General features: G+C 62.5%; 56 protein-coding genes (2 of these 56 only partly in view). 27 read left to right on the top strand and 29 right to left on the bottom strand.

Annotated features, from left to right (window positions below; genetic code table 11):
* The 3 genes from PCS43_RS15490 to PCS43_RS15480 form a co-directional block, all read left to right on the top strand.
* Positions 1 to 791, top strand: partial view of an MIP/aquaporin family protein gene (locus PCS43_RS15490; RefSeq protein ID WP_003940085.1) — the 3' portion only. The gene continues 37 nt to the left of window position 1, outside the view; 791 of the gene's 828 nt are visible here — the last part of the coding sequence; its start codon lies off the left edge, out of view; the stop codon is at positions 789 to 791.
* Between the two features lie 64 nt (positions 792 to 855).
* Entirely contained in the window at positions 856 to 2,364 is a 1,509-nt protein-coding gene (gene glpK / locus PCS43_RS15485) for a glycerol kinase GlpK (RefSeq protein WP_007733474.1), read from the top strand.
* A gap of 48 nt (positions 2,365 to 2,412) precedes the next feature.
* Entirely contained in the window at positions 2,413 to 4,128 is a 1,716-nt protein-coding gene (locus PCS43_RS15480; protein ID WP_007733473.1) for a glycerol-3-phosphate dehydrogenase/oxidase, read from the top strand.
* A gap of 67 nt (positions 4,129 to 4,195) precedes the next feature.
* On the opposite strand, the gene PCS43_RS15475 is transcribed toward PCS43_RS15480, so the two are convergent.
* The 4 genes from PCS43_RS15475 to PCS43_RS15460 are packed head-to-tail and all read right to left on the bottom strand — an operon-like array spanning position 4,196 to position 7,372.
* A complete protein-coding gene (locus tag PCS43_RS15475; protein WP_050654708.1) occupies positions 4,196 to 5,473 on the bottom strand; it encodes a sensor histidine kinase in 1,278 nt (425 codons plus the stop codon).
* Positions 5,470 to 6,147, bottom strand: coding sequence for a response regulator transcription factor (locus tag PCS43_RS15470; RefSeq protein ID WP_003939990.1), 678 nt, complete (start codon positions 6,145 to 6,147; stop codon positions 5,470 to 5,472). The genes PCS43_RS15475 and PCS43_RS15470 overlap by 4 nt, the downstream gene beginning before the upstream one ends.
* A gap of 12 nt (positions 6,148 to 6,159) precedes the next feature.
* Entirely contained in the window at positions 6,160 to 6,723 is a 564-nt protein-coding gene (locus PCS43_RS15465) for a hypothetical protein (protein WP_054781865.1), read from the bottom strand.
* On the bottom strand, positions 6,716 to 7,372 hold the full coding sequence (locus PCS43_RS15460) for a hypothetical protein (protein WP_003939689.1): 657 nt from the start codon (positions 7,370 to 7,372) through the stop codon (positions 6,716 to 6,718). Before PCS43_RS15460 ends, PCS43_RS15465 begins: the two co-directional genes overlap by 8 nt.
* 253 nt (positions 7,373 to 7,625) lie before the next feature.
* Here PCS43_RS15460 and PCS43_RS15455 point away from each other — a divergent pair, with 253 nt between their 5' ends.
* From PCS43_RS15455 to PCS43_RS15425, 7 genes are all read left to right on the top strand, one after another.
* A complete protein-coding gene (locus PCS43_RS15455; protein ID WP_058226116.1) occupies positions 7,626 to 8,192 on the top strand; it encodes a hypothetical protein in 567 nt (188 codons plus the stop codon).
* A gap of 63 nt (positions 8,193 to 8,255) precedes the next feature.
* On the top strand, positions 8,256 to 8,717 hold the full coding sequence (locus PCS43_RS15450; protein ID WP_118603371.1) for an RNA polymerase subunit sigma: 462 nt from the start codon (positions 8,256 to 8,258) through the stop codon (positions 8,715 to 8,717).
* 236 nt (positions 8,718 to 8,953) lie between these two features.
* Entirely contained in the window at positions 8,954 to 9,877 is a 924-nt protein-coding gene (locus tag PCS43_RS15445; RefSeq protein ID WP_051649553.1) for a thiamine pyrophosphate-dependent dehydrogenase E1 component subunit alpha, read from the top strand.
* Positions 9,878 to 9,887: 10 nt separating this feature from the next.
* A complete protein-coding gene (locus PCS43_RS15440; RefSeq protein WP_070385568.1) occupies positions 9,888 to 10,937 on the top strand; it encodes an alpha-ketoacid dehydrogenase subunit beta in 1,050 nt (349 codons plus the stop codon).
* A 2-nt stretch (positions 10,938 to 10,939) separates the two neighbouring features.
* Positions 10,940 to 12,457: a 2-oxo acid dehydrogenase subunit E2 gene (locus tag PCS43_RS15435; RefSeq protein WP_209909648.1), complete on the top strand. Its 1,518-nt coding sequence runs from the start codon at positions 10,940 to 10,942 to the stop codon at positions 12,455 to 12,457.
* A gap of 6 nt (positions 12,458 to 12,463) precedes the next feature.
* Positions 12,464 to 13,861 carry a dihydrolipoyl dehydrogenase gene (gene lpdA, locus PCS43_RS15430; RefSeq protein WP_151098121.1) on the top strand — a complete coding sequence of 466 codons (1,398 nt, stop codon included), beginning with the start codon at positions 12,464 to 12,466 and terminating at the stop codon, positions 13,859 to 13,861.
* A gap of 106 nt (positions 13,862 to 13,967) precedes the next feature.
* Positions 13,968 to 15,206 (top strand): helix-turn-helix domain-containing protein, encoded by a 1,239-nt coding sequence (locus PCS43_RS15425; RefSeq protein WP_054188867.1) that lies wholly within the window; start codon positions 13,968 to 13,970, stop codon positions 15,204 to 15,206.
* A 10-nt stretch (positions 15,207 to 15,216) separates the two neighbouring features.
* On the opposite strand, the gene PCS43_RS15420 is transcribed toward PCS43_RS15425, so the two are convergent.
* Positions 15,217 to 16,428, bottom strand: a complete 1,212-nt coding sequence (locus tag PCS43_RS15420; protein ID WP_054188866.1) for a low temperature requirement protein A — start codon at positions 16,426 to 16,428, stop codon at positions 15,217 to 15,219.
* 85 nt (positions 16,429 to 16,513) lie between these two features.
* Between PCS43_RS15420 and PCS43_RS15415 the strand changes: the two genes are divergently transcribed.
* The 4 genes from PCS43_RS15415 to PCS43_RS15400 all read left to right on the top strand — a co-directional run bounded on the left by PCS43_RS15415 (position 16,514) and on the right by PCS43_RS15400 (position 19,385).
* Positions 16,514 to 17,323: a helix-turn-helix transcriptional regulator gene (locus tag PCS43_RS15415; protein ID WP_007733461.1), complete on the top strand. Its 810-nt coding sequence runs from the start codon at positions 16,514 to 16,516 to the stop codon at positions 17,321 to 17,323.
* A 94-nt stretch (positions 17,324 to 17,417) separates the two neighbouring features.
* Entirely contained in the window at positions 17,418 to 18,584 is a 1,167-nt protein-coding gene (locus PCS43_RS15410) for an LLM class flavin-dependent oxidoreductase (RefSeq protein ID WP_064114472.1), read from the top strand.
* A gap of 49 nt (positions 18,585 to 18,633) precedes the next feature.
* Complete coding sequence (locus PCS43_RS15405) at positions 18,634 to 19,083, top strand: flavin reductase family protein (RefSeq protein WP_007733458.1); 450 nt, start codon at positions 18,634 to 18,636, stop codon at positions 19,081 to 19,083.
* Positions 19,084 to 19,094: 11 nt separating this feature from the next.
* Complete coding sequence (locus PCS43_RS15400) at positions 19,095 to 19,385, top strand: hypothetical protein (protein ID WP_050654702.1); 291 nt, start codon at positions 19,095 to 19,097, stop codon at positions 19,383 to 19,385.
* A 9-nt stretch (positions 19,386 to 19,394) separates the two neighbouring features.
* Here the strand turns inward: PCS43_RS15400 and PCS43_RS15395 are convergent, their stop codons facing one another.
* A complete protein-coding gene (locus PCS43_RS15395; protein WP_209909645.1) occupies positions 19,395 to 21,812 on the bottom strand; it encodes a lysylphosphatidylglycerol synthase transmembrane domain-containing protein in 2,418 nt (805 codons plus the stop codon).
* A gap of 210 nt (positions 21,813 to 22,022) precedes the next feature.
* Between PCS43_RS15395 and ppk2 the strand changes: the two genes are divergently transcribed.
* A complete protein-coding gene (gene ppk2 / locus PCS43_RS15390) occupies positions 22,023 to 22,988 on the top strand; it encodes a polyphosphate kinase 2 (protein WP_209909642.1) in 966 nt (321 codons plus the stop codon).
* Between the two features lie 13 nt (positions 22,989 to 23,001).
* Here the strand turns inward: ppk2 and mgrA are convergent, their stop codons facing one another.
* The gene (gene mgrA / locus PCS43_RS15385; RefSeq protein WP_007733451.1) at positions 23,002 to 24,033 is read right to left on the bottom strand and encodes an L-glyceraldehyde 3-phosphate reductase; all 1,032 of its coding nucleotides are present in this window, start codon (positions 24,031 to 24,033) and stop codon (positions 23,002 to 23,004) included.
* 324 nt (positions 24,034 to 24,357) lie between these two features.
* Here mgrA and PCS43_RS15380 point away from each other — a divergent pair, with 324 nt between their 5' ends.
* Positions 24,358 to 26,634, top strand: a complete 2,277-nt coding sequence (locus PCS43_RS15380; RefSeq protein WP_064073985.1) for a SulP family inorganic anion transporter — start codon at positions 24,358 to 24,360, stop codon at positions 26,632 to 26,634.
* Between the two features lie 4 nt (positions 26,635 to 26,638).
* Here the strand turns inward: PCS43_RS15380 and PCS43_RS15375 are convergent, their stop codons facing one another.
* From PCS43_RS15375 to PCS43_RS15365, 3 genes are read right to left on the bottom strand one after another with little or no spacing between them, the layout of a single operon-like run.
* Positions 26,639 to 27,982, bottom strand: a complete 1,344-nt coding sequence (locus PCS43_RS15375; RefSeq protein WP_003939972.1) for a sensor histidine kinase — start codon at positions 27,980 to 27,982, stop codon at positions 26,639 to 26,641.
* On the bottom strand, positions 27,979 to 28,683 hold the full coding sequence (locus tag PCS43_RS15370; protein ID WP_003939853.1) for a response regulator transcription factor: 705 nt from the start codon (positions 28,681 to 28,683) through the stop codon (positions 27,979 to 27,981). Before PCS43_RS15370 ends, PCS43_RS15375 begins: the two co-directional genes overlap by 4 nt.
* A 40-nt stretch (positions 28,684 to 28,723) precedes the next feature.
* A complete protein-coding gene (locus PCS43_RS15365) occupies positions 28,724 to 29,299 on the bottom strand; it encodes a TetR/AcrR family transcriptional regulator (protein WP_007733449.1) in 576 nt (191 codons plus the stop codon).
* Between the two features lie 89 nt (positions 29,300 to 29,388).
* Here PCS43_RS15365 and PCS43_RS15360 point away from each other — a divergent pair, with 89 nt between their 5' ends.
* Complete coding sequence (locus PCS43_RS15360) at positions 29,389 to 30,384, top strand: ABC transporter permease (protein WP_209909639.1); 996 nt, start codon at positions 29,389 to 29,391, stop codon at positions 30,382 to 30,384.
* Here the strand turns inward: PCS43_RS15360 and PCS43_RS15355 are convergent.
* Positions 30,381 to 30,758 (bottom strand): DUF952 domain-containing protein, encoded by a 378-nt coding sequence (locus PCS43_RS15355; protein ID WP_064073987.1) that lies wholly within the window; start codon positions 30,756 to 30,758, stop codon positions 30,381 to 30,383. The two genes, PCS43_RS15360 and PCS43_RS15355, sit on opposite strands and share 4 nt — an antisense overlap.
* 76 nt (positions 30,759 to 30,834) lie before the next feature.
* Between PCS43_RS15355 and PCS43_RS15350 the strand changes: the two genes are divergently transcribed.
* Positions 30,835 to 31,422 (top strand): TetR/AcrR family transcriptional regulator, encoded by a 588-nt coding sequence (locus PCS43_RS15350; RefSeq protein ID WP_064073988.1) that lies wholly within the window; start codon positions 30,835 to 30,837, stop codon positions 31,420 to 31,422.
* Between the two features lie 10 nt (positions 31,423 to 31,432).
* Positions 31,433 to 32,779: a cryptochrome/photolyase family protein gene (locus tag PCS43_RS15345; protein ID WP_064113356.1), complete on the top strand. Its 1,347-nt coding sequence runs from the start codon at positions 31,433 to 31,435 to the stop codon at positions 32,777 to 32,779.
* A 4-nt stretch (positions 32,780 to 32,783) separates the two neighbouring features.
* On the opposite strand, the gene PCS43_RS15340 is transcribed toward PCS43_RS15345, so the two are convergent.
* From PCS43_RS15340 to PCS43_RS15330, 3 genes are all read right to left on the bottom strand, one after another.
* Positions 32,784 to 33,152 carry a VOC family protein gene (locus tag PCS43_RS15340; RefSeq protein WP_042921654.1) on the bottom strand — a complete coding sequence of 123 codons (369 nt, stop codon included), beginning with the start codon at positions 33,150 to 33,152 and terminating at the stop codon, positions 32,784 to 32,786.
* A gap of 156 nt (positions 33,153 to 33,308) precedes the next feature.
* Complete coding sequence (locus PCS43_RS15335; RefSeq protein WP_058226108.1) at positions 33,309 to 33,755, bottom strand: hypothetical protein; 447 nt, start codon at positions 33,753 to 33,755, stop codon at positions 33,309 to 33,311.
* Between the two features lie 134 nt (positions 33,756 to 33,889).
* On the bottom strand, positions 33,890 to 35,128 hold the full coding sequence (locus PCS43_RS15330; RefSeq protein ID WP_003940229.1) for an MFS transporter: 1,239 nt from the start codon (positions 35,126 to 35,128) through the stop codon (positions 33,890 to 33,892).
* Between the two features lie 113 nt (positions 35,129 to 35,241).
* Here PCS43_RS15330 and PCS43_RS15325 point away from each other — a divergent pair, with 113 nt between their 5' ends.
* Positions 35,242 to 35,832, top strand: coding sequence for a TetR/AcrR family transcriptional regulator (locus tag PCS43_RS15325; protein ID WP_007733425.1), 591 nt, complete (start codon positions 35,242 to 35,244; stop codon positions 35,830 to 35,832).
* Here the strand turns inward: PCS43_RS15325 and PCS43_RS15320 are convergent.
* Both PCS43_RS15320 and PCS43_RS15315 read right to left on the bottom strand, forming a co-directional pair.
* On the bottom strand, positions 35,790 to 36,410 hold the full coding sequence (locus PCS43_RS15320) for a GNAT family N-acetyltransferase (RefSeq protein WP_270923064.1): 621 nt from the start codon (positions 36,408 to 36,410) through the stop codon (positions 35,790 to 35,792). The two genes, PCS43_RS15325 and PCS43_RS15320, sit on opposite strands and share 43 nt — an antisense overlap.
* 57 nt (positions 36,411 to 36,467) lie before the next feature.
* The gene (locus tag PCS43_RS15315; RefSeq protein ID WP_136470778.1) at positions 36,468 to 37,052 is read right to left on the bottom strand and encodes a TetR/AcrR family transcriptional regulator; all 585 of its coding nucleotides are present in this window, start codon (positions 37,050 to 37,052) and stop codon (positions 36,468 to 36,470) included.
* Between the two features lie 87 nt (positions 37,053 to 37,139).
* Here PCS43_RS15315 and PCS43_RS15310 point away from each other — a divergent pair, with 87 nt between their 5' ends.
* Entirely contained in the window at positions 37,140 to 37,526 is a 387-nt protein-coding gene (locus PCS43_RS15310; protein WP_003939752.1) for a DUF1304 domain-containing protein, read from the top strand.
* Positions 37,527 to 37,533: 7 nt separating this feature from the next.
* On the opposite strand, the gene PCS43_RS15305 is transcribed toward PCS43_RS15310, so the two are convergent.
* The 3 genes from PCS43_RS15305 to PCS43_RS15295 all read right to left on the bottom strand — a co-directional run bounded on the left by PCS43_RS15305 (position 37,534) and on the right by PCS43_RS15295 (position 41,198).
* On the bottom strand, positions 37,534 to 38,043 hold the full coding sequence (locus PCS43_RS15305; protein ID WP_257233514.1) for a hypothetical protein: 510 nt from the start codon (positions 38,041 to 38,043) through the stop codon (positions 37,534 to 37,536).
* Positions 38,044 to 38,343: 300 nt separating this feature from the next.
* Positions 38,344 to 39,189 (bottom strand): mycofactocin-coupled SDR family oxidoreductase, encoded by an 846-nt coding sequence (locus tag PCS43_RS15300; RefSeq protein ID WP_020970454.1) that lies wholly within the window; start codon positions 39,187 to 39,189, stop codon positions 38,344 to 38,346.
* 92 nt (positions 39,190 to 39,281) lie between these two features.
* On the bottom strand, positions 39,282 to 41,198 hold the full coding sequence (locus tag PCS43_RS15295; protein ID WP_003940009.1) for a propionyl-CoA synthetase: 1,917 nt from the start codon (positions 41,196 to 41,198) through the stop codon (positions 39,282 to 39,284).
* A 178-nt stretch (positions 41,199 to 41,376) separates the two neighbouring features.
* Here PCS43_RS15295 and PCS43_RS15290 point away from each other — a divergent pair, with 178 nt between their 5' ends.
* Positions 41,377 to 42,648, top strand: a complete 1,272-nt coding sequence (locus PCS43_RS15290) for an MFS transporter (protein ID WP_209909636.1) — start codon at positions 41,377 to 41,379, stop codon at positions 42,646 to 42,648.
* A 20-nt stretch (positions 42,649 to 42,668) separates the two neighbouring features.
* Here the strand turns inward: PCS43_RS15290 and PCS43_RS15285 are convergent, their stop codons facing one another.
* From PCS43_RS15285 to PCS43_RS15260, 6 genes are all read right to left on the bottom strand, one after another.
* On the bottom strand, positions 42,669 to 43,709 hold the full coding sequence (locus tag PCS43_RS15285) for a hypothetical protein (RefSeq protein ID WP_020908745.1): 1,041 nt from the start codon (positions 43,707 to 43,709) through the stop codon (positions 42,669 to 42,671).
* On the bottom strand, positions 43,706 to 45,193 hold the full coding sequence (locus tag PCS43_RS15280; RefSeq protein ID WP_209909633.1) for an acetyl-coenzyme A carboxylase carboxyl transferase subunits beta/alpha: 1,488 nt from the start codon (positions 45,191 to 45,193) through the stop codon (positions 43,706 to 43,708). The genes PCS43_RS15285 and PCS43_RS15280 overlap by 4 nt, the downstream gene beginning before the upstream one ends.
* Before the next feature lie 94 nt (positions 45,194 to 45,287).
* Positions 45,288 to 46,481 carry an ABC transporter permease gene (locus PCS43_RS15275; RefSeq protein ID WP_007733417.1) on the bottom strand — a complete coding sequence of 398 codons (1,194 nt, stop codon included), beginning with the start codon at positions 46,479 to 46,481 and terminating at the stop codon, positions 45,288 to 45,290.
* Positions 46,478 to 47,374, bottom strand: coding sequence for an ABC transporter ATP-binding protein (locus PCS43_RS15270; protein WP_003939757.1), 897 nt, complete (start codon positions 47,372 to 47,374; stop codon positions 46,478 to 46,480). The genes PCS43_RS15275 and PCS43_RS15270 overlap by 4 nt, the downstream gene beginning before the upstream one ends.
* Before the next feature lie 43 nt (positions 47,375 to 47,417).
* Entirely contained in the window at positions 47,418 to 47,963 is a 546-nt protein-coding gene (locus PCS43_RS15265; RefSeq protein ID WP_003939943.1) for a hypothetical protein, read from the bottom strand.
* Positions 47,956 to 48,279 (bottom strand): helix-turn-helix transcriptional regulator, encoded by a 324-nt coding sequence (locus PCS43_RS15260; RefSeq protein ID WP_209909630.1) that lies wholly within the window; start codon positions 48,277 to 48,279, stop codon positions 47,956 to 47,958. The genes PCS43_RS15265 and PCS43_RS15260 overlap by 8 nt, the downstream gene beginning before the upstream one ends.
* A gap of 109 nt (positions 48,280 to 48,388) precedes the next feature.
* Between PCS43_RS15260 and PCS43_RS15255 the strand changes: the two genes are divergently transcribed.
* The 3 genes from PCS43_RS15255 to PCS43_RS15245 all read left to right on the top strand — a co-directional run bounded on the left by PCS43_RS15255 (position 48,389) and on the right by PCS43_RS15245 (position 49,869).
* Complete coding sequence (locus tag PCS43_RS15255) at positions 48,389 to 48,805, top strand: hypothetical protein (RefSeq protein ID WP_270923063.1); 417 nt, start codon at positions 48,389 to 48,391, stop codon at positions 48,803 to 48,805.
* Between the two features lie 74 nt (positions 48,806 to 48,879).
* Entirely contained in the window at positions 48,880 to 49,293 is a 414-nt protein-coding gene (locus PCS43_RS15250) for a VOC family protein (protein ID WP_021332241.1), read from the top strand.
* Positions 49,294 to 49,869, top strand: coding sequence for a TetR/AcrR family transcriptional regulator (locus tag PCS43_RS15245; RefSeq protein ID WP_007733408.1), 576 nt, complete (start codon positions 49,294 to 49,296; stop codon positions 49,867 to 49,869).
* Positions 49,870 to 49,881: 12 nt separating this feature from the next.
* On the opposite strand, the gene PCS43_RS15240 is transcribed toward PCS43_RS15245, so the two are convergent.
* The 3 genes from PCS43_RS15240 to PCS43_RS15230 all read right to left on the bottom strand — a co-directional run bounded on the left by PCS43_RS15240 (position 49,882) and on the right by PCS43_RS15230 (position 53,161).
* Positions 49,882 to 50,721 (bottom strand): aldo/keto reductase, encoded by an 840-nt coding sequence (locus PCS43_RS15240; protein ID WP_058037842.1) that lies wholly within the window; start codon positions 50,719 to 50,721, stop codon positions 49,882 to 49,884.
* 145 nt (positions 50,722 to 50,866) lie between these two features.
* Complete coding sequence (locus PCS43_RS15235; protein WP_030535395.1) at positions 50,867 to 52,498, bottom strand: ABC-F family ATP-binding cassette domain-containing protein; 1,632 nt, start codon at positions 52,496 to 52,498, stop codon at positions 50,867 to 50,869.
* A 66-nt stretch (positions 52,499 to 52,564) separates the two neighbouring features.
* Positions 52,565 to 53,161: a class I SAM-dependent methyltransferase gene (locus PCS43_RS15230; protein ID WP_047270898.1), complete on the bottom strand. Its 597-nt coding sequence runs from the start codon at positions 53,159 to 53,161 to the stop codon at positions 52,565 to 52,567.
* Between the two features lie 130 nt (positions 53,162 to 53,291).
* On the opposite strand from PCS43_RS15230, the gene PCS43_RS15225 reads away from it, so the two are divergent.
* Entirely contained in the window at positions 53,292 to 54,140 is an 849-nt protein-coding gene (locus tag PCS43_RS15225) for an aldo/keto reductase (protein WP_037128502.1), read from the top strand.
* 64 nt (positions 54,141 to 54,204) lie between these two features.
* Here PCS43_RS15225 and PCS43_RS15220 read toward each other — a convergent pair whose 3' ends face one another.
* A complete protein-coding gene (locus PCS43_RS15220; protein ID WP_047270896.1) occupies positions 54,205 to 55,356 on the bottom strand; it encodes an NADH:flavin oxidoreductase in 1,152 nt (383 codons plus the stop codon).
* Positions 55,357 to 55,558: 202 nt separating this feature from the next.
* Here PCS43_RS15220 and ctaD point away from each other — a divergent pair, with 202 nt between their 5' ends.
* A protein-coding gene (gene ctaD, locus PCS43_RS15215; RefSeq protein WP_046379038.1) for an aa3-type cytochrome oxidase subunit I crosses the window boundary here: on the top strand, positions 55,559 to 56,612 show its 5' portion. Its footprint extends 701 nt past the window's final position; 1,054 of the gene's 1,755 nt are visible here — the first part of the coding sequence; it begins with the start codon at positions 55,559 to 55,561; its stop codon lies beyond the right edge, outside the window.

The raw sequence follows: 56,612 nt of genomic DNA, 5'->3' as shown, positions 1-56,612 counted from the left end.
TGGCAGCCGAGTTCGCCGGAACGATGATCTTGATCTTGTTCGGCGTCGGAGTTGTGGCGCAGGTTGTGTCCGGCGGGAGCGGTGGGGGTCTCGGCGGACACGACAGTATCGCGTGGGCCTGGGGACTCGGCGTCATGTTCGGCATCTATGTCGCAGGCCGGGTGACGGGTGCTCATCTGAACCCCGCAGTGACCTTCGCCTTTGCGATCTTCCGGGGATTCTCCTGGCGCAAGGTCCTGCCCTACACGCTGGCGCAGACCGCTGGAGCCTTTGTCGCGGCCCTGATCGTCCGGTGGAATTACAACGACATGCTCAATGCCATCGATCCCGGACACACAACGGCGACTCAGACGATCTTCTCGACGATGCCCGGAAACGGAACGCTCCCGGTCAGTCTGGGATCAGCGCTGATAGATCAGATCATCGGCACGGCGATCCTGTTGTTCCTCATCGTTGCGGTGACCGATACTCGGGGAACTCCGCCGCTCGCGAATCTTGCGCCCTTCGTCGTCGGTTTGATCGTGGTGGCAATCGGATTCGCATGGGCGACCAACGCGGGTTACGCCATCAATCCGGCCCGTGACTTCGGTCCGCGGCTGGCGTCGTATCTCACCGGTTACGGCAGCGCCTGGCGAGATCAGTACGGGAGCCTGTATTTCTGGGTGCCCATCGTGGGGCCGCTGATCGGCGCTCCGATCGGGGTGTTCCTCTACGACAAGCTGATTGGTCGATTCCTGCCTGACGAGTCGGTGGAGAAGGCAGCCGAGGAGCCGGCCACGATACCGGCCTGATGGCGAATCATCATCTCTGACAGTAAATCTTTCGCACTTTCTTCGACACCAAAGGGGTAGCACGATGGCGCAGTTCGTAGCCGCGATAGACCAGGGAACCACCTCCACGCGATGCATGATCTTCGATCACAGTGGGCACGTAGTCGCTGTCGAACAGCACGAGCACACACAGATCTTTCCGCAGGCAGGCTGGGTCGAACACGATCCGATCGAAATTTGGGACAACGTCCGCAACGTCACCGCGGGCGCCTTGGCCAACGCAGATCTGACCGCGGCCGACATCGCATCCGTCGGCATCACCAATCAGCGTGAGACGGCAGTGGTCTGGGAACGAGCAACCGGAAAGCCCGTTTACAACGCCATCGTCTGGCAGGACACACGCACCGATCGAATCTGTACTGCACTCGCCGGCGAAGACGGCCCCAGGAAGTACACCGAAGTCACCGGATTGCCGTTGGCCACGTACTTTTCGGGCCCCAAGGTCAAGTGGATTCTCGACAACGTCGAGGGCTCGCGTGAGAAGGCCGAAGCAGGCGAGTTGTGCTTCGGCACGATGGACACCTGGGTGCTGTGGAACATGACCGGCGGCGTCGACGGCGGAGTGCACGCTACCGACCCCACCAACGCGTCGCGCACCCTGTTGATGGATCTCGACACTCTCGCTTGGGATTCGGCGATCTGCGCCGACATGGGCATCCCCGAATCGATGCTCCCCGAGATTCGCAGCTCGTCCGAAACTTTCGGATTCGTGCGCGAACGCGGAACGTTGTCCGGCGTGCCGATCGCCGGAATCCTCGGCGATCAGCAAGCAGCGACTTTCGGTCAGGCCTGCCTCTCGCCCGGAGAAGCGAAGAACACCTACGGAACCGGCAACTTCGTGCTCCTCAACACCGGCACCGAAAAGGTGATGAGCAAGAACGGCTTGTTGACGACGGTCTGTTACAAGATCGGTGAGCAGCCAACGGTTTACGCACTGGAAGGATCGATCGCCGTGACCGGTTCGCTGGTCCAGTGGCTTCGAGACAACCTCGGCATGATCGACAACGCGGCCGACATCGAGGTGAACGCGCGCTCTGTGGACGACAACGGTGGCGCGTACTTCGTGCCCGCGTTCTCGGGCCTGTTTGCACCGCATTGGCGCGCGGATGCACGCGGTGCGATCGTCGGTCTGACAAGGTTCGTGAACAAGGGGCACCTTGCCCGGGCGGTGCTCGAAGCGACTGCGTACCAGAGTCGTGAGGTGATCGAGGCGATGAACCTCGACTCGGGTGTCGACTTGAAGGTTCTCAAGGTCGACGGCGGAATGGTCGCGAACGAACTCCTCATGCAATTCCAGGCCGATCTGCTCGACGTCGAGGTGATCCGCCCTGTCGTTGCGGAGACCACGGCATTGGGCGCTGCGTACGCCGCTGGTCTCGCGGTCGGGTACTGGGAGAGCGAGGACGACATTCGCAGCAACTGGGCGAAGGACAAGAGCTGGACGCCGTCGATGGATTCGGCCGAGCGTGAGCGCCTGTATGCAGGCTGGCAGAAAGCCGTCACTCGGACACTCGACTGGGTCGACGCAGACTGATCGCGGCGCCCCCATTTCTACCTATTTTCAAGTGAAGGAACAGTTTTCATGAGCACAGCACAAGCATTGAGTCCGTCCTCGCGGGCGGAGTCGCTGAAGAAGTTGGAAGAAACCGAACTCGACGTCCTCGTTATCGGCGGTGGCGTGGTCGGAGCGGGTAGCGCGCTCGACGCCGCAACTCGCGGTCTGAAGGTGGGCTTGGTGGAGGCTCGTGACTTCGCGTCCGGAACCTCGAGCAGGTCGAGCAAGCTGTTCCACGGCGGACTGCGTTACCTCGAGCAGTTCAATTTTGCGCTCGTGTTCGAGGCACTGCGTGAGCGGTCGCTGGTTCTGAATTCGCTGTGCCCGCATCTCGCGAAGCCGGTGCCGTTCATCTACCCACTCGAGAAGTTGATCGACCGGCCGTACGTCGGTCTGGGCATCGGCGTCTACGACGTGATGGGCGCAGGCCGCGGGGTTCCCTCACACCACAAGCATGTGGGCAAGAAGAAGACTCTCGAATCGTTCCCTTCCGGAAAGCGCTCTGCTATCCGGGGTTCGGTCAAGTTCTACGAGGGTCAGGTAGATGACGCCCGCCACACGATGATGCTGGCGCGCACGGCGGCCGAGTACGGCGCGCTGTGCGTCAACAGCACCCGCGTAATCGGCTTTCTCCGTGAGGAGGACCGCGTAGTCGGGGTGAAGGCCGTGGATCTGGAAACAGGTCGCGCGTTCGAGATCCGTGCTCGTCAGGTCATCAACGCCGCCGGTGTGTGGACTGACGAGATTCAGGAAATGGTAGGTGGTCGAGGACAATTCCAGGTTCGCGCTTCGAAAGGTGTGCATTTGGTCGTCCCGCGAAACCGCATCAACTCTGCGACCGGAATCATCACGCGGACCGAGAAGAGTCTGCTGTTCGTGATTCCGTGGGGAAGCCACTGGATCATCGGTACGACGGACACCGACTGGAACCTCGACCTCGCCCATCCGGCAGCGAGCCGAAGCGATATCGACTACATCCTCGGACATGTCAACAAGCTCCTTCAGGACGAGTTGACGCACGAGGACGTCGTCGGTGTGTACGCGGGGTTGCGTCCGTTGCTGTTCGGCGAATCGGATTCGACCAGCACTCTCTCGCGTGAGCATGCGGTGTCGAGTCCGGTCCGAGGTTTGACGGTGGTCGCCGGTGGCAAGTACACCACTTACCGCGTGATGGCCAAGGACGCTGTCGATTCCGCGGTGCACGGATTGGAACAGAAGGTGCCGAAGTCCTGCACCGAGCGTATCCAACTTGTGGGTGCCGACGGCTACTTTGCCGCGCACAACAATCGGCATCTCACCGCTGAGCGCACGGGACTGCACGTTTCGACCATCGAGCACCTACTGGGTCGGTACGGCACTCTGGCTGACGAGTTGTTCGAACTCGTCGAGGCGCGACCGGAACTGGGGCAGCCGTTGGACTCCGCCCCCGAGTACCTCAAGGCGGAGGTCCACTACGCTGCGAGCCATGAGGGTGCACAGCATCTCGACGACATCCTTACCCGTCGTACCCGCATCTCCATCGAGGTTACCGATCGCGGCGACGCGGCAGCAGCGGAAGTAGCCGAACTGGTTGCGCCGGTGCTGGGTTGGACTCCCGAGCACATTGCCGAGGAGATCGAACACTACCGGTTGCGTGTCGCAGCCGAGCGGGAATCTCAGGAGCAGCCCGATGACCTGACCGCTGATGCGGCGCGCCTCGGTGCACCGGACGTTCGCACCGGAGTCGCTGTCGGACAGGTTTGAGTCCGAGACACCACCAATGATCGGCCGGGACCCTGTGTCCCGGCCGATCGACCGAACTGCCTCGGTGTCAATCGAACTCGTCTGCCGAACATTCGGGGAGGTCGATCGTCACCACCGCGCCCCCGTTCGGATGGTTCGCGAAGTCGATACGAGCGCCGATGACCGCCGCTTGTCCCACTACGATCGTCAAGCCGAGGCCCAGGCCCGAGTTCGGGCCGCGTTCGACGGAGTTGGTCTGAAATCTCTTCGGCCCCTGGCGAAGCCACTCTTCAGTGAACCCGACGCCCCGATCCCGGACCGTGATGCGGGAGTGGTCGACGTGGACATTGATCGGCGACTTTCCGTGATTGCGAGCATTCAAGATCAGGTTGGCGATGATCCGCTCCAGTCTGCGCGCGTCGGTGTACGACACGGGGGTGCCGTGAACACTCACTTCACACTCGACTCCTGTGGTGGAAATCGCGTGACGCACCACCGGTGCCAGTTCCACCGATTGGATGTCAGCCTGCTCGGAGGTGGTGTCGAGGCGTGCTACTTCGATGACGTCCTCGGCGAGCCTCCTGAGTTTATGGACGCCGTCGCGCACCAATTCGGTTGGCCTACCGGGTGGCAGGAGCTCTGCGGCGCCGACCAGTCCGGAGATGGGTGTTCTGAGATCGTGCGCGATGTTGGCTGTCACGCGCTTCTCGGCGTCCAATTGTCCCCGTAGAGCATCGGACATCGCGTCGACCGCATCCGCCAGCTCGGTGATCTCGTCGTCGAAAAGCGACCAGGTGACCGAGCGGACGCGGATGTCCGCTCCGGTAGACACTTTGCGAGCCGCACGGGCGGCCGAGCGCAATCGATACGACATCGCGAGTCCAAGCAGAACACCCAGGACGGCACCCGCTGCGATCACTGCGATGGTGGCGTTGCGAAGTGTCCGATCGACGCTGGCGATCGATTCCCGCTGCGCGGTGTACGGGACGCGAATCGCCACCACCTGAGTGTTGACGTCGGCAGCAGCCCAGACAAATGGCTGGTCCCCGCTGTCGACAAGGTAGGTGGCACGTTTGCCGCCCGCCACGGCCTGACGCAACTCTTCCGGAACGTCGAGACCATCTGTGGTGGCGCGGAACAGTGCACGCATGCTGCCCGTTTCGTCCTGCAGCACCAGTTGGAGATTGCGATCAGCTGCCGCCCGCGCTGCATCCTCTTGGTTGTGTGAAAAGGTTTGATGCATCACGGTACTGAGCGTGATCGAGGCGACGGCGATCACGAACGTGATGGCCGCCGCGATCTTCCACTGAAAAGACAACCGCCTCCCGGTGGACGGGAGCTTGGCGGCGAGATCCCGCGATCTCACCGATGGTTGTCCATCGTGTAGCCGAACCCCCGGACGGTCCGGATCTGTTCGGAGCCGATCTTCGTGCGCAATCGCTGAACGTGAACGTCGACGATGCGCGTATCGCCGCCCCAGTCGTAATCCCAGACGTCCGAGAGCAGTTCGGAGCGAGACCAGACTTTGCGCGGCACACTCACCATGACCAGGAGCAGCTTCATTTCGGTGGGCGTGAGAGCCACTTCGGCGCCCGAACGCGTGACGGTCACCAACTCGCGATCGATCTCCAGATCGCCGAGAGTCACGATGTCTTTCTCCGTACCGGAATGGGATTCGACCCGCCGGAGCACACTTCGGATACGGGCCACCAGGACACCGCTGTCGAAGGGCTTGGTGACGTAGTCGTCGGCACCGGCTTCCAATCCGAGAACGATGTCGACCGGGTCGTCGCGCGCGGACAGCATGATGACCGGCACCGACAGTTCCTCACGAATGCGCCGGCACAGGCTGATTCCGTTCAGGTCGGGAAGCATCACGTCGAGGACGGCGATATCCGGCTTGGCGTCGACCGCCATATCCATTCCGGTCAACCCACCCGATGCGGTGATCACCCGAAACCCGTTGCGTTCGAGATTCAATTGCGTTGCTTCGCGGATGACAGCGTCGTCTTCGACCAGCAAAATCAACGGATCGGTCATCGGCCTTCGCTTTCATGGGAACGGAACACTCTCAAACCCTTCACCGGTCCACTTGTATGCAGTCGACGATTGACAGAACTCCGGAATGCCGGGGTCTTTGCACAGGTCGACCATGACCGACAATCCTCCGGTTGAGCCGACGACGTAGCGTCCTGGGTCTTGCACTCCGAAGACTTTGTGAGCGCCCGATTCGTCGATCTGGTAGACGAATCCGGCGACCATGAAGCTGACCGGTGGGGCCGGTCGTCCCCAGATGCCGACAGACTCGCAGGTGAAGACATTGACGACGGCATCTTGCCAAACGGCGCCTGTCACGGGGGAGTACCGGATTTCGTAGGGGAAGTTCGCATCACCGCACAGTCGGAGACTGTCCTTGACCGCATCGGACACTTCCGGGTCTGCTCTGAGGAGGGCAACAGGATCGATGCTCAAGCCCTGTGAGAGATCCGAGGGGTCGAGTGATGCTGCGATATTCGGAGTGGGTTCTGATTCAGGCTCGGTGGAACAGGAGGCGAGAGCAAACGCGACCGGCAGGCAAACACCGGCGAGCATCGCGCGGCGACGGCGATCAATCACGGATGAACTCCATTCCATCCCAGTGGAACTCGGTCCGAAGCGGTGGACGGGGGCAACATTCGAACTCCGGTGGCCGCGGATCCGTTTCCAGGACAGACAAACTCGCGGCGCGTTGACCGCTGACGATGAACTTTCCGCGCTCTTCGACGGAGAACAGGCGCTCACCCAGTTCGGGATCGTCTTCACTCGAACCGGCCTTGCCGCTGCGGTAGACGTAGCCGGCAAGGTTGACCGAAATCGACACTCCGGTCCCGGGTTGGTGGGCCGGTTGGCACGGATACACATTCATGACGACGAGTTCGGTCTCCGGCACGATACGCGGTGCGCCTGGATCGAGAAGGATGGACCCGACCGAGATCGGATACCAGTCAGGGCACGACCGAAGTTCTGTCTTCACTCCCTCGGACACCCCAGGATCGTCGAGGAGCGCCCGGCCCAACCTCGAGTTTTCGGCAACCCGTCTGGCCAGGTCTGCAGGTTGTGTGACGGGCAACCCGGTGGAAGCGACATCGCCTTCGATCACAACGCCCTGGGTGGACGCGCAGCCGGTGATCACGGACGCTCCGAGGGTTGCTGCCGCGAGCGCTGTACCGAACAGGCTGCGAGTACGGTCTGATCGACCGCCGCAGATGTCACTCCGATACAACACGTTCCCCTCCCCGGCCGCTGCGAACCCTCTCATCGGCATGTGCGTTTTCATACGATCACAGGTGATCTCGATATCGGAGTTTTGCCACCCACCGTTACGTAATCGTATGAATGTCAGGACCGTCGAGAGTTGGTACGCGACCGACGGAATTCTGTTACGAAACCGATGGAATCAGGCTCCTAGAGTGAGTCACGTCGGTGTTCACCGCTTGGGCGGAACGAGCTGATCCGCGTATCGAGGAGTGTGAGAGCAAATGCGTGAAGTATTGCTGACCAATAAGACTCGGCGTCCGCGAGTGCTGCTCGCCGTACTGACGATCGGGGTGGTGTGCGCGATGACAGGGTGTTCGAGTGATGACAACAGCGCTCCAGGAGACGAACCGACGACTACATCGGTGGTTGCGGCGTCTACGACCCCACCGCCGCTGACCGCAGCGACCACTTCGGAGACAGTCGAAGGCTCGAACTCGGTGGGCGGCGGTACGGACGCATCCACCCCCGGAGTCCCGGCGGGCGGAGCTGCGCCGGCCTGGACCCCGGTCTCGACCAGCGCGGCTGCCCCTGCGGCCCCTGGTCCGGCTACCGAGTCGACCAAGTGCACCGATCAGATCAATTATGTGGGTGACCCTCGTTCGAATGCGGAGATCAACAGCATCGGAGAGCAGATGGGTTCATGCCCGGCGCCGCTCCCGCCCGATGCCGTCGAGCCCTCCGAGAAGTGCACCGACCAGATCAACTACGGCGCTGACCCTCGTTCCAACGCCGAGATCAACATCATCGGGGAACAAACCGGGATCTGCCCCGAGCCGATACGCCCCTAGCGAGTTCAAAACCTGAGCAGCAGTCGGGAATTCGACCAAGAGCCGAAGCAGGGGGAGATCGGAATGACAAGCAGGGCAGGTGGACGTTCGATCGACAGTGTTGCCGACGATGCGTCCCGAGGGGATCGGGACGCGATTGCAGAACTCCTTCAACGCATCGTGCCTCTGGTGACGCGGCGCTGTCGTGCCGAACTGCGACCGCTCGACGCTGATCGTATTGCCGTCGGTATCTGCCGATCCGTCCTGTCCGACATTCGGCGACGTAGACGTACCGGAGAAGCGTTCCTCGCGCATCTGTACGACGCGATCAGTCGCGAAATCGATTCGCTACCCGCCTCCAGTCGACTCACTCTGCCCTTCGGTGATCTGTCGGCCGCAGAACGCAACGTCTTGGTAGCTCGCATCGTTGTCGGCTTCGACGTGCGCGAGACGGCGCTGTCACTGAGAACGACAACGAGCGCCGTCGAACTCGCCCAACACCGCGCGCTGGCCAAGATCAGACGCGGCAGCCTGAGCGGCGCCTGAATCAACGCTCGAAAGTCAACAGCTGCAACCCTTCGCAACTCCCGGCAACCTCACGCAACTCTTTCCCTTCGCCCGTGACCTACACGACACTGCATGGCGACGAGTGATCGAGAACGAGGAGTGTGACTGTGGTTCAACGGACGGCGCAGAAGCCGACAACCCCAGGATCGAAAAGGACCGGCGCCAAGCCTCATTCAGGGCTGGACCGGGATGCATTGCTGAAGGCGTACGAGAAGATGTCGCGCATCCGTGCGTTCGAGGATCGACTGCACGAAGAGAATGCAACCGGTGACATCCCCGGCTTCATTCACCTCTACTCGGGCCAGGAAGCCATCGCGGTGGGAGTGTGCGAGAACCTGAGCGACGCCGACTACATCGGATCCACTCACCGCGGTCACGGGCACTGCATCGCCAAGGGCTGCGATCTGAACGGCATGATGGCCGAGATCTTCGGCAAGGACGACGGCCTGTGTCGCGGTAAGGGCGGCTCGATGCACATCGCCGACCTGTCCGTGGGAATGCTCGGCGCCAACGCGATTGTCGGCGGAGCCCCGTCGTTGGCGATCGGCGCTGCACTGAGTGGCAAGACGCTTCGAAACGGTGTCATCGCTGCGTCGTTCACGGGAGACGGTGGATCCAACCAGGGAACCGTCTTCGAGGCGATGAACATGGCTGTGGTGCTGGATCTTCCGATCGTCTTCGTGATCGAGAACAACGGATTCGGTGAAGCAACAGGAACCGACTACGCGGTGGGCGCACCCGACATCGCCGCCCGCGCTGCATCCTTCGGAATGCCTGCCGTCAAGGTGGACGGCACCGACTTCTTCGCGGTCTACGACGCGATGGCGGAAGCATCGGAGCGCGCCAGGACCGGCGGTGGCCCCACCACGATCGAGGCGGCGGCATTCCGTTGGCACGGCCACTTCGAGGGTGACGCGCAGCTGTACCGCACGGCGGAACAGGTTGCGCAACTGCGGGAAACCAAGGATCCGCTCAAGAATTTCCGTAGCAGCGTGGATGTGAAGAAGGTCAGCACCGCTGATCTGGACGCGGTGGACGAGCAGTCGCGAGTGCTGGTGGACGAGGCGGTAGCGAAGGCGCGTGCCGCGGCGTATCCACCCGTCGAGAATCTGCTGACCGATGTCTACGTGTCGTACTGAGGAGCCCGAGATGACAAGCGTGGAAGCCGAGAACGTGTCGAAGAAGACCTACCGCGAGGCCGTCAAAGAGGCCATCGCCCAAGAAATGCAACGCGACCCGAGCGTCGTTCTCATCGGTGAGGACGTACGGGGTGGGCATGCCGGTACCAACCCCGATCTGGAGACGAAGAAGATCGAGGCATTTGGCGGTGTCCTGGGTGTCACCAAGGGATTGTGGACGGAGTTCGGATCGGAGCGTGTAATCGATACCCCGATCACCGAATCCGCGATCATCGGAATGGCTGCCGGAGCCGCACTGACCGGACTGAGGCCGGTCGCCGAACTGATGTTCATGGACTTCTTCGGAGTCTCCTACGACGCGCTCTACAACCAGGCTGCCAAGTTCCGCTACATGTTCGGTGGCAAGGCCAGAACTCCGCTGGTGGTGCGAGGCATGATCGGCGCCGGTTTCTCTGCCGCTGCGCAGCACTCTCAGTCTCCGTACAACGTGTTTGCCGCGGTGCCTGGCCTGAAAGTGGTCGCGCCGTCCAACGCCTACGACGCCAAAGGCCTTCTCATCCAGGCTATCCGGGACGACGATCCTGTTGTGTTCTGTGAGCACAAGGTGCTCTACGACCTCAAGGGCGAGGTGCCGGACGAGCCGTACGCGATTCCGTTCGGCGTCGCCAACTACACCAGGCAGGGCGACGACGTCACGATCATCGCTTTGTCCGCAATGGTGAACCGCGCCAATGACGTAGCGGACAAGCTGGCCGCCGAGGGTATTTCGGTCGAGGTCGTCGATCCTCGTACCGTCTCACCATTGGACGAGGACGGCATCCTCGAATCCGTCGCATCGACCGGAAGGGTCGTGATCGTCGACGAATCCGCCGCCCGCTGCGGTTTCGGGCACGACGTAGCCGCGCTGATCGCCACCAAGGGATTCAACTACCTGAAAGCGCCGATCGAACTGATCACGCCGCCGCACACGCCGGTTCCGTTCTCCCCGACCCTCGAAACTGCCTGGCTGCCTGACGCGGCGCGCATCGAAGAGTCGGTTCGCAAGCTGGTGAGAGCCTGATCATGGCTGACATCAAAGCTATCGACATCCCCAAATGGGGGCTCTCCATGGAGGAGGGGTTGGTCAACGCGTGGCTCATCGAGGAAGGTGACTCGTTCACCAAGGGCCAGTTGATCTGTGAGATCGAGACCAGCAAGATCACCAACGAGCTGGAGGCGCCGTTCGACGGTGTTCTCCGCAAGATCGTCGGCACACCGGGGCAGACTCTGCCCGTCGGCGCCGTGATCGGTGTGTCCGCCGATGCGTCCGCGACGGATGCGGAGATCGAGCAGTTCCTCGCCGCCCGCGGCGCAACCGCGCCGGCGGAAGAGCCGGCACCGTCACCAGCTGCTGCGCCGACGGCTCCCGTGACACCTGCGGCTACACCGGCTGCGAAGGTGGTTGTTGCAGCGAAACCTGCACCAACCGGTTCCACCGTCGTACCGAGTGTTCTGCAGGGCACGACGCAGAGCGACGTGTTTGCGAGTCCTCGCGCACTCCGACGTGCCGAATCGCTCGGAATCGATCTCGCCGCCGTAGTGGGTACCGGTCCCCTCGGGCGGATCAGTGTCCGCGACATCGACGACGCGATTCGTGACGCCGGTGGCACTGTTGCGCCGGTAGTGCCGGCCGCGAGATCCGGCCTCCCGCTGCGATCGACCGCCGACGACAGTGCCGTGCCTGCCACCCCGGTCGCACGCAGAACTGCCCGAGCACTGGGCGTCAACCTGCATGACTGTCGTCCGACGGGTTCGCGGGGGCGCGTCTGCGTCGCCGACGTGCACGACGCCGCTCGTTCCGCGCAGCTCCTGCCCGAGGCGGCGGCTGAGACCGAATCTGTTGCGGCCGAACCCGAGTACGACACAATTCCTTTCACCCCCATACGATCGGCAATCGCCGGTAGGTTGCAGGCGTCCAAGCAGCAGGCACCCCATTTCCGGCTCACCGCAGACCTCGAGCTCGATGCGCTCCTCGCTCTGCGCAAGGAGATCAATTCGACCGTCCCGGCGGTCAAGCTGTCGGTCAACGACTTCATCGTGAAGGCTTGCGCCGCTGCACTGATGAAGGTGCCGGACGTGAACGTCCAGTTCGATGCCGCGAACGAATCGGTTCTTCGATTCGCGTCGGCGGATGTCTCGGTGGCAGTTGCACTTCCGACCGGGCTGATCACGCCCATCGTGCGTAGCGCGAATACCAAGTCGTTGGCGGACATCTCGGGTGAGGTGCTCTCGTTGGCCACCAAGGCGAAGACCGGCAAACTTCGTCCCGAAGAATTCCAGGGCGGAACCTTCACGGTGTCCAACCTCGGCATGTTCGGGATCAAGGCATTCGACGCGATCATCAATCCGCCCCAGGGAGCGATCCTTGCCGTAGGTGCGGGGGAGAAGCGCGCGGTGGTGGTCGGTGACAGTGTTTCTGCCCGGACCGTGATGACCGTGACCCTCTCGTGCGATCACCGGGTTATCGACGGAGCCCTGGGTGCGACCTTCCTTCGGGAGCTCCAGCGCTTTGTCGCTTCTCCCGCGCTGATGTTGGTGTAAGGGGCTGTGGTGGAAAACAATACGTCGCATAAGTACGACGTTCTTGTCATCGGTGGCGGCCCCGGTGGTTACGTGGCGGCGATCCGGGCTGCCCAGTTGGGGTTGAGCGTCGCGCTGGTAGAACGTGATCGCCTCGGAGGTATCTGCCTCAACTGGGGTTGTATCCCCACCAAGGCGATGCTGCACGGCGCGGACGTCGCGCATACCTTGAGTGAACTCGACACATACGGATTCAGTTCGGCGTCTGTCCAGTTCGACATCTCGAAGTTGGTGTCGTTCAGCCGAGGGGTTTCGGAGAGGTTGTCCGGCGGTGTTGCCTATCTGATGAAGAAGAACGGCGTCGACGCCATCTCAGGCGCCGCGAAGTTGGTGGACAAAGGCGTCGTATCCGTGGGAGGACAGACGTATCGAGCCGACCACGTGATCATTGCAACCGGTGCCCGGCCGCGTTCGATTCCCGGCGTTGCCCCCGACGGTGATCGGGTATGGACCTACTTCGACGCGCTCGTCCCGAAGGAACTGCCGAAGTCGCTGCTCGTGATCGGGTCCGGCGCGATCGGAGTCGAATTCGCCAGCCTGTACCGCGATCTCGGAACCGAGGTGACCATCGTCGAGATGGCACCACACATCATGCCGGTCGAGGACGAAGAGATCTCGGCCTTCGTTCGCAAGCAGTTCGAGAAGCGTGGCATCACGATTCACACCGGAGCCTCGGTGTCGGCGGTGACCGTCGGCGACGACGCCGTCCAGGTGAATGTGCAGACGAGCGACGGTGTCGAGTCGTTGACCGTGGACCGGGTGTTGGTGGCGGCCGGAATCACCGGCAACGTCGAGGATCTGGGGTTGGAGGCTCTGGGCGTCGAGATCGAGCGCGGTGCGATCGTCACCGACCAGTGGTGCCGTACCAGCGCTTTCGGGATCTATGCGATCGGTGACGTCGCGGGCGCTCCATGTCTGGCGCACAAGGCAAGCCACGAAGCTGTCCTGTGCGTCGAAAAGTTGGCAGGCGTGCCCGACGTTCATCCGCTCGATCGCGACTACGTTCCGGGGTGCACGTATGCCCGCCCACAGGTGGCGAGCCTGGGTCTGACGGAGAAGCAGTGCGCCGGTACTGGTCGCGCGCTGCGGGTCGGACACTTCGACCTGCAGGCGAACGGCAAGGCACTGGCGATCGGCGAGGCCGAAGGCTTCGTCAAGACGATCTTCGACGCCGATACCGGGGAACTTCTCGGCGCGCACATGGTCGGTCCGGATGTGACCGAGCAGATTCAGGGTTTCGGTATCGCTCGATCCCTCGAAGCCACCGGCGAGGATCTCGCCGAGGTCGTGTTTGCTCATCCGACGCTCTCGGAGGCAATGCACGAGTCTGTGCTCTCGGCGCTGGGGAGACCCCTCAACGCGTGAGCACCGTTCGCGTGCGTGAACGCCGTCCTTTCGTTCACGCACGCGAACAACTCTGCAACCGGGTGCAACGCTCGCTTTCGATGACCCCGTCACATAGGACTGGAGTGTGATCGGCGAAACGAATCGACTCGAACCGGCCCTGGCCAGTGGTGAAGACCCGGCGCAGTACGCACGTGTTCTCGAATCCGTCTACGAAGCAACGATGTCGGGACGCAAGCCGCCTGCGCGTCCGCGCTCCGTCATCGCGAATTCGTGGTCGCGTTTGCGTGCGCTCGGACTCGATCCGGACCGGTGCTCGATCACCGAGACGGGCCGCGAATCCGAGATCGAAGAAGGCAGACGCGCAGCCGGCATGGCGGAGATCTTCGACGAGGCGGTGCACGGTCTGGCACCACTCGTCGGCCCGGACGACGCGAATCTGATCGTGGTGGCGGACCGCTACGGACGTATCCTCTGGCGACACGGGTCCAGTCGAATGCTGGATCGGGCCGAACGGCTCGGGATGATCGAGGGTGCGTCGTGGACGGAGGAAGCTGTCGGTACCAACGGGATCGGCACTTCCTTGGCATCAGGTTCGGCAGTGCAGGTGTTCTCGGCCGAGCACTACTCGCGCTCGCAGCATCCGTGGACCTGCTCCGGGGCGACGGTTCGAGATCCGCGTAGTCGCCGGGCCATCGCCGTCGTGAACGTCGCCGGCGCAGCAGACACGGTCCACCCGTCGACTCTCGCTCTGGTGGACAGTGTGGCCAGGCTGGCGGAATCCGCACTGCGGGAGAAGCATCGAATCGGATTGGATCAGCTCCGGATGATCTCGGTATCGACGCTGGCTCGCGCGAGTCAGCCGACTGTGGTCGTGGACCGCAGTGGCTGGGTCGCGGCGGTGGACTCGATGGCGCCGATCTACAGAATCGCACTGCCGAAAGTGATGAGCAGCGGCGAGCATTGGCTCCCGTCGCTCGGACTATGTATGTGCGAGCCGCTTCCGGGTGGTTGGCTCGTCCGCCCTCAGATGGATCCGGCGTCCGGAACGGTTTGTGCCGAAGTCGAATTGGATGTGCAAGATCCGAATGCGATGGAATTGCGGTACTCCTCGGCAATGGGGAGCTGGAGCATCGACCTCAGCCCGCGCCATTCGCAGATCCTCGTGGCTCTGACACATGCGCCCGAGGGCCTCACGGCCTCGCAGCTCGCCTCACAGTTGTTCGGCGATCCACGCAAGACGGTGACCGTCCGGGCCGAGATGTCGAGGTTGCGTAAGCGATTGGCCGGAATCCTGTTGGCTCAGCCCTATCGCTTCGACCCGGCGGTGAGGGTAAAAACCGCCCCTGCTGTGCGCCTTTATTAACCGCGGGGGGTTAATAAAGGCGCACAGCAGAGCGGCGCGAACGCCGCACCTGCGCGTACTCGTAGCCGTTCTGCCAGGACACGGTGGCCACCAGCACCCAGATGATCCACGTGGCGCTCATGTGCGTGCCGACGATGCCCATGACGATGGGGATGGCGGTGCACGGGAGCGCCCAGCCGAGCAGCCACCGTCGGTCCGATCGCGCGAACAGCCCTGCCACCAGGCTGATTCCGAAATAGACTGCGATGCTTCCGCACAACAACCACCGCAGGTTCGCGGGCGTGTGCTCCGCGCCGTGTTCGGTTGCCGCTCCGAGCCCTGCGACCAGAACCGCGATAGCGCCGGTGGTGAAACAGTGCAGCGCCATGTCGATGCGAGCGGGAAACTTCTCGGCCTGCAGGTGCGGAACACCGGCGTGGCCGTAGAGAAGCGAGAGAGCCCACATGCCCGAGAGCAGGACAAACGATCCGACTGCGAGGCTGACCACCGTCGAGTCCCAGGTGAGCTTCGAGGCCGCAGAAATCACGAGGATCACACCCTCGCCCAGCACGATGATGACGTACAGGCCCAAGCGCTCGGCAAGGTGAGCCCGATCGGAGTGCAGGGCTTCGAGTTCGGGCATCCGGTCGTCCTTGAACCCCCGAACCTTGATGATGCGGTCGAGCTTTTCCTGCGCGTCTTCCATGATCGCGCTGCCGGAGACGACGAACATGATCAGCAGGTCGATGGTCACACCGGCGGTCCAGAGCCAGAACCGAGTTTCGCCCTCGAACCAGAACGAGACGATCCACGGGATCACACCGAGAGACATCTGGGCGATCGGCCAGTCCACGACTATCTGGCCGTTGTGCCACACCCGACTCGCCAGCAGACGTACGGCCACGTAGGCGACAGCGAAGGCCAGCGCATGGTTGTCGTGGATGCCGGCCACGGCTGCCATCATGACGGCCAGTCCGAACATGGCGATCAGCATGCTCGGGATCCGGACACGGTCACCGGCAACGTTGCCGTACATCGTGAACGTCGCCCACGCGGTCCAGAACGCGAGATAGAGCAACGCGTAGAGCGCGACATCCGACCACGACGGCGAACCGTGGAGCAGGTGAGCCAGCTGACCGATACCGGCAACCACGACGAGGTCGAAGAACAATTCGATCCATGACGCGTGTCGCTCGAGCACCGCCTTCTGCTTCGAGTCTGGTTCATTTCCGAGTTCCGACATACAGCTCAGTATCGGCTATCGGCATCAACAGTGCTGGTAGGCGGCGAAGTTGTCCGTTCTCTCGAAGTAATGCATATGCTGTCCGATGAGTGATCTGGATCATAGTTCGGGTGAGGTGGTCGACGTGCACGGTAGCGGTGACGTCGCTCTGTCCGCTGCGGACTACGACCGTGTCTTCGCTGTCTTCGACTACTGCTCGGCCGCGAGAACGCTCGATCAGCTCAAGGATCTCCTCATGGTCGCGCTCCATGATCACTACCGCTGTCCCAACACCACCTTCCTTGCCGGCCCGACCTTCACGACGGCTTTCGCCGACCCGGATCCGGTGACGACCGGGCGGATCACGCCGATCCTCGACGAGTACCAAGCGCACTGGTACCTCGACGACGTTTTTGCGACGGCGCAATCGCGGGCAACGCTGTTGGCATCTCCCGCCATCACGCACACTCAGTTGGCCGACGTCCCTTCACAGTCGGCGACGTACCTGCGAGATTTCCTCTATCGCAAACGCCTTCACAGCGCGTCGGTGATGCATCTCCAGTTGGCCCACGGCGGTCACGGTCTGGTGGGGATTTTCGATTCAGAAGGCAAGGATCTGTCGGGGCGCGACATCGTGGGCTTGGGCATTCTGGGCAAGCAATTGTCGCTGTTGTGTCAGACGCTGCCCGGGCAACGCGAGCCGGGATGGCGAGAGAAGCTGACGCCCCGGCAGATCGATCTCGCGGAGTTGTTGGCGGACGGCCATACCAACGACGAGATCGCGGTGATCCTGTCGCTGAGTCCGGACACGGTGAAGAAGTATGTAAGCCGCATCCTTGCTCTTCTGCGCGTTCGCAACCGTGCCGAGTTCGTGAAGTTGGTCTACGCGCAGAAACTTGCCGATCAACGCGCTTGAGATTGTCCACTTTCGTGCACTGTGACCGCGGTCACGGCACGGATAGCGTTTTCGGTGCACGGCCAGGAGTTGGCCCACAGCACTAGGAGAACTCATGAGTAGGCTTCGTTTCGGGTATTTCATGGCACCGTTTCACGTCCCCGGACGCAATCCCACCGCCGCACTGCAGCGTGATCTCGAACTGGTCGAGTACCTCGACCGGTTGGGCTACGACGAGGCGTGGTTCGGTGAGCATCACTCTGCCGGAAGCGAGATCATCGCGTCGCCGGAAATCATGATCGCTGCAGCCTCGCAGCGCGCACCTCGGATTCGTTTCGGCACGGGTGTCACGTCGTTGTCGTATCACAACCCGCTGTGGGCAGCGGATCGAATCATGCAGTTGGATCACCTGACTCAGGGGCGCACCATCTTCGGAGTCGGGCCCGGTTCGTTGCCCACCGACTCGGCGATGATCGGTCTGAACCCGACGGACACCCGAGAGTTGTTGCAGGAGAACCTCGACATCGTCGTGCGCCTTCTTCGTGGCGAGACGGTTTCCGCGAAGACACGAACCCACGAGCTGTACGACGCCAAGCTGCAGCTCGCTCCGTACTCGGAGAACGGCATCGAAATCACCGTGGCCGCAGTGGCCTCCCCGACAGGACCTCGCCTGGCCGGTACGCACGGTCTCGGTCTGCTCTCCATCGGAGCAACCTTGTCCGCCGACGGTTTCGACGCCTTGGCGCACCACTGGAATGTGATGGAGGAACGCGCTGAGGTCAACGGGACGACGGTGGATCGTCGGCAGTGGTCTCTTGCCGGACCTTTCCACATCGCCGAAACCGAGGCGGAAGCACGCAAGCAGGTCGAGTACGGCATCGAGGAGTGGTTCGACTATTTCCAGCACGTCGCGGCCTTCCCTCAGATGGCGGTCTCCGGTGCGCGTCTGAGCGAGATGATCGACTTCATCAACGAGGCCGGGATCGGTGTCATCGGCACACCGGAGCAGGCCAGACGTCAGGTACAACGGCTGTGGGACCAGTCCGGTGGTTTCGGCTGCATGCTGCAGATGGGTCACGATTGGGCGAACCCGCAGGACACCCGACGTTCGGCAGAGTTGTTCGCGCAGGAGGTCTTTCCGCACTTCCAAGGGCAGGCGCAGGCGACGCTCGACGCGGCAGCTCACGCGCGCGCTGTCAGGGGAGGGCATGCAAAGGCGCAACTCGACGCCGTCGACCACATGACGAAGAAGTACGCACAAGAGTTGGCAGACAAGGGCTGACATCGTGAATGTCCCACAGGGCAACCGGGCGTTGCGTTTTCGAGAAGCCATGGCGCACGTGTGCTCACCGGTCGCCGTCGTCACGGCAATGGACGGCGACCGGCCGCACGGCACGACGGTCAGCGCATTCATGTCGTTGTCGATGGACCCGCCGATGACCGCGGTGGCTCTGGATCGACAGTCGGAAGTTCTCGGCCTCATCGAAGGAACGCGGAGGTTCGCGATCAATGTCCTCGGGACCGCGCAAAGCTCACTGGCGGTTGCCTTTGCGAGGAAGGGCCGTGCGAAGTTCGACGGTGTCGAGTGGGCGGAGCATCTCGGTGTTCCGAGACTGCCGGACGTATCCATCTGGATCGCGTGCACCGTTGATGCCGTCGTGGACGGTGGTGATCACAAGATCGTGACAGGATCGGTGGACGAGGTCGAGCACCGCGAGTCGAATCCACTGACCTACCACCGGCGTGTATTCGGTACGCACGCACCGACGTCAGTGCTCTAGGAAGGAGAGCCATGTATGTACTGGTGGACGACGGCCGCGTCAGCATCCACGATGTGGACAACCTGAAGGCCTTTCACGTCGAGGTGAGTGCCGACATCTCCGAAACCGAACTGGACGAACTCTTGCGCCTTCAGGATTACGGATACGTCAGCGGTGGTAGTGCATTCATCTCGGTAGCCCGCGTTCGCGAGAGCACCACGGACGTCGAAGGTGTTGCCGCGATGGTCGACTACGCCCAGAGCAAAGGCTGGGTGGACGAGGACGGCGAAGCACTGCAGGCTCACGTCGTTCGCCAAAAGTAGCGGAACGGCTCAGACCATGTCGTTCTTCTGCAGCCACCGCAGTGTCGGCCAACCGCAGAACACCGGGAGCCAGCAGGTCAGCACTCGGTAGAGCAGGACCGACGGGACCGCGATGCTTGCCGGCAGTCCGAATGCGGACAGACCACCGATGAGGGCGGCCTCGACGGCTCCGACGCCACCCGGTGTCGGAGCCGCCGAGGCGAGCGTCCCACCGATCATCGTCACGATGGTGACGGTGATGAACGTCGTTCCGCCGCCGAATGCTTCGACGCTCGCCCACAGAGCCAGGGCGGCACCGAGAGTTGTTGCGGCGCTGCCGCCCACGATGATGAGGAAGCGCGTGGGATTTCGCGCGAGTTGGCTCAGTTCACCCAACACCTCGGTGATCTGAGGACGCAGATCGTCGCGCAGCCACCCACGGAGTTTCGGGATGAACATGAATGCACCGAGAACTCCGAGCGCGACGCCGCCCGCCAGGTACAGAACAGTGGATCCCGGGATGAAGTGCGAGAGGTTCGTATCACGTCCGGCGACGATCGAGAAGAAGATCAGCAAGCCGACGTGGGTGACCACCTGAACCGTCTGTTGCAGCGCGACTGCGGCCGTTGCACGGACGGTACCGAGCCCGCCCTTCTGCAGGAACCGCACGCTCAGCGCGAGCCCGCCGACTCCGGCCGGAGTTGTCGTCGCCGCAAAGGTGTTGGCCACCTGCATGATCAAGAGGTTGCGGTAACTGACCATCGACGACGCACAGGCCCACAGGGCCGCTGCCGCGCCGACGTACGTCAGTGCGGAGACGCCGAGGCCGAGCAGTGCCCACCACCAGTTGGCCGTCGTCAGTTCGGTGATGAACGCGGGGACCTGGCTGATGAAGGGGTAGGCGACGTAGACCAGACCGATGAGCAGAACGAGCTGGATCAGCTGGTTGCGACTGAATCGGGTGACCTGTGCGGGAGCGACCTTTTCGATCCCGTTCTTGGCACCGACCTCGTCTCGGATCTCGGTCATCAGTTTCGCGGAATCCGTGACCGTTCGCCGAATTCGGTTGGGCAATGCAGCGGTGGTCAATCGGCCGGAGGCGGCGAGAATCGTGTCTGCGCCTTGCGCTCGAATCGCGGCGTCCACCGCTGCATCGACCCCGAACAATGATGCGGTGGCGAAGAGAAGTTGTGCGTTGTCGGACTGCATCTGAACTTCGGTGGCGCCGAATTCGGAGTACGCGTACCCGCCGAAGAGGATGGTTCCGCCTTCGACACGAATCTCGGAAGCGCGCAGGTCGCCGTGCGCCATCTGGTGCACGTGAGCGGTATGCAGTGTTTGCCACAGCGCGTCGATCAGTTTGGTGGATTCTTCCTCGCCCGCCTGGTTCTCGACGGCGACGGCAAGGGGGATGCCACGAGGACTCGGGCGCGCGTACATCTCCCACCCGCGATCGAGTACCGAGATTGCGACGGCCTTGGAACTGGCCAGACCGATGTCGGCGAACGCGATACCCATGAGCGCTCGGTGTTCGACGGCGCGACGAAGTGATCCGTAGGGCGGCGGAGTTTCACGGTTCCGGAACGAGATCCAACGGAACGTCTGTCGAATTGCTCCGCTGCTTCGCTGGTTCTGTCCGTACAACTCGACGACGAGTTCGTCGAAAGGTTCGTCGTCCGGTGCTTGGTCGATGGCTGCGGACATGACAAGTGGCCCGATTCCCGAGGGACTCACGACGCGGAACGCGGTGACGCGGTAACCGCGCCGCGCGAGTACGCGTACCGCCGAGTCCAACGGCACTTCGAGGGCAGGGGTGCCGACGGCGAGAACGATCACCGCGCCGATCAGGTAACCGACGGCGAGACCCAGCATCGATCGTGCGGGAACGATCGAGCTGACGATCAGATGGATGGGAGCGAAGAGCAGAAGCAGCGTCCACCAGGCTCGTCGCCACTTCTTCGGAAGCCACGGGCCCGAGACGGTGAGCACCGCCGCGAGCATCGCGATCCATCGCGGATCGTCGAGGAATTGAGACAGGAAGGTGGCGTCGAGTCGGTCCGGCACGTCGAGGTGCCATTTCGGTGCCGCCAGGCCTGTTCCGGTGAAGGACAGCGCGACACCGGCGCACAGGCCGGCGGCGGCGTATCCGGCCAGCAACTTCCACCGGCGCCCGACGATCAGGCCGATCAGGATGGCGAACGGTAGCGCCAGAATTGCGATGCCGTAGAGCAGGTACACAGTGTCGGACAGGCTCGGCGAGAGAACACCGACGATGTTGGACACCGACGTTTCGAGGGCGTCCCACTGACTTCGAGTGATCAGAGATCCCGCGATCACGCCGCCGAGCAGCACAGCAGCGATCGCAACCCGCATGATGTCGCTCGTACGGCGGTGCAGTGGTGGCAGGAGGCTTCCCGTTACCGGGATCTCCCGTCCGTCTACTCGCATCTCGCCAGAACTCTCTTCTCTCGGGGTTACCGACCGTCTCAGTTACCTCGATCAAGGTACCGCGTGAGGGTTCGGCGACTGGGAAGCCGGACCTGTCGTTACCTCCTCGATGCCAAGCAACATTCTCTTCGGACCCGCGGGAGCGGGCTTCGGCGCGTAAAATTCACTTTCCGGACGTTCGTTCATTTCGACGACAGGGAGTGCGTATTCATGAGCCCCGACCCCAGCGGTGTGGACGGTCGGGTTCCTGACCTGCCGACCCCGTCGACCAGAATTTCCGTCACCGAGGATTACGCGGCCGAGATCGACGAGCTGTCGAGTCTCAAGCACAAGCTCGGCGTGCTGGAGCCTTCGGAGTTCGCGGATGCCTGGAAGCAGGGCTATCCGTACGAGAAGAAGATGTCGCGCCGCGAGTACGAGCGGAAGAAGCGGCGTCTGCAGATCGAGTTGCTCAAGCTGCAGCTGTGGGTCAAGGAAACCGGTCAGAAGGTGCTCATCATCTTCGAAGGTCGCGATGCTGCCGGTAAGGGCGGGTCGATCAAGAGATTCACCGAGCATCTCAATCCCCGTGGAGCCCGCGTGGTCGCGCTCGAGAAGCCCACCGACATCGAGCGGACGCAGTGGTATTTCCAACGCTATGTCGCACACCTACCCAGCGGCGGCGAGATAGTGATGATGGACCGGTCCTGGTACAACCGCGCCGGCGTCGAACGAGTGATGGGTTACTGCACGCCGACGCAGTATCTCGAGTTCATGAGAGAGACCCCGGACTTCGAGCGGATGCTCGTCAACTCCGGGATTCATCTGCACAAGCTGTGGTTCTCGGTCAGCCGCGAAGAGCAGTTGGCGCGGTTCGCGGCCCGCCGAACGGACCCGGTGCGTCAGTGGAAGCTCTCACCGACCGATCTGGCTTCGCTCGACAAGTGGGACGACTATACCCAGGCCAAGGAAGCCATGTTCTTCTACACCGATACCGGGGATGCGCCCTGGACGGTGATCAAGAGCAACGACAAGAAGCGCGCTCGCCTCGAGGCGATGCGTCACGTGCTCGCCAGCTTCGACTATCCCAACAAGGATCACCGGGCTGTCGGTACTCCGGATCCCTTGATCGTCGGGCCGGCGTCGGCCGTATTCGAAGAGGGCGAGCACGTGAACGTGGAGTTGCCTCAGCTCTAGCGCAGGTGATCGCTCAGATCGAACTGGCCTCTGCCCACAGATTGATGCCGCTGTCCTTGGCGTGCTGATCTATGGAGGCCAGTTCGGCTGCGCTGAATTCGAGATTGTCGAGCGCGCCGACGTTGGCTTCGAGTTGGGCGACACTGGACGCACCGATCAGTACCGAGGTGACCCGCGAATCGCGGAGTGCCCAGCTCAGTGCCAGCTGAGCCAGCGACTGGCCGCGGTCTGCCGCGATGTCGTTGAGCGCGCGGATGTGGGTGAGAGCGTCGTCGGTCAACCACGACGGATCCAGTGACTTACCTTGAGCTGCACGGGAATCCTCGGGGACGCCGTTCAGATAGCGATCGGTGAGCATGCCTTGAGCGAGTGGTGAGAACGCGATGACGCCGACGCCGAGATCGTCGACAGCCGACAGCAGGTCCTGCTCTATCCAGCGGTTCAGCATCGAATAGCTCGGCTGGTGGATCAAGAGCGGAACCCCCGCAGCGGCGAGCAGTGCGGCGATTTCACGGGTGCGCTCCGGCGAGTACGAACTGATACCCGCGTACAGGGCCTTGCCCTGCTGGACAGCGCTGATCAGGGCGCCTGCGGTCTCGTCGATCGGAGTTTCGGCGTCAGGGCGATGGCTGTAGAAGATGTCGACATAGTCGACGCCGAGTCGTCCGAGCGACTGATCGAGGGACGACAGCAAATACTTGCGGGACCCACCGAATCCGTAGGGGCCGGGCCACATGTCCCAGCCGGCTTTGGACGAGATGACCAATTCCTCGCGGTACGAAGAGAAATCCTCACGCAGGATCCTGCCGAAGTTCGTCTCGGCGCTTCCGTACGGGGGTCCGTAGTTGTTCGCAAGATCGAAGTGGGTGATTCCGAGATCGAATGCCCGCCGCAGAACTGCGCGCTGGTTCTCGATCGGTACGTCGTCGCCGAAGTTGTGCCAGAGGCCCAGCGAGATGGCCGGGAGTTTGAGACCGCTCCGACCGGTTCGGCGGTACGGCATGGCTTCGTAGCGGTCCTGCGCGGCGACGTACTGATCGGACATGGTGCCTGCCTTCACATCGTTGTGTTTGCGGTTGAGCGTTCACTCCCGACCATTATCGCCGACGGCGCTCAGGTGTGCCGGCCGCTGGAGGTGTGTCAGTCAAAATGCTTGCGGTTTAAAGCAATTCGATCGATCTTTTGGACCGATGTTCAGGTTCGAGTCACAGTGCCGGGCGGCGGTGACGTCGACCACGTCTGGGCTCGCATCTAAGGGAACGGTAAGGAATCGCGGTTACCATGGTCACAGTCGATCGGCGATACCGATCGCCGATTCGCTTCGAACATGTTGCCCAGCAGCCGGATCCGGGGTCCGGCGAGGAGATCTATGTCGACGCAGTCCGTAGTGCACGCACAATCATCCGCAGACGAGAGCGTCGTGGGGGATTCGTCTCCGCCGGGTGGTGGAAGCCGGCGATATCTCGAGCAACTGATCAGATACGACGTGCCGGCGTCGCTGGTCGTATTCCTGGTGGCGCTTCCCCTGTCATTGGGAATTGCGATCGCCTCCGGGGCGCCGATCATGGCAGGTCTGATCGCCGCAATCGTCGGCGGAGTGGTGGCCGGAGCTGTGGGAGGTTCACCGCTGCAAGTCAGTGGTCCCGCAGCCGGCCTGACCGTGGTGGTCGCCGAACTGATCGGCAAGTTCGGGTGGAAAGTCACCTGCCTGATCACCGTCGGCGCCGGAATTCTGCAGATCGTGTTCGGGCTCAGCCGAATTGCCCGTGCGGCGCTGGCTATTGCTCCAGTGGTGGTGCATGCGATGCTCGCCGGTATCGGCATCACCATTGCGCTACAACAGGTTCACGTGTTGTTGGGTGGAAGCTCGGCCAGCTCGGCGCTGGACAATCTACGGCAGTTGCCCGCACAGATCGGTGCCTTGCATGTCGAGGACCTGATGATCGGACTCGTCGTCATCGCCACCCTTCTCGGGTGGCGCTATCTCCCTGCCGGTGTCCGCAAGGTTCCGGCGGCGTTGGTGGGCATCGTATTGGCAACTCTCGCTTCGCTGGCGCTGCCGATCGACGTCGAGCGTATTGCTCTCGACGGATCTTTGCTGGACTCGATCGGACTCCCCGCTCTGCCCGACGGCCAGTGGCTCGGCGTCGCAACCGGCATCCTGACCATCGCCCTGATCGCCAGTGTGGAGAGTCTGCTCTCGGCCGTGGCCGTGGACAAGATGCACTCGGGCCCGCGGTCGAACTTCGATCGCGAGATGCTCGGCCAGGGCACCGCGAACATGGTGTCCGGGGCCATCGGCGGCCTTCCGGTCACCGGGGTGATCGTGCGCAGTGCGACCAATGTCGAGGCCGGGGCGAAGTCCCGCGCGTCGTCGATCATGCACGGCCTGTGGATTCTGCTGTTCTCGGCTGCGCTCGCCGGGTTGGTCCAGCAGATTCCGAAGTCTGCACTGGCCGGACTGTTGATTGTCATCGGTATTCAACTGGTCAAGCTGGCGCACATTCGGTTGGCGCGACGGACCGGTGATCTGTGGGTGTACGGCATCACGGTGGTCGGCGTCGTGTTCTTGAATCTGCTCGAGGGCGTCCTGATCGGGTTGGCGCTGGCCATCGCCCTCCTGGTGTGGCGTGTCATCCGCGCAACTGTCACCGCAGAAGAGTTGGGCGACAACGATTCCGGGAAGTGGCGCGTCCTGGTCGAAGGCTCGTGCACCTTCCTGGTGCTGCCCAAGCTGACGTCGGTGCTCGCCGGAATCCCACCGCGGTCGGACGTCACCGTCGAGCTGTCAGTCGACTTCCTCGACCATGCCGTCTTCGACGTCATCGAAGAGTGGGCGAGGCAGTACGAGTTGGCAGGTGGTTCGGTGATCATCGACGAAGTCGGCTCGGTGAGTATGGAGAGCGCGACCACCGGTCCGCCGAAGCGCGGCGCCGCAGTCACCGACCTGCGCGGCTTGCTCGCGCCGTGGGGCAGTTGGCAACCACAGGCTTCGGGGAGGAATCTGAGCAGCCCGCCGGCCTTGCGGCCCATTCTCGACGGGGTGTCCAACTATCATCGCCATCGCGCCGAAGCGATACGGCCGCACATGGATCAGTTGCGCGACGGGCAGAACCCCGACTCCCTTTTCCTCACCTGCGCAGATTCGCGAGTGGTGCCGAACATCATCACGAGCAGTGGCCCCGGTGACCTGTTCACCGTGCGCAATGTCGGAAACCTGGTTCCTGCCGGCGGCCGCGATACGTCGGTGGAAGCGGCACTGGCCTTCGGGATCGACGAGTTGGGTGTCAGCTCGGTGGTCGTGTGCGGACATTCGGGCTGCGGCGCGATGCAAGCACTCCTGACCAACGGTCCGTCGGAATCGGGAGTCGTCGGTGAATGGCTGCGGCACGCGGAGACGAGCTTGCAGGCCTATACGAGTGGCCATCCGGTCGCGCGTGCTGCGGCCGAGGCAGGTTTCTCGGAGGTCGATCAGCTCGGAATGGTCAATGTCGCAGTCCAATTGCAGACTCTCGAACGCCATCCTCTCGTCGGTCAGGCCCGTGTGGATGGTCGCCTGCGTATCGCCGGACTGTTCTTCGACATCGGCTCGGCTCGGGTCATCGAAGTGACAGCGTCGGGGATCGGCCAGTTGATCGAGACCTGAAGGGCTATTCGGGTCCGGGCTGATCCCTGAGTTCGACCAGCAGGCGAGCCCCGCCGAGTGGACTGTCGTGAAATGTCGTCCGTCCGCCGTGCAGGGCCGCCTGCTGCGCCACCAGCGCCAGGCCCAAACCGGAGCCTGTCTTGCCTGCCGTCGATCCGCGAGTGAAGCGCTCGAACACGCTCGAGCGTTCCTCGGCCGGTATTCCGCAACCGTTGTCGTCGATCGTGATCGTGACGGTGTCTGGTGAATCGGCCGGGCGAGCGAGGGTGATGCGCACCGCGCTCGCGCCGCCGTGGCGGACTGCATTGGTGATCGCGTTGTCGAGGATCAACCGGATTCCGCCGGGAAGGGCCCGGATGCAATAGGGGAGTGGGGAATCCACCGTGACGACGCCGACGTCGAGCCCAGGATGATGTCGGCGTGCGTCGTCGGCGGCGATGTCGCAGACCTCGGTCAAATCGGTGTCCTTGAAATCCTCGGCCGTCGAGAGTTCACCCTTCGCCAGGCGCTCGAGGTCTCTCAGAGTTGACTCGACGCGGCCCTGCGCGCGGGCCAGATCTGTGAGGATCTCGCGTCTTTGTTCGTGATCGAGGTCGTGAATGGACAACACTTCGATGTCGGTTCGCATTGCTGTCAACGGAGTTCGGAGTTCGTGAGCCGAGGCGGACGCAAAATCTCGGGCGGCGGCAAGGGCGGAGTTGGTTGCGGCTTGCGCTCGAGCGACGTCGCTGAGCATCGATTCTGCTGCTGCGGCAAGCTCGTCCGCTTCACGGATTCCGGAAACCTCGGTGGCGAGATCGGGATCGCGCCTGGCGATCCGGCGGGTCAACTCCACGAGGGGGCGCACCGCCGGGCCACCGAACAACCATCCCAACGCAGCTGCGGCCGCTACGGCCCCGACGCCGAAGAACGCAACCTGTCGCTGTTGGTCGACTGTGATGTCTCGCGCTTCGGCATAGGGAACCGCCAGCGAGACAAGGGCATTGATCCCGTCGGCCTCGGCGGTATATGCCCGGTACTTCGTACCGTCCACGTCGACGGTCGCCGAGCCGACCGGTAGTTCGGGCAGTCGCGTCGGGGTACTGGATTTGACGGTTCCGTCGGTGTCGGAGCGGATGGTCACGGAAAAGGCGCCGCCGTCTCCGAACGCGCCGAGAAAAGGTCCCGCTGTAGCCGCATTGGCCACGATGACCGTCGATGCCGTCTCCAATCGACGGTCCAACTGCGCCAAATTGTTTCGTGCGATAGCCAGTGCAACGACCACACCGAGTGCGATGACGATGAACGTCGCCCCCAGTGCCGCGGCCGCGGCAACGCGAGTTCGTAGTGAGAAGCGGCGACGCTTCACGGGTTCTCCCGAAGCACGAACCCGACGCCGCGAACGGTATGCAGCAGACGAGGTGAACCGCCGGATTCGAACTTTCGACGCAGATAGCCGATGAAGACGTCCACGACGTTCGTGTCGGCGACGAAGTCGTAGCCCCACACCAGTTCGAGGAGACGTTCGCGAGTGAGCACGATGCCGGAATTGTGTGCGAGCACTTCGAGTAGCTCGAATTCGCGTTTGGTGAGCGGTACTTCCTTGCCGTCGACACGAACCCGGCGACCGGAGAGATCGATGTCGAGGTTTCCGACCCGCAGGGTATTCGTACCCTCGGAGTGATCGCCGGCCGGAGTGTTGCTGCGACGGAGCATTGCGCGGATCCGGGCAACCAGTTCGGCAAGAACAAACGGTTTGACCATGTAGTCGTCTGCACCGGATTCGAGCCCGGCGATGCGATCGTCGACCGAGTTGCGCGCACTGAGCACGCAGATCGGGATTTCGTTGCCGGCGGCACGAAGCGCCGTCACCACACCGGTGCCGTCGAGCACCGGCATGTTGATGTCGAGGACTACCGCGTCCGGTCGCTTGTCGGAGATCACTCGGAGCGCGTCGGCGCCGTCCACCGCCGTCAGTACGGTGAATCCCGAGAGCCGCAATCCGCGTTCGAGTGAGGTCAGGACGTCTGCGTCGTCGTCGACTACGAGGATTTTCGGTATCTCGGTCACAGCCCCATTGTGCCTTGCCTGGTACGTCGGGTTTCGCCGATCAGACCGGCAAGTCGGTACCGTCCGGACGCAGACCGGCCATGAACACCGCGACCAACCGCGGGACCAGGTTCGGCATGGCCTCGTCGGACAACTCGATTTGCGGGCGCGTCAGTTTGGCCAGAGCCATGACGAATTCGAGCGGTTGCAGATCGGCGCGAACCAGTCCGGCGCTCTGAGCGGCGCCGATCGTCGCGGTCATCTTCGTTTTCGTCACCTCACGCACCGCCAGAACTTCGGGCGCCAGCTCGGTGAAACTGCGTTCCACCAGTGCAGGAATGAGCGCACCCAGGCGCAGTTCCACGAGGCGGTCCACCAGCGTGTGCCACGCGTTTATCGGATCGGTGGACATTGCCGTGAGTGCGATGTCGGCAGCCTCGCGGACATCGGTCAGTGTTGCGACGGCAACGGCGGTCACGAGGTCCTCGCGCGTCGGAAAGTTTCGATACAGCGTGGCGATGCCCACTTTCGCGAGTTCTGCGACTGCATCGAGCGGCGCGTCGTGCCCGCGCTCGGTGAACACCGCTCGTGCGGCGTCGACTATTGCGTTTCTGCGTTCACGTGCATCGGCTCGCACATCCACCTCCGGTATTGACAGTTCATCATAACCGGAGGAATATCTTCCACAAATAGTGGAGGAAAAACTTCCACTTAGGGAGGGTAGTTATGAACGCCGAAGTTGAAGCACAGGACCGCAAGAAGTTGGTGGCTGTGGTGTTGGGCTTGTCCGCCGTGATCGGGCTGATGCTGCTTGCCTTCGTACTGCCCTCGGTCAACAGTGGCCCGCACGAACTGAAGTTGGGCATCACCGGTCCAGCTGCGGCAACCGAACAGATCAGCACCTCGCTCGAGGCGAGTAAGCAAGGCGCCTTCGATACTCGAGAATTCGCTGACGCCGACGCCCTGCGTGACGCGATTCGGAATCGCGACGTGGTCGGCGGAATCGCCGTTGATGCCAACGGTCCTCACGTGTTGATCGCGACCGCAGGCGGAACCCCGATCGCCCAAACCTTGACCGGTCTGGCCAGTGGGCTCGCGGAGAGTTCGGGGGTGAAGGTTCCCGTCGAAGACGTTGTGCCGTTGACGGCGGACGACCCGACCGGTGCTGGGCTCACGGCATTGGCCTTGCCCTTGGTGTTCGGTGGAATCATGCCTGCTGTTGTTCTCGTGCAGCTGTTTCCGCGCAGCATTGTCAAGCGAGTGTTGGGCGCTGCCGGCGTCGCGGTTGTCGCGGGTTTTGCCCTGACTGCCATTCTGCAGTTCGGTACCAGCAGCCTTGACGGAAACTACCTGCTCACCGCGCTCACACTCGCCGTTGGTATTTCGGCCATCTCGCTTCCCATTTTGGGGCTCGAATCCCTGCTCGGGATGAAGGGGTTCGCGTTGGGCGCCGTCACGATGATGTTCATCGGAAACCCACTCTCGGGGATGGCGACAACTGCCGCGTGGTTGCCCGCAGGCTGGGGCGCATTGGGGCAGCTGCTCCCACCCGGCGCCGCAGGAGCATCCGTCCGTTCGATGGCGTTCTTCGACGGCCATGGCGCCACCACGCCACTTCTGGTGCTGGTGTGCTGGATTGCCGTCGGGATCGCGCTGTGCGTGGCTGCCGGCCGGAAGAAGGCGTCTGCGCCGGTTATCGAACCGGAGGCTGCGCTGGTCTAGCCGGCGTAGCTTGCGTACGGGGTCAGGTCGGGAATCGGCCAGACCCCGTCAACGCGTTCCACGGCCAGTTCGGCGACCACGGTGTCCTCGTCCATCGGTAGAGGTCGGAGGATTCGGGGCTTTTCCGCCTCCCATTCGACGTCGATGCCCGCGGAGGTCAGGGCGTCCTGATCGATGACGGCGACGACCAGCGGCAATGTGAGGTCGCCGAACACCAGATCGAGCACCGAAGCGAGTGCGTCCGGGGTCGTTGCGCGAATGAATCCTGCCTCGTCGTAACTGATTCCGCGCGTCGAGACCTCGTACTCACCGAAACGCTTGCATGCTTCCCAGTCGTCGGCGATAGCGACGTGGACGAGTCGTTGTCCGGTCATGCAGTGCTCCTGTAGTATTCGAATTAATGAAACGTCAACGTAGCATTAATTTACCGGCACGGTAACAGGGGACTTGATGGAGCAACCGCGCAGACGTGGGAGAACCAGTGACGCCGAGCGCGCCGAACGACGCAACGAGATTCTCGACGTCGCTGTCGACTCGTTTCGAGATGTCGGGTTCGCCCGAACTACCATCGAGGGCATTGCCACGGTGGCCGGCGTCGCCAAGCGCACCGTGTACAGCTACTTCGGCGACAAGTCTGCGGTCTTTGCAGCTGCGGTTGCGCGTCAGCACGCGTACGTCGACAATGCCGGCGAGGGCCAGTCCGACCTGCTCGCCGCTGCAGTGGACATCGTCATCGCCCTGCACAGCGACAACTCGATTGCGCTGCACCGCATGATGATCGGCGAGGCAGTGCAGTTCCCTGAATTGGCCGCAGCGTTCTACGAATCCGGCCCGGCCAAGTCGATTGCCTTTCTGGAGAAGATATTGATCGATCAGCACGGCCAGAAGGCTGCGCTGTGCGCGGATCAGTTGTACACCTTGCTGCTCGGGGAGGAGCACCGGCGGCGACTGCTCGGGCTCACCTCCGAACCGACAGTCGAAAGAGCGGCGCAACTGGCGGCCCGCGCGGTGGGATGCGTTCTGAGATCTGATCGGTAGGCTCGACTGGGTGAGTAACTCTGTGATCTGGTTTCGACGCGATCTGAGGGTCGGTGATCTTCCGACTCTGACTGCAGCGGCGGATGCCGGCGGACAGACGTTGGGTTTGTTCGTCCTCGACGAGAAGTTGCTCGGACCGGCAGGCTCACCCCGCCAGAATCAACTGTTCGCCAACTTGTCGGCACTCGACAACCAGCTCGACGGACGATTGATGGTTGTTCGAGGTGATCCGGCAGACGTGGTGCCCCGCGTGGCGGAATCCGTTGGCGCCGAAGAAGTTCACATCAGTGGCGACTACGGGCCCTACGGCCGACGGCGCGACGCGGCCGTGGCCGAGAAGGTGGAGTTGATCGCCACCGGGTCACCATATGCCGTGGCGCCCGGACGCGTCACCAAGGCGGACGGTGATCCGTACAAGGTGTTCACGCCGTACTTCCGTCAGTGGATGGAACATGGTTGGCGGGGCCCCGCGTCGACCGATGCGGGGACGGTCCGTTGGTTCGATCCGAGCGAGAAGGACGGTGGCCCGCGCCGGGTGAGTATCCCCGCGCCGTCCGGCACCGTCAGCGATGTCGTCGGTGAGGCCGGTGCGCTCGAACAGTGGAAAGAATACTGCGAGAACGATCTTGACCGGTACGACGACGAACGAAATCGACCCGACCTCGACACCACGAGTCGGATGTCGATCCCGCTCAAGTACGGCACGATTCATCCGAGAACTATGTTGGCAGATCTCTCCAAGCGACTCGGAGACGGCGCTCAGGCGTACCGTCGCCAGCTTGCTTGGCGAGACTTCTACGCAGACATCCTATTTCAGCGCCCCGACAGCGCGCGGAAGAACTACGACGACAAGTTCGACCGTTTACGTCACGACGGGGGAGTCGACGCAGACGCCGCCTTCACGGCCTGGTGTGAAGGCAAGACCGGCTTCCCGATCGTGGATGCCGGCATGCGGCAACTCGCCGCCGAGAACTGGATGCACAATCGGGTCCGAATGATCGTCGCGTCATTCCTGGTGAAGGACCTGCACATTCCGTGGTGGCGCGGCGCACGGTACTTCATGTCGCAACTGGTGGACGGTGACTTGGCCTCCAATCAGCACGGGTGGCAGTGGACTGCCGGGTCGGGTACGGATGCTTCGCCCTTCTTCCGCGTCTTCAACCCGATCACGCAAGGGGAGAAGTTCGATCCCGACGGCACATACGTCCGTCGGTGGGTCCCCGAACTTCGCGATGTTCCCGGGAAGGCCGTCCACTCGTTGAAGGCGATGCGCCCAGTCGACTACCCGGACCCGATAGTCGATCACGCGCACGAGCGTGAGGAGGCCTTGCGCCGGTACGGCGAGATCAAAGGCTGAGTGCTCAGTGATCTGCGGGCGCTACGCGGACGCGGTTTCCGTCCAGATCTGAAATGACAAACGTCAGACCGAAGACATCTTCGTTGGGTTCTTCGACGACCGAGACTCCCTTGGCCACCCACTCGTCGTGGATCGCCCGAATTTCGTTGCTCCCGCCGTCGACCAAGATGCCGACTTCGAAATTGCGCGGTGTCGCGGGATCGAGGTCGCGGGACTTGCCGCTCCACAGTGCAAGGACCACACCGCCGCCGAGGTCGAAGGTCATGTACCGAGGGCTGAGGACCTCAGGCTTCGCGTCGAACAATTCGCCGTAGAACGCTGCTGCGGAGGCGGCATCGCTGACGTAGATCAGAAACTGGTTGGGTAGTCGCACTGTGGTTTTCCCTCTCCCGTTGATTTTCGGGCCACCGGCAGCGGGGCGTGTGCCTGGTCGTGCGGGGCTGCGTTCAACAATCCCCGCGCGCCGGACGAATGTCCAAGAACAAGTGCGTCTGAGAGGCAGATGGATTACTTATGACGACTGCCGCAGTCACACCGCACTGAGGTGGTACCCGACGCTCAGGTTCGGGTAGTAGCCGTCGATGTAGCTCGAGATGAAGTAGTGATCAGGGTCGGTGGTGCGAGTTCCGTCGGTGTCGAACTGCGGATAGTCGTTGGCCGTGAAGACGGCTTGTCCGCCGTCGGGAGTGGAATAGACGACGTCGACCGTCAGGCCGCGCGGGTCCTGGTTGTATGCCGTGACGATCTCGGTCTCGTGAGGCGCGAGCGACTGGCGTGGGCTCTGCATCCACTGTCCGTAGGGGTTGTCGGCGCCTTCGAGATGAATTGTCTGTTCGGTGTCGTTGCTGATCGTCATCGTGATGCTGTTGCCGGTTGTGGGAAGGGTTCCGGCACTGGCGATTCCGCTCAATCCCAAAGTGAGGGCGCCGGCGGCCAGAGCTGTGATTGCGGCAACTACGTAGCGTGGGTTCGTCATCGTCGGTGTCCTTTGTCCGGGTGAGCGTTCGGTTGGCTCTCTCGAAGACAACTATGTCGGAGCAGATCGATGTCGTATGTCCACTCCCCGGACCCTGTGCAGGCGGAACGGTGTGTCCACCGATCGGGGGACACCTACTCCGACACCGAGACGGCTTCGACCTTTCGCTCGCCGGTGACCAGCAGTCCGATCAGTGCGGCCGCCGCGAGCACCATGACGAGTGCTCCGTAGCCACGCGTCGTATCCACCAATCCGACCTTGCCGACCAGGTAGCCGGCCAGCAAGGCGGGAAGACTGTTGGCCAGATATGCGATGACGTAGACGGTGGACAACAAACCCGCGCGTTCGTGGTTCTCGGCCAGCGGCATGACGGTGAGGATAGTTCCTTGGAATCCTGCTCCGAAGCCGATACCTGCAACAGCCGTACCGACCAGAATCAATACGGCAGAGGATGTTTCAGCACCGATGAGTGTGACGGCCACCCCGAGCACCAAGGCGGTGGTTCCGATCAGCATCACGGTCCGGCCGCCGAGTTTGCGGAAGGTGAGCACTGCTGCCGCTCCGAATCCTGTCAGTGTTGCGACCATGATGGCACCGATGAGGGAGCTGTGAACGTCAAGTGCGTTGCGCGCCAATGCAGGTCCGAGTGAGAGGTAGAAACCTCCCAGTGCCCAGACCGCGATCAGGCACGGTGCGGTCAGGGCAATCATCGTGCGCGCCTGACGAGGAACGGCCAGTGTGGGGCGCAGGGACTGCCAGGCTCCGGGGCGTCCGCCCGAAGTCTCGGGAGCGGCCCATACTCCGAAGATCTCGAGAATGACAAGCACGAGAAGGACCAGGTAGACAGTGCTGGTGGGACGGGGCAGGTGCTCGCTGATGAGGCTCGAACCCACTGCTCCGACTGCAAGCCCCATCGTCGGAGCGACGCTGTTGATGATCGATCCTCGGCCCGGAGTGCGTTCGAGGTCGATCAATGCCGAACCCAGAGCACTGATTGCAGCGCCGGTGGCAACACCCTGTACGACCCGGGCGATGAGCAGGATGGTCAAACCGTCGGCCGAGGCGAACAGCGCGAGCGAGACTGCCTCGAGCGCGAGTGCTCCGAGCAGGACCGGGCGCCTGCCGATGTGATCGGACAGGGATCCGGCGGTCAGGAGCGTGGCGAGCAATGCGAGAGCGTAGATGCCGAACACGAGCGTCGACGCGAGCGAGGAGAATCCCCACAACTGTTGATAGTGCTCGTACAACGGTGTCGGGGTCGCGGATGCGCCCAGGAACGTGGCGATGATGACGGCGATGAGTGTGAAAGCGACGCCTCGCCCAAGGCGTGGGCGTGAAGTGCTCTCGGTCTGTGGTGAAACGGTCGTTGTCATTGTCGTAGCGCTTCCCGTGCGGGTGGTGAAGACTTCAAACGCAAATACTTTGCGTTTGGGACGCTACGCCTGGCCGTAGCCTAATGCAACATCTTTGCGTTAGTATTGGATTTATGAGTCCGTCCGCAGGTCCGCGCCCCGGTGGCCGTAGTGCGCGCATCCAACAGGCCGTGCATGCGTCGGCGCGCAAGTTGTTGGAACAGCGTGATCGAGCCGAGATCACGGTGCCGATGATCGCGACCGATGCGGGAGTGACCCCGTCGACCATCTATCGGCGGTGGGGTGACATCAACGAAGTCTTTGCCGACGTCTCGATCGAGAGATTGCGCCCGGACGCCGACCCGCGTGAAACGGGCTCGCTCCGAGGGGATCTGACGATTTGGGCGCAGGAGTACCTCGAGGAGATGTCTGCGCCTGTCGGTCGTGCTTCGTTGCGTGACGTGTTGATGAGCGACGATCAGACGCATGCACCGGACGGTACGAAGAAGTTCAAGTGTGCCTTCTTCTGTAGGACGCAGATCGACGTGATCCTCGCGCGTTGGCCGGAAGCTGCCGGCGTGGATGGTGATTCGGTGGTCGACCATGTAGTGGCGCCGATCATCTACCGAATTCTGTTCGACCTCGAACCGGTCGTGCCGCAGCGAGTTGCGGAATTGGTGGATCAGACGCTTGCCCTCGCGGCGCGAGTCGTTGCCGAAGGCTGATCGCTACGTAGTCGGGCGTGGACGTGCATGTCGTGCCAGCCGTCGGCGTGCCTGGCGGAGCTTCGTCGAACACCTTCTTCGCTGAACCCTGCTTTGGTGGCGACTCGGCACGATCGTGGGTTGTGGATCGAGTGCTCGAGTTCCAGTCGATGAAACCCCGCTTCGCGGAATGCCCACTCGGACAGTGCGGTTACAGACTGGGTGCACAGTCCGCGGCCGCGCGCCGCTGGGGTCACCCAATACGCGAGCTCGGCAGTGTCGTCCCACAAATTCACCCCCTTTGCTGCGATTCGACCGAGGAGTTCATTTGTCTCGGGAGCGGCGATCGCCCAATGGCATTCGGATTCGCTTGCCCACCCGTCTCTCCACTGGGTGAGCCAACCCCGTGCTTCGTCGATCGAGTCGGCGCGGCGGATGTGCCAACGCTGAATCGACGGATCGCGAAAGGCTTCCATGACGGCCGGTGCGTCGTCGCGGGTCCAGGGTCGGAGAATCGCGAAAGTCCCGACGTGGATCGAGGGTTGGTCCATTCCCCGGAGATATCCAGCGGCGATAGCGGGCGTGGTCAACTTGGGCACGTGAAGCATCATCGCCTACCCGCCTGATGGCGGGCAATGGCGTGAGCTCTCCGGTCATTATCCCTGCCACTCTGCGTTCAGTCGGCGCGCAGATTCCAGAGTTGCGATGGCCTCTTCGGTGTCAACTCGTGCGAGTACCAACGCACTTACCGTGCAGGAGAGAAGGATTCGAGTGCGATCTGAGAGCGTGGCGTCTGTCTCGGTTGGAAACGCGGCGTGTAATCCACTGTTGATCGCGTCGGCGAGTTCTCGGCGGTACGCGCGGATCACTGCGGCCGCCGCATCGTCGTGCGCGCCGAGTCCGGCAGCCGTATTGAGAAGTAGGCAACCGCGCCGAGGTGAGTCGGCAGTCATGGTGCCGATCGCGTGCGCAAGCGAGGAAAGGTAGTCGTCGACGGCGTCTGCCCCGGGATTTGTCGTGAGGCTGCGCAGACGTGGCCGGATGACATGGTCGAGGTACATCTGCACGGCGGCGTCGAACAATCCGCGCTTGTTGGTGAACGAGTTGTAGAGACTTGACCGACTCAGCCCCGTCGCGGATTCGAGGTCGCCGAGTGAGGCACCTTCGTATCCGCGTGCCCAGAAAACGTCCAAAGCGGCAGCGACCACGGCTGTTGTGTCGAATTCTTGTGATCTGCCCATCAAAGCCTCGCTCTTTCTGTATCGTTCGGTCCAGTATATATTGGACCGAACGATACAGAATTCACTCGAAGCAACAGGAGCTCACCGATGAACGTCGCCGGCTACATCTTCGCGGGACTGGCCGCAGCAGTGCACGTGTACATTTTTGTCCTCGAATCGATTCTCTGGACGGCCCCGAAGACCCGCGCCACGTTCGGCGTGAAGTCCGAGGAAGAGGCGATCACCACGCAGCCGCTCGCCTTCAATCAGGGCTTTTACAACCTTTTCTTGGCGATCGTGTCGGCGGTCGGCATCGTGATTGCGGCGACCGGCTCCGCGTCGGTCGGAATTGCCCTCGTACTGGCAGGCACAGGATCGATGGTTGCCGCGGGATTGGTGCTGATTCTCTCGTCTCCCGACAAAGCCCGCGCAGCCGTCGTACAGATGCTTTTCCCAGCTATTGCCGTTGTTCTGCTGGTAATCCACCTGCTTTGAGTGGTCTCTATCCGCCGCCGAGCACCAGTGATTCGATCAACGCAAAAGCCCCGTTGAGTGCTCCGCAATCGAAGGCTTCGGCCAGGGCGTAACCGATGACAAGTTCGTCGGTGCTCGGCGTGCTCGACCAGACTGCGTCGGTCTGTCTGGGATCGGATTCCTCGTTCTTGGAGAAGTGCCCGATCCGCACTCCGTCGCGGGTGAATGCACTGTTCGCGTCGTCGACTGGGGCGAAGTTCAAACTCACGCCGTCGACGAGTGCCGAGACAGAGTACGAGCGACGGGACAGAAACCCTTTGCCGACAGTGAGTTCGACTTCGTCGCCACCGACAGTGAAGAACAAGTCGGCGGCGGCGCGCGTTCCGATGGGTGTGCCTTCACGGCGCGGGGCATCGACTCGACGCGTCAACAGAGCGTGTGAGTTGCCGTTTCGGACGTCGACGACCCCCGTGTCGACATCGAACGAGATCTCGACTTTTCCGTGAATCGGGTCCATTACGGCGTATTTGACCGTCACTGTGCCTACCCCCTGTAAGTGTGAACTCGGGTCCATAATACGTGGTGGGAGCGTTGTCCGGTATGCCCGAATCCAAAAAATAGTGCCGAATGACGCGCGTTTGCGGCCAAATGCTTCTACGCTGGGTCTTGGGTTTGTTGCGCATCCCACAACGGTTTTTCCCACACCAGACGAGGAGCGCCTATGAGGTTGTCGACTACTTGTTCTGTTGCTACGAAGGCTTGATCAAGCCGGAATTGCCTCTGCCGGATGGTGCTCGAGACCCATCCGGCAGAGGCAATTCTGCATCAGTTCGGGCCTTCAGCCGCCGGCGAATTTTTCCGAGGTGCCGAGATCGATCGGCAACGCGATGCCGGTGATCCCGCGCCCGGCCGGCCCCACCAGATAGAACACCGCATCCGCAATCACTTCGGGGTCGACCCACGGGTGGGGCAGCAGATTCAGCTTCGACATGATCGGAGCGGTATCGGCGAGGACAGGATTCTCCAAGTCTGGACGGAACGCACGAACCATCGGTTCGTTGTCGATCATCGTCGTTCGCACATTGCCCGGGTGTACGGAGTTGACTCGGATGTCTGCCCAGCCGAGTTCGTTGGCCAGAGACTTCGCCAGCCCCCGAACGGCGTGCTTGGACGCGGAGTAATGTGCAATCCCCGGCACGCCTCGAAGCCCGGCCATCGAGCTGATCAACACAATGGATCCACCTCGATTGCCGTTCATGATGTGCGGAATCGACACCTTGGTCGTCAACCAGACGCCGGTGACGTTGATGTCCATCAGCTCGCGGAACTCTTCGGCGCTCAGGTCCCAGGACAATTTCGCCGACGCCGCGATTCCCGCGTTGGCGATCACGATGTCCAGTCGGCCGAGTTTCTCGACTCCGGCGTCGACCGCTGATTTCAGGGCATCGAGGTCGCGAGTGTCCGCGACGGATGCGACGATACGCCGGCCCTGAGCTTCGACCAGGGCGACGGTCTGGGCGAGGTCGGCTTCGGTGGCCATGTCGTACCCCGCCGTTGCGACCGGCGCGCAGAGATCCACCGCGATGATGTCCGCGCCCTCGGACGCGAGCTTGACGGCATGCGCGCGCCCTTGACCACGCGCCGCTCCGGTGATGAATGCGACCTGACCGTCCAAATTGCCCATCGAACTTCCCCTGCCCGTGTGAATCGCCGAAACTGGAACGTGTTCATACTGCTACGTCCGGAGGCAGACGGACAGGGGAATTCGCTGAATCCTTATCCGCGAAGGAGTTTGGACAACTCGTCCAATACGCTCGCGTCCTCGATGGTCGACGGGACCGTGTACTCCTCGTTGTCGGCGATCTGCCGCATGGTCTTGCGGAGGATCTTGCCGGAACGAGTCTTCGGTAGTGCGGCGACGACGGTGACGTCCCGGAAAGTGGCGACGGCACCGATCTGGTCTCGCACCCGCGCGACCAGTTCTTGTCGGAGTGTTTCGGGATCGATGTCGACGCCGGACTTGAGCACGACATAACCGCTCGGCCGTTGCCCCTTGAGTTCGTCGTGAATGCCGATGACCGCGCATTCGGCGACAGCCGGGTGGCCGGCGACGACGGCCTCCATGCTTCCGGTCGAAAGGCGATGTCCGGCAACGTTGATCACGTCGTCACTTCGTCCGAGCACGAAGACGTAGTTGTCCTCGTCGATGTACCCGGAGTCGCCGGTGAGGTAATAGCCTTCGAAAGTCGACAGGTAGGACTTCACGTACCGGTCCTCGTCACGCCACAGTCCGGCGAGTGTTCCGGGAGGAAGCGGCAGGCCGATCACGATGTTGCCCTCGGTGCCCGGACCCACGAGTTCGCCCTTGCCGTCGACGATTTCGACGCGGTATCCGGGGCAGGCGACGGTGGGTGAGCCCGCTTTGATCTCCATGGGTTCGAGGCCGCGCAGATTCGCGCAGATGGCCCAACCGGTTTCTGTCTGCCACCAGTGATCGACCACCGGGCGATCGAGAATCCGAGTAGCCCACTCGTAGGTGTCGGGATCCAAGCGCTCGCCGGCCGCGAACAGTGTGTCGAGCGACGAGATGTCGTACTTGGCAAGCTCTTTTGCGTCCGGGTCGGCCTTGCGGACCGCGCGGATCGCTGTCGGAGCGGTGAAGAGTGCCGACACGTTGTATTCGGAAATGATGCGCCAGAACGCACCGGCGTCGGGGGTGCCGACGGGCTTGCCTTCGTACATGACCGTCGTGGCTCCGGCGAGCAACGGTCCGTAGACGATGTAGGAGTGGCCGACCACCCAGCCGACGTCGGAGGCGGTCCACCACACCTGTCCTGGGCTGATGTCGTACAGATTCTTCATGGTCCACGTCAGCGCAACGGCATGGCCACCGTTGTCCCGGACGACGCCCTTGGGCTTACCGGTCGTTCCCGAGGTGTAGAGGATGTAGAGCGGATCCGTCGCGGCGACCGACACCGGGTCGGCCGGGGTGGCGTCGGCGATCAGCTCGTCCCAGTCGAACCAGGCTGCGGCACTTGACTTGTAGTCGGAAGCTGCACCGGGAATCTGCTCGCGATTCTTCACGATCACGGTGTGCGCGGGAGTGGCGGACAGTTGCAGAGCCTTCTCGACCATCGGCAGGTACTCGATTGTTCGTCCGGGTTCGAGGCCGCCGGACGCCGTCACGAGCACCACTGGACCGGCGTCGTCGATTCGCGTTGCGAGCTCCTTGGCCGCAAAGCCGCCGAACACCACCGAATGCACAGCGCCGATTCGCGCACACGCGAGCATCGCGATCGCAGCCTCGGGGATCATCGGCATGTAGATGATCACGCGGTCGCCCGCCACCACACCCTGATCTTTCAAGACGCCGGCGAAGAGTGAGACCTGCTCGAGCAATTCGGCGTAGGTGTACGTGGCCTTGGTGGGTACCATCGCGGAGTCGAAGATCAACGCGGTCTGATCGCCGCGGCCGTCGCGGACGTGCCGATCGAGGGCATTGAAGCTGGTGTTGAGCGAAGCATCCGGGAACCAGCGATAGATCGGCGCGGCAGAGTCGTCGAGAGCCTTGGTGGGGGCGACATCCCAGTCGACGGCCCGCGCAGCGTCGAGCCAGAACTTCTCCGGCTGATCCATGCTCTCGCGATATGCGTCGGCATACGTGGTGTGGGACGCCTGCTCGGAAGAGCTCATCGACGTGTGTCCTCTCGTGAACTTCGCTTACCGGTGACCTGAAACACCTTAGGTCACCGTCAGTGCGGTGCGCCTCAGTAGCGGTGCGGGTACCGTCCCTTTGCGCCGGGCGGGCCTGTCCCGTCGGCCAGTGGCGCGCAGGGGTGGGATAGGGCAGGGACTGAAAGGGGGGATCGATGTGACAGGTGCAGCGCAACGCGCAGGCTTCTGGGGAGTCCTCGCTCTGCGTGACTTCCGACTTCTGTGGACCGGCGACGCAGTCAGCGGTATCGGAAACGGTGTCACGACCGTCGTACTGCCGCTGATCGCGCTTCGCGAACTGGACGCGAGTAGCTTCCGGATCGGTGTGCTGGCATCGGCAGTGTGGTTGCCGTGGTTGATCGTCGGACTACCAGCCGGTGCCTGGATCGACCGGCTGCCTCGGCGCCCGATCATGATGATCGCGAACGCTGCGTGCGCGCTGTTCTTCGCGAGCCTCGCGATCGCCGGCTTCCTGGAGGCGATGACATACGGCCACCTGCTCCTGGTCGCGCTGCTCACCGGTACAGCCACCGTCTTCTTCCAGGCGGCCTATCACTCGTATCTCCCCACGGTGCTCGCCGAAGCGGATCTTGTCGAAGGGAACTCGAAGATTCAGGGCGCCGAGGCCGCAACTCGGGTGATCGGCCCAAGCGTCGGTGGGCTGGTGGTTGCAACTGTCGGGCTCGCGGCCGGTCTGGTTGTCGACGCGTTCACGTTCGCCTTCTGCTTTGTATGCATTTGGCTGATTCGTGTGCAGGAGACCGTCCATCGCGGACAGAATCAGCGAGAACCGTTGCGACGCCAGATTGCGCTCGGACTGCGATTCGTCGCCGGTGATCCGTATCTGCGGTCGATCGTCGTCTACGGCACTCTGCTCAATTTCGGTCTCACCGGGTACTCCACGATCCAGATCGTGTTCCTGGAAAAGACGGTTGGCGTGGGGGAGTTCGGACTCGGGCTTCTCCTGGCGATTGCCGGGGTGGGCGGAATTGTCGGATCGATGATCGCGCGCCCGCTCGGCCGCAGATTCGGCACTGCCCGAAGCGTTCTCACCTGTCAGTTGGTGACGGGACCGTTCATCCTGTTAGCACCTCTGACGACGTACGGTGCCGGCCTGTTCTGGTTCTGCATCGGCGGCATGGTGATGGTTGCGGGCGTCGTGTCGTGCAACGTGGTGCTCGGCAGTTTCCGTCAAAGTTACTGTCCGCCGGACCGCCTCGGACGAGTGGTGGCAACGAGTATGTTCCTGCTGCACAGCAGCATTCCGCTCGCTGCTCTGACGGCAGGCTACCTCGGCGACGCAGTGGGACCGCGCGGGACGATGTGGATCATGGCCTGCCTGATCGCGCCGTGCGGATTGGTCTTGCTCTTCAGCCCCCTCCGCGGAATCCGCGATCTACCGAGTCGGCCTGCGATCTCAGTGCGGTAGAGAATCGCTGCGGTAGGGGATTACTGCGGTAGAGCCGCGGCGGCCTCTTCGCTTCGAATCGCGATGCGAAGTGTCGCGAGCATGAACAGTGACACTGCGAAACCGAAAAGCGCGCCGAACTGGTCCTGCGTGAACAGATAGACCTGCGTCACCAGGAGACTCACGATGAGGGATGCACGCAGGAGTCTCAGGGCTCGCAGGTACGGACCGCGGAAGAGGAACCACACTCCCAGAACCACAAGAACTCCGGTTGCGACGGTGGAGATCTGGACCACCAGGTCGGAGACGTCGTCGGCCTCGACGACGTTCTCGGAAACCAACGCGTAGATCACCTGGACAATCGCCAGAAGAGCCTGCAGTACGAACAGGGTCAGGACCAGTCTGCGGACGACCCGGTGCCGGAGCAGTTCCTCGGCACGGTGGAAGAACGCGTTGCGGCCACGAGTGATCTTCGATTCGATACCGCCGGTCGGCGGAGTCTGTGAATGCAGGCCGGCTTTGATCGAATCGACGAGGTCGGTGAGGCTGCGGTCTTCGACGCCGTCGAGTACGCGGAGGGCGTGGTTGTACTGGATCTCGTCGAGCTGACCGAGAGCGAGGTCCGAGAGCGCTCGCGCCCCGATGGCGAGCCGATGACGATCATTCATTCCGCGCCGAATCACCACCTCGCGCGCGGCAAGATAGAAGAGAACGAAGACGACGTACATGATCGCGATGGCAGGCTGGTAGAAGTAATCGACGTCGGCGGTGACGAATTTTCCGACCTCGTCAATGAAGAGACCGAACCCGATTCCGCCGACGAGCGTGGCCAGGTCACGCGTGCGAGAGCCTTCGGTGATGGCGGTCGCCACGATGGCTACGGCCATCAGCAACCCGCCCCAGAGAACGTGTGCGATGTGGAGGGCGCCGCCCCCGATCTGGGGATAGCCCGTTGCCGCCAGATATGCGCGGGTGATCAGCACGGTGGCGATGCCCGCGAACAGGAACAATTCGAAACGAGCGAGTGCCGCGCGGTCGTAACTGTGCGGCAGCGTCAGCGCATTCCGGTCCTTCGTCGTCATTGCGGAACTCCCAGGTTTCGATAGCGCGCGATACGGGAGGACTGGCGATCGGTGTCCGACTCTTCGGCAAGCACGAAGAGTTCGTGCGCTATCGCAGCCCCTACCCTCTTGGAGAATTCCACGGGTTCGTCGGCCGCGTCAGGCGTTTCGGGAATGATCGCGTCGATCACGCCGTCTCGAAGCAGATCCAACGAACGAATGCCCTGCGCTGCCGCCATCTCCGGTGCGTGACTGATGTCGCGATGGACGATCGCGCTTGCGCCTTCCGGCGGCAGGGGAGCGAGCCACCCGTTCTGTGCCGCGAGTACCCGATCGGCGGGCAGCAGTGCGAGCGCCCCACCGCCTGTTCCCTGACCGAGCAACACCGACACTGTCGGGGTCTTCAGCGTCACGAGGTCGGCGATGCAACGGGCGATCTCAGGGGCCAGTCCACGTTCTTCAGCTTCTTTGGACAGCGACGCGCCCAAAGTGTCGATCACGAGGACAAGCGGGAGTTGTAGTTCTTCGGCAAGTTTCATGCCCCGTCGTGCTTCCCTGAGCGCTGCCGGTCCCATCGTGGTGAGCGCGGATTGGCCACTGCGGTCCTGGCCGAGCAGGATGCACGGAAAGCCTCGGAAGCGGGCGAGCGAGAGCAAGATCGTCTTGTCGGTTTCACCCTGCCCGGTGCCGCTGAGCGGTACCTGTTCAGTTGCGGCATGGCGGAGCAACTGCCGAATGCCGGGTCGATCGGCCCGGCGCGAGAGCATCACCGACTGCCAGGCGGGAACATCGGGAATCTCGGGTGAGGGAATCGGCTCCGTGGCCGCCGGGGCCGGGGGATCGGTGAGCACGCACAACGCTCGATTGACCAGCAGACGGAGGCGGTCGACGGGGACGACGCCGTCGATCACGCCGTTGCGATACAGATTCTCGGACGTCTGGATACCGTCGGGAAACTTTTCACCGTACAGCGATTCGTAGACACGGGGTCCGAGGAATCCCACCAGAGCACCGGGTTCCGCGACGGTGATGTGGCCGAGGGATCCCCACGAGGCAAAGACCCCGCCGGTGGTGGGATTGCGCAGGTATACCAGGTAGGGCAGGTGGGCCGCTTTGTGAACAGACACTGCCGCAGCGATCTTCACCATCTGAACGAAGGCGACGGTGCCCTCCTGCATCCGCGTTCCGCCAGAGGTGGGCGAGGCGAGCAGCGGGAGTTGTTCTGCCGTAGCACGTTCGACGGCGGTCACGATCCGCTCGGCCGCAGCGACTCCGATGGAACCGGCGAGAAAGCTGAATTCACAGGCAATTACCGCGACCCGACGTCCCCGAACGGTACCGACACCGGTGACGACGGACTCGTCAACTCCGCTCTTCTCGCGGGCCTTCGCCAGGTCTTCCGCGTATTTCGCGCCAGGTCCGACGTCGACGGGCGGGGAGTCCCAAGAGACGAAGCTCTCGGGATCGAGTACCGCAGTGAGTAGTTCTTCGGCCGAGATTCGCACAACGTCCTCCAAGTAAGCAGCACCCCGTCCAGGATGAACCTACCTGGACGGGGTGCTGCCGGGATCGTGTGGCGTCAGTTGTGTGCCGGATAAATCAGCGTCCGAACGCCTCTTTCCACGAAACGACCTTGCCGATGCGAAGGATGGAGCGCTGGTAGATCTTTGCCGCGATCATCGACAGCGCAGCGGTCACCACCAGCATCAGCAGAATCGTTCCCACGATCTGGAACGGAGAAGCAACACCGGCGGAAATGCGCAGGGGCATGAGGATTGCCGAGAACGGCGGAATCCAACTCAACACGTTGCTCAGGGTTCCTTCTGGATTGCTCACCGAAACGAAAGCCACGCTGACCATTGCCATGACGAGCAGCGCGAGAGGCATCGCGGTGGCGTTGACGTCCTCCTGTCGCGAGACCATGGACCCGGCCGCGGCGTACAGCACGGCGAAGAAGAGGAAGCCGAGAATGAACCACCCGAGAGTGCCGAACAGAACGCCGATTGCGGTGCCCGTCACGGTCAGGACGCCCGTCGCCAGTCCGGTGGCGACGCCCGCGACGGCATAGGCAGCCATCTGCATCAGGCCGACAGCACCGATTCCGAGAACCTTGCCCCACAACAACTGCAGTGGACGGAGAGTGGAGAGCAGCAACTCGACGACACGGCTGGACTTCTCCTCGACGACGCCCATCGCCACGTACGTTCCGAACAACAGGATCTGCATGTACAGGAGCACCACAGCAGCGATCGACATCGCTATACGTTGGCCCTGTTCGGGATCCGGGGGATCGATGGCATCGATGGTGACCACTGCGGTGGACGTGGCTTCGGCGAGCTGAGCCGGGTCGATCCCCGCAGCGGACAGCGCATTCGATTGTGCCTGCTGTGCAACGGAACTCTCGATGACGGCCCGCAGATTCGTGGCTACTTCCTTCTTGGTCACGACAGTGACGCCGCCGCCCGATCCAGCGATCACGGCCACGTCGAGGTCGCCGTCCTTGACTTGATCACGCGCGGTGCCGTCGTCGGAAACCTCCGTTACCGTCACCGGATTTCCGAGGGTGTCGCCGATGGACACCATCGTGGCACTGAGTGATTGGTTGCCGACCAAGCCGATCTTCGACTTGTCCTCGTCGCCGCCGGAGAAGAGCGAGAAGGCGATGATGCCGCCGATGATCGCGACCAGAATGATGACGTTGCTGATCACAAAACTCTTCTTCGAGATCTGCGTCATGAATTCGCGTCGGGCGACCAACCCGATGGCTCGACCTCCGCTCAACTGGTTGCTCATGCGGCTACTACCTCTCGGAACAGATCGGTCAGTGACGGACGTCGTAGCGTGAACTCGTGCACCGGTCCGGTTTTCAATGCTGCGTGCAGGATCTGCTGATCGTCGGCGGTTCCGTCGACGCTCAGGAGCGTTCGGCCGTCGAGGTGGCTCAGTGTGGTGACACCGATCAGATGGTGTGCCCAACCGACCGGCGCGTCAGGGGCGAAGACTTCGATTCGGCCGTCGCCCTTGCCTCGTAGCTCGTCGACGGTTCCGATCTCTCGCATGCTGCCGCGGCTGATGATGCCCACGCGATCGCACAGGCGCTCCACCAGATCCAGCTGATGGCTGGAGAAGATTACGGGAACGCCGGTGCGAGCCTTCTCGACCAGCACGTCACTCATGACATCGACTGCTACGGGATCGAGGCCCGAAAACGGTTCGTCCAGAACGAGTACCGATGGGTCGTGAACCAGCGCCGCCGCGAGCTGCACACGTTGCTGATTACCGAGGGACAGGGAATCGACGGTGTCCTTGACGCGTTCGGCGATGCCCAGACGTTCGGTCCACCGCTCAGTGGCCGCGTGCGCGTCGGCCTTCGACAGTCCGTGTAGCTCGGCCAGATAGGAAAGTTGCGCTCCCACCTTCATCTTGGGGTAGAGGCCGCGTTCCTCCGGCATGTATCCGATAGTGCGACGCACGTCGAGGTCGACGGGTTTGCCGCCGAGGCGAACTTCTCCCGAATCTGCTCCGAGCACACCCAGCGCAATGCGCATCGTGGTCGTCTTGCCGGCGCCGTTGCTGCCGACGAATCCGAAGATCTCGCCTGGGCGCACTTCGAAACTCAGGTTGTCGAGTGCGACGACGTCGCCGTAGCGTTTCGAGATGCCGTCGATCGTGAGGGTGGCTGACATGGGTCCTTCCCATCGGTCGAGTGGTGCGCTTCGGTAATACGGGTCAGAGATCGAACTCTTCCGAATCAATCGGATCCGGGTCTGGATTGGTCCACGAGAGAATCATCGCGGGCGTGCACGCGCCGATCAGCATTGCAGTCAGTGCCAATAAACCTCCCGTGTAAGGCAGCCTCTCTACATTCCACTGCACCGACGAGGTGAAAATGAGGAAAATGGCGACAATGAAGACCAACGTTTGGGTCACGCTGAGCCCGACGGAGCGAGCGTCGTTGCGTTGCTGGATCTCCCATTCGTCCAACGCCTGCCGCGGAGCATCCCCTTGCCGGCCCGACACGATTTGAAGTGAGGACCACGTCGGCAGGAACAGCAGGGTGAGGACCGGCCATGCCACGGCGAAGAGCGGATTGAACAGGCATGCTGTGCTGACGGCAACCATCGTGGTGAACAGGACCGCCAGGGCGACGACGAGTACGCGCCGACGTCGACGGGTTCGCCAATTCGGGAGCCAATGTCGGAACGTCTCCTCGTTCTGCAGGAACCGCCGAGTGCGGTGGGCCTGGTAGCGGTCGATCAGATTTGATTCAGGCACTTGGCTTTTCACTCCCCTCGGTAGTGCGGTCAGATCGGTAGACCTCGCTCGACAGTGCATTCCGGTAGACCTCCGTCGACAGCGGCCCGAACTCCGTCCGGGAGAACACCGCCTCCACCGGGAGGTCGAACACCCAGCAGATTCGGAATGCAAGATCCAGGCTGGGGTAGTGGTCACCGCGTTCGAGTGCCCCCACCGTCTGCGGATTCACGTCGACGAGTTGCGCAAGCTGTGCCCGGCTCATCTTCCGCTCGGCGCGAAGCACTCCGATGCGATTGAAGATGGGGAGCGCGTCTCCCCGCCGGACTGGGCTCATGCATCAAAGTGTTGTAAAAACCCAACAGTTTGTCAACACGAACCGCGATTGTTCGGCTTCTGGGGCGTGCCGGCGGATAAGGTTCGGGCAACGGAAGGGGCTTGGCATAGTGGTCGAACAGTTGGTGCTCGAAGAGTCCGGCCTGGTCGTGCAGGTGCGCGAGGATGGTAGCTACTGCGTGGGACCGCAAGGGCGCGACGCGGTCTGGCGCGATCCGATGGAGAAGGGTGCAGTCATCGGTATCGGGCAGCACACTCCGGGGGATGTGGAAGGCGAATCGTGGTGGGTCGTGTACGGCCAGTCGGACATCGGGGCGGACGTCACCGTTCGACTCGAGGACGGGTCGCACGTGCCGGTTTCGCGCCTCGGTGAGATCTTCGCCAGTGAATGGTTGAGTACCCCGCAGCAGGCGTTGCTGTACCGGTCCGATCGCCCGGTGGAGTCGCAGCCCACTAAACTGTCTGTGCTGTTCGCCAGGCCGAAGTTCATGCCCAAGGCGGCGTTTCCGGAGAATGATCGCTTGTAGTTGCAGCGAGCTGCCGTCGGGAGGCTGGCAGCCATCTTCTCGAAACATTACGGTACGTACTGTACTGTTTTGGAATGACAACTTGGCCGAACGACCTCGCAGTAGTGCAAGTGCGCGTAGCGCGACCCACCGACAGGCTCGACGACGTGATTGCGTTCTATCGCGACTGTCTGGGATTGCCAGAGCTCTACCGGTTCTCCGGTCATGCCGGGTACGACGGAATCATGCTGGGTCTGCCGGATTCGAACTATCACCTCGAATTCACGACCCACGAAGACGGAAGCCCGTGCCCGGCGCCGACGCAGGACAACCTGTTGGTGCTCTACTTCGCCGGCGAGTCGGCGATGTACGAGGTAGTTCAGAGGTTGGGGGAAGCAGGGCACGAACCCGTTGGCGCCGAGAATCCGTACTGGGAGGAGAATGCGGGGATGACTTTCGAAGATCCCGACGGCTGGCGTCTGGTGCTCATGCCGCGGCCGGTGCTGTAGATGGTGCGCGCCCGCGACGAGCGGATCGACGACGCCGTTCTGGCGGCAACCCTGGAGTTGTTGGGGGAGAACGGATATGCGGAGCTGTCGATCGGTTCGGTGGCGACGAGAGCGGGCGTGCATCGACCCGCCATCTACCGGAGATGGCCGTCGAAGCGGCATCTGGTGGTGGACGTCGTCGTGGCGCACATCGGCACTGATCCAACGCCGGACACCGGCGATCTCAGGGCAGACCTGGTCGCCGGCATCACGACATTGGTTGTGGGGCTGAGCGAAACGGTAGTCGGGCGGATCCTGCCCGCGTTGGTCGCGGATCTGGCGGCGGACCCGGAATTGGCGCGGGATTTCCAGTCGGCATTCTTTCAGCCACGACGCGATTCCACTGCGGCAGTGCTGGAATCGGCGCGCCTACGCGGCGACATACGGAGCGACTTCGACCTGGACTTCGTCCTGGACGCGCTGGCGTCGCCGATCTATTACCGAGCGTTGTTCCGTCACTTACCGCTGGACGCGCTCCTGGCCGAGCAGTCCGTCGATTCTGTGCTGCTGACGTTGACTCCCCACGAAAATTCTTGAAGCCGTTTCGATTCAGTTCAATTCGACTGGATCAGGCCCGACACGGCTGTCGGTGTTCAGCGCTGCGATGGCCGCTGACTCGTCGGCATCGAGTGCGAAGTCGAAGATTGCGGCGTTGTCGCGCATGCGTGCAGGCGTGACCGACTTCGACAGAACGGTGTGACCCTGTTCGAGATGCCAGCGCAGAATTATCTGTGCCGGGCTCTTGCCGTGTGCTGCAGCAATTTTCCCGATGGCCGGGTCGTCGAGGATGGTTCCTTGTCCCAATGGGCTCCAAGCCTCGATTTCGATGCCGCGACTTCGCGCGTACTCCCGTGACGCGTGCTGTTGCAGTCTGGGGTGCAATTCGATCTGGTTGACGGCCGGGGTGATCGAGCTGTGCTCGGCCAGCAGTTCGAGGTGCTCGGGCAGGAAGTTGGACACACCGATCGCCCGGGTGCGGCCGGAGGCGAGAATTTGCTCGAATGCCGCCCAGGTCTCGACGAACAGGCCCTTTGCCGGCGCGGGCCAGTGAATCAGATAGAGGTCGACGTAGTCGAGTCCGAGCTTGTCGAGGCTGGTGTCGAAAGCGGCGAGTGTTCGGTCGTGGCCCTGATCGTCATTCCACAGCTTGGTGGTGACGAACAGCTCTGACCTAGGGATATCCGAACCTGCGATGGCGCGGCCGACTCCGGCTTCATTTCCGTAGATCGCGGCCGTGTCGATGTGGCGGTAGCCGATCTCGAGAGCTGCGGCAGTGACCTCTTCGGTCTGTGCGTCCGGTACCTGGAAAACGCCGTACCCGAGTTGCGGGATGGTGATCGGCTCGCCGGTGGTTCCGTGAGTCAGTGTGCGGTCGGGGATCGACAACATTGAAGAGTGCCTTTCGGGACTGGGATGTGGCAGCTCGACGGGGGATCATCTCATCCGCGGGCCACCTATGCCGCGCATGCAACTATTGCGTGCGCCTGATAAATAGTTGCACACGCGGGTTGTCTGCGCAAGCAGAGTCGATCGGCTACTCCTCGAAGAGCTGTCCGTTCTCCATTCGCCACCGGCGCGTGCTTCGGGTGGACTGCAGCATGCGTCGATCGTGAGTGACCAGAAGGAGGGTTCCCTCGAACGACTCCATTGCCTGCTCGAGCTGTTCGATCGCCGGAAGGTCGAGATGGTTCGTCGGCTCGTCCAGTACCAGTAGGTTCACGCCGCGAGCCTGGAGCAAAGCAAGTGCAGCCCTTGTTCTCTCGCCGGGGGACAGGGAAGCGGCAGATCTGAGTACGTGGTGTCCGCGCAGGCCGAACTTGGCGAGGAGAGTGCGGACATCGGCATCGGGCCAGTCCGGAACCTGCGCACCGAAGGCCTCCACGACTGGTTGATCACCTTCGAACAATCCACGCGCCTGATCGATCTCACCGATCGCGACACCGGAACCCAGCGACGCGATGCCCTCGTCCGGGACGAGTTTGCCGAGCAGGACGTTCAGGAGGGTGGTCTTGCCTGCCCCGTTCGCGCCCGTGACGAGAATCCGATCGCCCCAGTCGATCTGCGTCGTGACCGGACCGAACGTGAACTGACCGCGAGTTACCTTGGCGCCGTTCGTGGTTGCGACAACGGAACCGGACCGCGGCGCCGCCGCGATCTCCATGCGAAGTTCCCACTCCTTGCGCGGTTCCTCGACGACTTCGAGTCGCTCGATGCGGCGTTGAGTCTGGCGGGCCTTCGCGGCTTGCTTCTCCGTCGACTCGGTCCGCAATCCGCGTCCGATCTTGTCGTTGTCTTTGGCTTTACGACGCGCGTTGCGGACGCCGTGTTCCATCCAGTTGCGCTGCATCTGTGCGCGATCTTCGAGATCGGAGCGGGTGCCTGCGTATTCCTCGAACGCCTCGCGTGCGTGCTGGCGGGCGATCTCGCGTTCGGCGAGGTACGACTCGTAGCCGCCGTCGTACACGGCGATGTCCTGTTGTGCCAGATCGAGTTCCACGATTCCGGTGACGGTGCGCGAGAGGAACTCGCGATCGTGGCTCACGACAACCAGTGCTGCGCGCGTCTCGGCGACAAATCGCTCCAACTGCTCGAGACCGCGTAGGTCGAGATCGTTGGTGGGCTCGTCCAACAAGAGAATGTCGTAGCGCGAAAGCAACAGTGACGCGAGGCCGGCGCGCGCGGCCTGACCGCCGGACAATGCCGTCATATGTGCATCGAGTGGAACTCCGAGACCGAGTTCTTCGACCACCTTCTCGGCGCGCTCGAGCAGGTCGGCGCCGCCGAGAGCGAGCCAGCGTTCCAGTGCCGGGGAGTACAGATCCTCTTCGGCTTCGGCCAGGGTTTCGGCTGCGGCGTTCATGACTTCCTCGGCGTGGGCGACGCCGGTGCGGCGGCCGAGGAACTCGAGGACGGTCTCACCCTCGATGCGATCGGGTTCCTGCGCGAGGTAACCGACCGCAGCATCCGGCGGGCTGAGGATGATCGAACCCTCGACGTCGGCGGTTCCGATTCCGGCCAGTGCGGTGAGAAGCGTCGACTTGCCGGCGCCGTTCGCGCCGACGAGGCCGATGACGTCGCCGGGGGCAACGGTGAGATCGAGGTCGGAGAACAGGGTGCGTTCTCCCCGGGAAGCAGAGAGGCCGCTGATGCGCAGTGTTGCAGTCACCTGAGAAGTATCCCCGGTGCTGTGCGCCTTTATTAACCGCGGGCGGTTAATAAAGGCGCACAGCAGTCAGCCACGGACCAGGTGATACCAGCACGGATGTGCCGCACGGACCGGAAGTGGCGATTCACTCACGTCCGCGGCCATGCTCGAGGCCATCGACCAACCGTCGAATGCTCGCATGACGTCCTCCTCCGAGACGCCGTGTGGCATCGGCCAACGGTGCCCCGGTCCGAATGCGAACATCACCATGGACGCCCTGGGTGCGGTGATCGCGTTGACCGACCTCCCGTAGTCCCGTCGTTGATGATCGGTGAGCCCGTGAAAACAGCCGATGTCGAGCACCAGCATGTGCCCGCCGTCGACAGCAATGTGCAGGTCTGCCGCGTCCTCGTGGAGGAACCGGACGTCGACGTGTGCTTCACGCGCGTGTATGCGCGCTTTGTCCAGCGGTTCCTGTTCGGCGTCGACGCCGGTGACGTGCCAACCGCGTTGCGCCAGCTCGATGGAATGGCGTCCGGTGCCGCAACCGATATCGAGTGCACGGCCACCTTCCGGGACGGGAATCGCATCCAGAAGGCCGGACAGTTGAGCGTCGAACCCGTGCCCGGTGTGCTCCCACGGAGTGACACCGACCTTGTAGGCGAGACGATATGAAAGATTCATCGCTCTCTCTTTTCTCGAGGCGATTCCAATACTTGTCTTCCAAGGTAGACCGGCATTTCGGGCGGTACAAGGGCACTGCCCGGAGGTTCGGCGGGGAATGCCTCCCGGCCCTCGCGCGTTGGATCCATATATGACCGAGACCAACGATGTGACCTCTGTACCGACCATTGTTCTGAACGACGGTAAGACGATCCCCGCACTCGGATTCGGTGTGTTCCAGGTTCCGGACGACGAGACGCAGGAGGCCGTCTCCACAGCCCTGAAGACCGGCTACCGCAGTATCGACACCGCCAAGATCTACGGCAACGAGGTGGGCGTCGGCCGCGCGATCGCCGAATCCGGCATCGCCCGCGAAGACCTCTACATCACGACAAAACTGTGGAACGACGACCAAGGCTACGACTCGACGCTTGCGGCATTCGACGCCAGCCTCGACAAGTTGGGTCTCGAGTACCTCGACCTGTACCTGATCCACTGGCCGGTTCCGTCCAAGGACCTGTACGTCGAGACGTTCAAGGCATTCCAGAAGCTCAAGGCCGACGGACGGGTTCGATCCATCGGTGTCTCCAACTTCACCATCGAGAACCTCGAGCGTGTCATCGGTGAAACCGGTGAGGTGCCGGTCCTCAACCAGATCGAGCTTCACCCCAAGTTCAACCAAGCCGAACTGCGCGCCTTCCACACCGGCAAGGGAATCGCGACGGAAGCGTGGAGCCCGCTCGGACAGGGAACCGTTCTCGGCGACCCCGTCATCACCGCTATCGCCGACGCTCATGGCGTCACCGCGGCTCAGGTGATTATTCGCTGGCACCTGCAGATCGGAAACGTGGTGATTCCGAAGTCGGTGACCCCCGAACGTATCGCCGCCAACTTCGATGTCTTCGGATTCGAACTGACACCGGAACAGATCAACGCGATCGGTGCTCTCGACGACCCGGCCGGCCGCATCGGCCCCGACCCGGTCACGCTCGGCAGCTAGTACTTCCGGCAGACCCACAAACGGCACTCCCACAATTGCGGGAGTGCCGTTTTGTCGTGCGAGGTCAGTTCAGGTGTGTGCGATGTTCTGCGGTGAATGCGATGTGCTCGTCCGCGCGTCCGGTGCGGAGCTTCTCGACCCACTCGGGATCGGCGAGCAGCGCGCGCCCGATGGCAACCATGTCGAATTCACCCCTCTCGTACTGAGCTTCGAGACGCTCCAGTCCGGTGACAGCAGATGCAGCGTCGCCGGTGAATGCCGTCGTGAACACGGAATCGAGTCCGACCGAACCGACGGTGATGGTCGGCAACCCGGTCAGCTTCTTCGTCCAACCGGCGAGGCCGAGTGTGCCGTCTTCACCGTCGAGTTCAGCGAATGCCGGTTCCCAATGACGCCTCGTGGACGGATGCAGAACGTCGACGCCGGCGTCGACCAGGGGAGCGAGGATGCGGCCGAGTTCTGCCGGGCTCTGGGCGATACGAGCGTCGTAATGGCCGGACTTCCACTGCGAGAATCGGTAGACGATCGCGAACTCGTCCCCGACGGCCTCTCGGATTGCGGCGACGACCTCGGCCGGGAAACGGGTGCGGGCCTCGAGTGATCCGCCGTATCCGTCGGTTCGGACATTGGTTCCCGCCCAGAGAAATTCGTCGAGCAGGTAGCCATGTGCTCCGTGCAACTCGAGACCGTCGAAGCCGGTGTTCTTCGCATTGAGTGCGGCGTCGACCCACGACTGCTTCAAGTCGTCGAGGTCAGAGGTGGTGAATTCTCGTCCCAGGCGGGTTCCGTCCAGTGCCAGGCCGGAGGGGCTGACGGTTTCGACCTCGGGGTTCAGGCGCGAGTTCTCGCCGCGTTCGACTCCGAGGTGCCACAGCTGAGGAATGATCGATCCGCCTTCGGCGTGGACGGCGTCGACAACCGACTTCCAGCCACCCAGGCTCGAATCGCCGTAGATGCGCGGTACGCGGGTGTGCGGGCCGGCTGCCGGGTCCGGGATGTACGTGCCTTCGGTGATGATCAGGCCGACACCACCTGCTGCGCGACGACGGTAGTACTCGGCTACGTCGGCGCCGGGGATTCCGTCCGGCGAGAAGGCGCGCGTCATCGGGGCCATGGCGAAACGGTTACGCAACGAGAGTGATTTGACCTCGAAAGGCTCGAAGAGGCCGCGCAACGCGGAGGCCTCGGGTGCTGTCGATGTGTCGGGAAGAGTCACGGGTTTGTTCAACGCGGCGGACCCTCGACCTATTCCGCCGCCTGACTTTATCTCACCGAAATCTGCAAAAGGTTGCGTACGTTCGGTTTTCGATAGTTGCTCACGTCGGCCACACTTAGTTTGTGCATTAACTATTAACATGCGATATGGTCGTGCGGAAAGTTCTTGAGGCGGTATCGAGCACGAAAGAGGACGCGCGAGCATGACGACAACGGTGCCGGACGAGCGGACCGGAGAGTTGGAGCCGATTCCGGAGCGGCCGTACCCGAAGCGCCGTGATCCCAAGGGGTCGTGGATGTTCGACATGATCAAGACCACCGATCACAAGAAGATCGGGATCATGTACATGATCACGGCTTTCGTGTTCTTCCTGATCGGCGGCCTGATGGCCCTGTTCATGCGTGCGGAACTGGCTGTCCCCGGGATGCAGTTCCTCTCGAACGAGCAGTTCAACCAGTTGTTCACCATGCACGGCACGATCATGTTGCTGCTGTACGCGACGCCCGTCGTTTTCGGCTTCGCGAACTACATACTTCCGCTGCAGATCGGTGCCCCGGACGTGGCGTTCCCGCGTCTGAACGCATTCGGATTCTGGCTCTTCACTTTTGGTGGTCTCATCGTTCTCGGCGGATTCCTTACGCCGGGCGGCGCTGCCGACTTCGGTTGGACCGCGTACACCCCGTTGTCGGGCGCGGTGCACAGTCCCGGCGTCGGCGCCGACCTGTGGGTCTTCGGTCTGACGGTCGGTGGCCTCGGCACCATTCTCGGTGCGGTCAACATGATCACCACCGTGATCTGCCTGCGCGCACCAGGTATGACGATGTTTCGGATGTCCATCTTCACGTGGAACATCTTCATCACCAGCATTCTGATCTTGATGGCGTTCCCGCTCTTGACCGCTGCGTTCATGGGTCTGTTCGTCGACCGTCATCTCGGTGGGCACATCTTCGACCCGGCGTCGGGTGGAGTTCTGTTGTGGCAGCACCTGTTCTGGTTCTTCGGTCACCCCGAGGTGTACATCATCGCGCTGCCGTTCTTCGGTATCGTCTCGGAGATCTTCCCGGTCTTCAGCCGCAAGCCGATCTTCGGGTACACCGGATTGGTCTATGCGACACTGGCGATTTCAGCTCTGTCGATCGCGGTGTGGGCTCACCACATGTACGCGACGGGTGCTGTTCTCCTGCCGTACTTCTCGTTCATGACGTTCCTGATCGCCGTGCCGACAGGTGTGAAGATCTTCAACTGGATCGGCACGA

Source organism: Rhodococcus sp. C-2, assembly GCF_027854095.1.
GTDB classification, from domain to species: domain Bacteria; phylum Actinomycetota; class Actinomycetes; order Mycobacteriales; family Mycobacteriaceae; genus Rhodococcus_F; species Rhodococcus_F qingshengii.
Note: the sequence above shows the minus strand (reverse complement) of the source record. Positions and strands in the feature narration are given on the sequence as shown.

What these genes read in the sequence shown, in the direction of transcription:
- PCS43_RS15330 (WP_003940229.1), bottom strand. Translation starts at nt 35,128, where the DNA reads ATGACAACGACCGTTTCACCACAGACCGAGAGCACTTCACGCCCACGC.
- PCS43_RS15445 (WP_051649553.1), top strand. Translation starts at nt 8,954, where the DNA reads ATGTCGCGCATCCGTGCGTTCGAGGATCGACTGCACGAAGAGAATGCA.
- PCS43_RS15335 (WP_058226108.1), bottom strand. Translation starts at nt 33,755, where the DNA reads ATGACGAACCCACGCTACGTAGTTGCCGCAATCACAGCTCTGGCCGCC.
- PCS43_RS15325 (WP_007733425.1), top strand. Translation starts at nt 35,242, where the DNA reads ATGAGTCCGTCCGCAGGTCCGCGCCCCGGTGGCCGTAGTGCGCGCATC.
- PCS43_RS15410 (WP_064114472.1), top strand. Translation starts at nt 17,418, where the DNA reads ATGAGTAGGCTTCGTTTCGGGTATTTCATGGCACCGTTTCACGTCCCC.
- PCS43_RS15405 (WP_007733458.1), top strand. Translation starts at nt 18,634, where the DNA reads ATGGCGCACGTGTGCTCACCGGTCGCCGTCGTCACGGCAATGGACGGC.
- PCS43_RS15295 (WP_003940009.1), bottom strand. Translation starts at nt 41,198, where the DNA reads ATGAGCTCTTCCGAGCAGGCGTCCCACACCACGTATGCCGACGCATAT.
- PCS43_RS15350 (WP_064073988.1), top strand. Translation starts at nt 30,835, where the DNA reads ATGGAGCAACCGCGCAGACGTGGGAGAACCAGTGACGCCGAGCGCGCC.
- PCS43_RS15420 (WP_054188866.1), bottom strand. Translation starts at nt 16,428, where the DNA reads ATGTCGGAACTCGGAAATGAACCAGACTCGAAGCAGAAGGCGGTGCTC.
- PCS43_RS15355 (WP_064073987.1), bottom strand. Translation starts at nt 30,758, where the DNA reads ATGACCGGACAACGACTCGTCCACGTCGCTATCGCCGACGACTGGGAA.
- PCS43_RS15415 (WP_007733461.1), top strand. Translation starts at nt 16,514, where the DNA reads ATGAGTGATCTGGATCATAGTTCGGGTGAGGTGGTCGACGTGCACGGT.
- PCS43_RS15440 (WP_070385568.1), top strand. Translation starts at nt 9,888, where the DNA reads ATGACAAGCGTGGAAGCCGAGAACGTGTCGAAGAAGACCTACCGCGAG.
- PCS43_RS15450 (WP_118603371.1), top strand. Translation starts at nt 8,256, where the DNA reads ATGACAAGCAGGGCAGGTGGACGTTCGATCGACAGTGTTGCCGACGAT.
- PCS43_RS15360 (WP_209909639.1), top strand. Translation starts at nt 29,389, where the DNA reads ATGAACGCCGAAGTTGAAGCACAGGACCGCAAGAAGTTGGTGGCTGTG.
- PCS43_RS15400 (WP_050654702.1), top strand. Translation starts at nt 19,095, where the DNA reads ATGTATGTACTGGTGGACGACGGCCGCGTCAGCATCCACGATGTGGAC.
- PCS43_RS15310 (WP_003939752.1), top strand. Translation starts at nt 37,140, where the DNA reads ATGAACGTCGCCGGCTACATCTTCGCGGGACTGGCCGCAGCAGTGCAC.
- PCS43_RS15260 (WP_209909630.1), bottom strand. Translation starts at nt 48,279, where the DNA reads ATGAGCCCAGTCCGGCGGGGAGACGCGCTCCCCATCTTCAATCGCATC.
- PCS43_RS15315 (WP_136470778.1), bottom strand. Translation starts at nt 37,052, where the DNA reads ATGGGCAGATCACAAGAATTCGACACAACAGCCGTGGTCGCTGCCGCT.
- PCS43_RS15230 (WP_047270898.1), bottom strand. Translation starts at nt 53,161, where the DNA reads ATGAATCTTTCATATCGTCTCGCCTACAAGGTCGGTGTCACTCCGTGG.
- PCS43_RS15395 (WP_209909645.1), bottom strand. Translation starts at nt 21,812, where the DNA reads ATGCGAGTAGACGGACGGGAGATCCCGGTAACGGGAAGCCTCCTGCCA.
- PCS43_RS15245 (WP_007733408.1), top strand. Translation starts at nt 49,294, where the DNA reads ATGGTGCGCGCCCGCGACGAGCGGATCGACGACGCCGTTCTGGCGGCA.
- PCS43_RS15435 (WP_209909648.1), top strand. Translation starts at nt 10,940, where the DNA reads ATGGCTGACATCAAAGCTATCGACATCCCCAAATGGGGGCTCTCCATG.
- glpK (WP_007733474.1), top strand. Translation starts at nt 856, where the DNA reads ATGGCGCAGTTCGTAGCCGCGATAGACCAGGGAACCACCTCCACGCGA.
- PCS43_RS15225 (WP_037128502.1), top strand. Translation starts at nt 53,292, where the DNA reads ATGACCGAGACCAACGATGTGACCTCTGTACCGACCATTGTTCTGAAC.
- ppk2 (WP_209909642.1), top strand. Translation starts at nt 22,023, where the DNA reads ATGAGCCCCGACCCCAGCGGTGTGGACGGTCGGGTTCCTGACCTGCCG.
- PCS43_RS15455 (WP_058226116.1), top strand. Translation starts at nt 7,626, where the DNA reads ATGCGTGAAGTATTGCTGACCAATAAGACTCGGCGTCCGCGAGTGCTG.
- PCS43_RS15480 (WP_007733473.1), top strand. Translation starts at nt 2,413, where the DNA reads ATGAGCACAGCACAAGCATTGAGTCCGTCCTCGCGGGCGGAGTCGCTG.
- PCS43_RS15270 (WP_003939757.1), bottom strand. Translation starts at nt 47,374, where the DNA reads ATGTCAGCCACCCTCACGATCGACGGCATCTCGAAACGCTACGGCGAC.
- PCS43_RS15380 (WP_064073985.1), top strand. Translation starts at nt 24,358, where the DNA reads ATGTCGACGCAGTCCGTAGTGCACGCACAATCATCCGCAGACGAGAGC.
- PCS43_RS15240 (WP_058037842.1), bottom strand. Translation starts at nt 50,721, where the DNA reads ATGTTGTCGATCCCCGACCGCACACTGACTCACGGAACCACCGGCGAG.
- PCS43_RS15285 (WP_020908745.1), bottom strand. Translation starts at nt 43,709, where the DNA reads ATGACGACGAAGGACCGGAATGCGCTGACGCTGCCGCACAGTTACGAC.
- PCS43_RS15250 (WP_021332241.1), top strand. Translation starts at nt 48,880, where the DNA reads ATGACAACTTGGCCGAACGACCTCGCAGTAGTGCAAGTGCGCGTAGCG.
- PCS43_RS15275 (WP_007733417.1), bottom strand. Translation starts at nt 46,481, where the DNA reads ATGAGCAACCAGTTGAGCGGAGGTCGAGCCATCGGGTTGGTCGCCCGA.
- mgrA (WP_007733451.1), bottom strand. Translation starts at nt 24,033, where the DNA reads ATGTCCGATCAGTACGTCGCCGCGCAGGACCGCTACGAAGCCATGCCG.
- PCS43_RS15300 (WP_020970454.1), bottom strand. Translation starts at nt 39,189, where the DNA reads ATGGGCAATTTGGACGGTCAGGTCGCATTCATCACCGGAGCGGCGCGT.
- PCS43_RS15470 (WP_003939990.1), bottom strand. Translation starts at nt 6,147, where the DNA reads ATGACCGATCCGTTGATTTTGCTGGTCGAAGACGACGCTGTCATCCGC.